The 57,671-nt window shown below is 37.8% G+C and carries 56 protein-coding genes (1 of these 56 running past the window's edge); 23 read left to right on the top strand and 33 right to left on the bottom strand.

The window, feature by feature from the left end; genetic code table 11:
• From bamB to CDA10_RS11040, 15 genes are all read right to left on the bottom strand, one after another.
• Positions 1 to 878, bottom strand: partial view of an outer membrane protein assembly factor BamB gene (gene bamB, locus CDA10_RS11110; RefSeq protein ID WP_089605674.1) — the 5' portion only. 274 nt of this gene lie to the left of the window's left edge; 878 of the gene's 1,152 nt are visible here — the first part of the coding sequence; its start codon is at positions 876 to 878; its stop codon lies off the left edge, out of view.
• Positions 878 to 1,579, bottom strand: a complete 702-nt coding sequence (locus tag CDA10_RS11105) for a YfgM family protein (RefSeq protein WP_089605673.1) — start codon at positions 1,577 to 1,579, stop codon at positions 878 to 880. Before CDA10_RS11105 ends, bamB begins: the two co-directional genes overlap by 1 nt.
• Before the next feature lie 29 nt (positions 1,580 to 1,608).
• Positions 1,609 to 2,904: a histidine--tRNA ligase gene (hisS, locus tag CDA10_RS11100; RefSeq protein ID WP_089605672.1), complete on the bottom strand. Its 1,296-nt coding sequence runs from the start codon at positions 2,902 to 2,904 to the stop codon at positions 1,609 to 1,611.
• Positions 2,905 to 2,911: 7 nt separating this feature from the next.
• Positions 2,912 to 4,027 (bottom strand): flavodoxin-dependent (E)-4-hydroxy-3-methylbut-2-enyl-diphosphate synthase, encoded by a 1,116-nt coding sequence (gene ispG, locus CDA10_RS11095; RefSeq protein WP_089605671.1) that lies wholly within the window; start codon positions 4,025 to 4,027, stop codon positions 2,912 to 2,914.
• Positions 4,028 to 4,048: 21 nt separating this feature from the next.
• Positions 4,049 to 4,837 carry a helix-turn-helix domain-containing protein gene (locus CDA10_RS11090; RefSeq protein WP_089605670.1) on the bottom strand — a complete coding sequence of 263 codons (789 nt, stop codon included), beginning with the start codon at positions 4,835 to 4,837 and terminating at the stop codon, positions 4,049 to 4,051.
• The gene (gene pilW / locus CDA10_RS11085; protein WP_089605669.1) at positions 4,828 to 5,631 is read right to left on the bottom strand and encodes a type IV pilus biogenesis/stability protein PilW; all 804 of its coding nucleotides are present in this window, start codon (positions 5,629 to 5,631) and stop codon (positions 4,828 to 4,830) included. The genes CDA10_RS11090 and pilW overlap by 10 nt, the downstream gene beginning before the upstream one ends.
• Positions 5,632 to 5,689: 58 nt before the next feature.
• The gene (rlmN, locus tag CDA10_RS11080; protein WP_089605668.1) at positions 5,690 to 6,925 is read right to left on the bottom strand and encodes a dual-specificity RNA methyltransferase RlmN; all 1,236 of its coding nucleotides are present in this window, start codon (positions 6,923 to 6,925) and stop codon (positions 5,690 to 5,692) included.
• Between the two features lie 179 nt (positions 6,926 to 7,104).
• A complete protein-coding gene (gene ndk / locus CDA10_RS11075; RefSeq protein ID WP_089605667.1) occupies positions 7,105 to 7,536 on the bottom strand; it encodes a nucleoside-diphosphate kinase in 432 nt (143 codons plus the stop codon).
• A gap of 130 nt (positions 7,537 to 7,666) precedes the next feature.
• On the bottom strand, positions 7,667 to 7,867 hold the full coding sequence (gene iscX, locus CDA10_RS11070; protein WP_089605666.1) for a Fe-S cluster assembly protein IscX: 201 nt from the start codon (positions 7,865 to 7,867) through the stop codon (positions 7,667 to 7,669).
• Between the two features lie 92 nt (positions 7,868 to 7,959).
• Positions 7,960 to 8,511: a phosphatase PAP2 family protein gene (locus CDA10_RS11065; RefSeq protein WP_089605665.1), complete on the bottom strand. Its 552-nt coding sequence runs from the start codon at positions 8,509 to 8,511 to the stop codon at positions 7,960 to 7,962.
• 30 nt (positions 8,512 to 8,541) lie between these two features.
• Positions 8,542 to 9,828, bottom strand: coding sequence for a glycosyltransferase family 4 protein (locus CDA10_RS11060; protein ID WP_089605664.1), 1,287 nt, complete (start codon positions 9,826 to 9,828; stop codon positions 8,542 to 8,544).
• Between the two features lie 178 nt (positions 9,829 to 10,006).
• Entirely contained in the window at positions 10,007 to 10,420 is a 414-nt protein-coding gene (locus tag CDA10_RS11055) for a hypothetical protein (RefSeq protein ID WP_089605663.1), read from the bottom strand.
• Positions 10,421 to 10,463: 43 nt separating this feature from the next.
• Positions 10,464 to 12,764, bottom strand: coding sequence for a fimbria/pilus outer membrane usher protein (locus CDA10_RS11050; protein WP_089605662.1), 2,301 nt, complete (start codon positions 12,762 to 12,764; stop codon positions 10,464 to 10,466).
• A 9-nt stretch (positions 12,765 to 12,773) separates the two neighbouring features.
• A complete protein-coding gene (locus CDA10_RS11045) occupies positions 12,774 to 13,484 on the bottom strand; it encodes a fimbrial biogenesis chaperone (protein ID WP_089605661.1) in 711 nt (236 codons plus the stop codon).
• Between the two features lie 95 nt (positions 13,485 to 13,579).
• On the bottom strand, positions 13,580 to 14,086 hold the full coding sequence (locus CDA10_RS11040; protein ID WP_089605660.1) for a hypothetical protein: 507 nt from the start codon (positions 14,084 to 14,086) through the stop codon (positions 13,580 to 13,582).
• Between the two features lie 709 nt (positions 14,087 to 14,795).
• Here CDA10_RS11040 and CDA10_RS11035 point away from each other — a divergent pair.
• A complete protein-coding gene (locus tag CDA10_RS11035) occupies positions 14,796 to 15,722 on the top strand; it encodes an esterase/lipase family protein (protein WP_157909353.1) in 927 nt (308 codons plus the stop codon).
• Between the two features lie 106 nt (positions 15,723 to 15,828).
• Positions 15,829 to 16,497 carry a hypothetical protein gene (locus CDA10_RS11030; protein ID WP_089605658.1) on the top strand — a complete coding sequence of 223 codons (669 nt, stop codon included), beginning with the start codon at positions 15,829 to 15,831 and terminating at the stop codon, positions 16,495 to 16,497.
• 171 nt (positions 16,498 to 16,668) lie between these two features.
• On the opposite strand, the gene CDA10_RS11025 is transcribed toward CDA10_RS11030, so the two are convergent.
• The 4 genes from CDA10_RS11025 to CDA10_RS11010 all read right to left on the bottom strand — a co-directional run bounded on the left by CDA10_RS11025 (position 16,669) and on the right by CDA10_RS11010 (position 20,971).
• Positions 16,669 to 17,499, bottom strand: coding sequence for an XAC2610-related protein (locus CDA10_RS11025; RefSeq protein ID WP_089605657.1), 831 nt, complete (start codon positions 17,497 to 17,499; stop codon positions 16,669 to 16,671).
• Positions 17,500 to 17,590: 91 nt separating this feature from the next.
• Entirely contained in the window at positions 17,591 to 18,607 is a 1,017-nt protein-coding gene (gene ilvC, locus CDA10_RS11020; RefSeq protein WP_089605656.1) for a ketol-acid reductoisomerase, read from the bottom strand.
• Between the two features lie 148 nt (positions 18,608 to 18,755).
• Positions 18,756 to 19,247 carry an acetolactate synthase small subunit gene (gene ilvN / locus CDA10_RS11015; protein WP_089605655.1) on the bottom strand — a complete coding sequence of 164 codons (492 nt, stop codon included), beginning with the start codon at positions 19,245 to 19,247 and terminating at the stop codon, positions 18,756 to 18,758.
• On the bottom strand, positions 19,244 to 20,971 hold the full coding sequence (locus CDA10_RS11010) for an acetolactate synthase 3 large subunit (RefSeq protein WP_089605814.1): 1,728 nt from the start codon (positions 20,969 to 20,971) through the stop codon (positions 19,244 to 19,246). The genes ilvN and CDA10_RS11010 overlap by 4 nt, the downstream gene beginning before the upstream one ends.
• 578 nt (positions 20,972 to 21,549) lie before the next feature.
• On the opposite strand from CDA10_RS11010, the gene CDA10_RS11005 reads away from it, so the two are divergent.
• The 7 genes from CDA10_RS11005 to CDA10_RS10975 all read left to right on the top strand — a co-directional run bounded on the left by CDA10_RS11005 (position 21,550) and on the right by CDA10_RS10975 (position 31,373).
• On the top strand, positions 21,550 to 21,939 hold the full coding sequence (locus CDA10_RS11005) for a DUF4124 domain-containing protein (protein WP_089605654.1): 390 nt from the start codon (positions 21,550 to 21,552) through the stop codon (positions 21,937 to 21,939).
• Positions 21,940 to 22,073: 134 nt separating this feature from the next.
• Positions 22,074 to 24,695: a leucine--tRNA ligase gene (gene leuS, locus CDA10_RS11000; protein ID WP_089605653.1), complete on the top strand. Its 2,622-nt coding sequence runs from the start codon at positions 22,074 to 22,076 to the stop codon at positions 24,693 to 24,695.
• 224 nt (positions 24,696 to 24,919) lie between these two features.
• Positions 24,920 to 25,453, top strand: a complete 534-nt coding sequence (locus CDA10_RS10995) for an LPS-assembly lipoprotein LptE (protein ID WP_089605652.1) — start codon at positions 24,920 to 24,922, stop codon at positions 25,451 to 25,453.
• 7 nt (positions 25,454 to 25,460) lie between these two features.
• Positions 25,461 to 26,453: a DNA polymerase III subunit delta gene (gene holA / locus CDA10_RS10990; RefSeq protein ID WP_089605651.1), complete on the top strand. Its 993-nt coding sequence runs from the start codon at positions 25,461 to 25,463 to the stop codon at positions 26,451 to 26,453.
• Between the two features lie 141 nt (positions 26,454 to 26,594).
• Positions 26,595 to 27,950: a MacA family efflux pump subunit gene (locus tag CDA10_RS10985; RefSeq protein ID WP_089605813.1), complete on the top strand. Its 1,356-nt coding sequence runs from the start codon at positions 26,595 to 26,597 to the stop codon at positions 27,948 to 27,950.
• A gap of 2 nt (positions 27,951 to 27,952) precedes the next feature.
• Positions 27,953 to 29,947, top strand: coding sequence for a MacB family efflux pump subunit (locus CDA10_RS10980; protein ID WP_089605650.1), 1,995 nt, complete (start codon positions 27,953 to 27,955; stop codon positions 29,945 to 29,947).
• A gap of 22 nt (positions 29,948 to 29,969) precedes the next feature.
• The gene (locus CDA10_RS10975; protein WP_089605649.1) at positions 29,970 to 31,373 is read left to right on the top strand and encodes an efflux transporter outer membrane subunit; all 1,404 of its coding nucleotides are present in this window, start codon (positions 29,970 to 29,972) and stop codon (positions 31,371 to 31,373) included.
• A 61-nt stretch (positions 31,374 to 31,434) separates the two neighbouring features.
• On the opposite strand, the gene CDA10_RS10970 is transcribed toward CDA10_RS10975, so the two are convergent.
• The 3 genes from CDA10_RS10970 to orn all read right to left on the bottom strand — a co-directional run bounded on the left by CDA10_RS10970 (position 31,435) and on the right by orn (position 33,907).
• A complete protein-coding gene (locus CDA10_RS10970) occupies positions 31,435 to 32,238 on the bottom strand; it encodes an enoyl-ACP reductase FabI (protein WP_089605812.1) in 804 nt (267 codons plus the stop codon).
• A 160-nt stretch (positions 32,239 to 32,398) separates the two neighbouring features.
• Entirely contained in the window at positions 32,399 to 33,133 is a 735-nt protein-coding gene (locus CDA10_RS10965; protein ID WP_089605648.1) for a Bax inhibitor-1/YccA family protein, read from the bottom strand.
• A gap of 216 nt (positions 33,134 to 33,349) precedes the next feature.
• Positions 33,350 to 33,907, bottom strand: a complete 558-nt coding sequence (gene orn, locus CDA10_RS10960; protein ID WP_089605647.1) for an oligoribonuclease — start codon at positions 33,905 to 33,907, stop codon at positions 33,350 to 33,352.
• Positions 33,908 to 34,029: 122 nt separating this feature from the next.
• On the opposite strand from orn, the gene rsgA reads away from it, so the two are divergent.
• The 4 genes from rsgA (at position 34,030) to secB (ending at position 36,349) form a co-directional block, all read left to right on the top strand.
• Positions 34,030 to 35,088: a ribosome small subunit-dependent GTPase A gene (gene rsgA, locus CDA10_RS10955; RefSeq protein ID WP_089605646.1), complete on the top strand. Its 1,059-nt coding sequence runs from the start codon at positions 34,030 to 34,032 to the stop codon at positions 35,086 to 35,088.
• A gap of 91 nt (positions 35,089 to 35,179) precedes the next feature.
• Positions 35,180 to 35,590: a rhodanese-like domain-containing protein gene (locus CDA10_RS10950; protein WP_089605645.1), complete on the top strand. Its 411-nt coding sequence runs from the start codon at positions 35,180 to 35,182 to the stop codon at positions 35,588 to 35,590.
• 16 nt (positions 35,591 to 35,606) lie between these two features.
• On the top strand, positions 35,607 to 35,864 hold the full coding sequence (gene grxC, locus CDA10_RS10945; RefSeq protein ID WP_089605644.1) for a glutaredoxin 3: 258 nt from the start codon (positions 35,607 to 35,609) through the stop codon (positions 35,862 to 35,864).
• Between the two features lie 26 nt (positions 35,865 to 35,890).
• Positions 35,891 to 36,349: a protein-export chaperone SecB gene (secB, locus tag CDA10_RS10940; RefSeq protein ID WP_089605643.1), complete on the top strand. Its 459-nt coding sequence runs from the start codon at positions 35,891 to 35,893 to the stop codon at positions 36,347 to 36,349.
• A gap of 119 nt (positions 36,350 to 36,468) precedes the next feature.
• Here secB and CDA10_RS10935 read toward each other — a convergent pair whose 3' ends face one another.
• The 4 genes from CDA10_RS10935 to coaBC all read right to left on the bottom strand — a co-directional run bounded on the left by CDA10_RS10935 (position 36,469) and on the right by coaBC (position 39,905).
• Positions 36,469 to 37,113, bottom strand: coding sequence for an alpha-ketoglutarate-dependent dioxygenase AlkB family protein (locus CDA10_RS10935; protein ID WP_089605642.1), 645 nt, complete (start codon positions 37,111 to 37,113; stop codon positions 36,469 to 36,471).
• Positions 37,106 to 37,939, bottom strand: a complete 834-nt coding sequence (locus CDA10_RS10930) for a bifunctional transcriptional activator/DNA repair enzyme AdaA (protein ID WP_089605641.1) — start codon at positions 37,937 to 37,939, stop codon at positions 37,106 to 37,108. Before CDA10_RS10930 ends, CDA10_RS10935 begins: the two co-directional genes overlap by 8 nt.
• A gap of 194 nt (positions 37,940 to 38,133) precedes the next feature.
• Positions 38,134 to 38,508 (bottom strand): cytochrome b562, encoded by a 375-nt coding sequence (locus CDA10_RS10925; protein ID WP_089605640.1) that lies wholly within the window; start codon positions 38,506 to 38,508, stop codon positions 38,134 to 38,136.
• 125 nt (positions 38,509 to 38,633) lie between these two features.
• Positions 38,634 to 39,905 carry a bifunctional phosphopantothenoylcysteine decarboxylase/phosphopantothenate--cysteine ligase CoaBC gene (coaBC, locus tag CDA10_RS10920; RefSeq protein WP_089605639.1) on the bottom strand — a complete coding sequence of 424 codons (1,272 nt, stop codon included), beginning with the start codon at positions 39,903 to 39,905 and terminating at the stop codon, positions 38,634 to 38,636.
• 113 nt (positions 39,906 to 40,018) lie between these two features.
• Here coaBC and radC point away from each other — a divergent pair, with 113 nt between their 5' ends.
• Both radC and CDA10_RS10910 read left to right on the top strand, forming a co-directional pair.
• The gene (gene radC / locus CDA10_RS10915) at positions 40,019 to 40,780 is read left to right on the top strand and encodes a RadC family protein (protein ID WP_089605638.1); all 762 of its coding nucleotides are present in this window, start codon (positions 40,019 to 40,021) and stop codon (positions 40,778 to 40,780) included.
• Between the two features lie 38 nt (positions 40,781 to 40,818).
• Complete coding sequence (locus CDA10_RS10910; protein ID WP_089605637.1) at positions 40,819 to 41,730, top strand: bestrophin family protein; 912 nt, start codon at positions 40,819 to 40,821, stop codon at positions 41,728 to 41,730.
• Positions 41,731 to 41,811: 81 nt separating this feature from the next.
• Here the strand turns inward: CDA10_RS10910 and CDA10_RS10905 are convergent, their stop codons facing one another.
• The gene (locus CDA10_RS10905; protein ID WP_089605636.1) at positions 41,812 to 42,666 is read right to left on the bottom strand and encodes a PHP domain-containing protein; all 855 of its coding nucleotides are present in this window, start codon (positions 42,664 to 42,666) and stop codon (positions 41,812 to 41,814) included.
• A 44-nt stretch (positions 42,667 to 42,710) separates the two neighbouring features.
• On the opposite strand from CDA10_RS10905, the gene CDA10_RS10900 reads away from it, so the two are divergent.
• The 4 genes from CDA10_RS10900 to mnmC all read left to right on the top strand — a co-directional run bounded on the left by CDA10_RS10900 (position 42,711) and on the right by mnmC (position 46,452).
• Positions 42,711 to 43,325 carry a septation protein IspZ gene (locus tag CDA10_RS10900; RefSeq protein WP_089605635.1) on the top strand — a complete coding sequence of 205 codons (615 nt, stop codon included), beginning with the start codon at positions 42,711 to 42,713 and terminating at the stop codon, positions 43,323 to 43,325.
• Positions 43,326 to 43,351: 26 nt separating this feature from the next.
• Positions 43,352 to 43,654 (top strand): YciI family protein, encoded by a 303-nt coding sequence (locus CDA10_RS10895; RefSeq protein WP_089605634.1) that lies wholly within the window; start codon positions 43,352 to 43,354, stop codon positions 43,652 to 43,654.
• A gap of 4 nt (positions 43,655 to 43,658) precedes the next feature.
• A complete protein-coding gene (locus tag CDA10_RS10890; protein WP_089605633.1) occupies positions 43,659 to 44,192 on the top strand; it encodes an SH3 domain-containing protein in 534 nt (177 codons plus the stop codon).
• Between the two features lie 316 nt (positions 44,193 to 44,508).
• Complete coding sequence (gene mnmC / locus CDA10_RS10885; protein ID WP_089605632.1) at positions 44,509 to 46,452, top strand: bifunctional tRNA (5-methylaminomethyl-2-thiouridine)(34)-methyltransferase MnmC2/FAD-dependent 5-carboxymethylaminomethyl-2-thiouridine(34) oxidoreductase MnmC1; 1,944 nt, start codon at positions 44,509 to 44,511, stop codon at positions 46,450 to 46,452.
• Between the two features lie 100 nt (positions 46,453 to 46,552).
• Here mnmC and CDA10_RS10880 read toward each other — a convergent pair whose 3' ends face one another.
• The gene (locus CDA10_RS10880; RefSeq protein WP_089605631.1) at positions 46,553 to 47,206 is read right to left on the bottom strand and encodes a hypothetical protein; all 654 of its coding nucleotides are present in this window, start codon (positions 47,204 to 47,206) and stop codon (positions 46,553 to 46,555) included.
• Between the two features lie 135 nt (positions 47,207 to 47,341).
• Positions 47,342 to 47,656 (bottom strand): rhodanese-like domain-containing protein, encoded by a 315-nt coding sequence (locus CDA10_RS10875; protein WP_089605630.1) that lies wholly within the window; start codon positions 47,654 to 47,656, stop codon positions 47,342 to 47,344.
• A gap of 91 nt (positions 47,657 to 47,747) precedes the next feature.
• Between CDA10_RS10875 and CDA10_RS10870 the strand changes: the two genes are divergently transcribed.
• The gene (locus CDA10_RS10870; protein WP_089605629.1) at positions 47,748 to 48,236 is read left to right on the top strand and encodes a YajQ family cyclic di-GMP-binding protein; all 489 of its coding nucleotides are present in this window, start codon (positions 47,748 to 47,750) and stop codon (positions 48,234 to 48,236) included.
• Between the two features lie 25 nt (positions 48,237 to 48,261).
• Positions 48,262 to 48,765 carry a DUF4442 domain-containing protein gene (locus CDA10_RS10865; RefSeq protein ID WP_089605628.1) on the top strand — a complete coding sequence of 168 codons (504 nt, stop codon included), beginning with the start codon at positions 48,262 to 48,264 and terminating at the stop codon, positions 48,763 to 48,765.
• A 303-nt stretch (positions 48,766 to 49,068) separates the two neighbouring features.
• On the opposite strand, the gene CDA10_RS10860 is transcribed toward CDA10_RS10865, so the two are convergent.
• From CDA10_RS10860 to CDA10_RS10850, 3 genes are all read right to left on the bottom strand, one after another.
• Positions 49,069 to 49,437, bottom strand: coding sequence for an acyl-CoA thioesterase (locus tag CDA10_RS10860; RefSeq protein WP_407640374.1), 369 nt, complete (start codon positions 49,435 to 49,437; stop codon positions 49,069 to 49,071).
• Between the two features lie 75 nt (positions 49,438 to 49,512).
• Positions 49,513 to 49,944 (bottom strand): thioredoxin TrxC, encoded by a 432-nt coding sequence (trxC, locus tag CDA10_RS10855; protein WP_089605626.1) that lies wholly within the window; start codon positions 49,942 to 49,944, stop codon positions 49,513 to 49,515.
• On the bottom strand, positions 49,945 to 50,841 hold the full coding sequence (locus CDA10_RS10850) for an alpha/beta hydrolase (RefSeq protein WP_089605625.1): 897 nt from the start codon (positions 50,839 to 50,841) through the stop codon (positions 49,945 to 49,947).
• A gap of 125 nt (positions 50,842 to 50,966) precedes the next feature.
• On the opposite strand from CDA10_RS10850, the gene CDA10_RS10845 reads away from it, so the two are divergent.
• Positions 50,967 to 51,302: a protein tyrosine phosphatase family protein gene (locus CDA10_RS10845; protein WP_089605624.1), complete on the top strand. Its 336-nt coding sequence runs from the start codon at positions 50,967 to 50,969 to the stop codon at positions 51,300 to 51,302.
• Positions 51,303 to 51,586: 284 nt separating this feature from the next.
• Here the strand turns inward: CDA10_RS10845 and CDA10_RS10840 are convergent, their stop codons facing one another.
• Entirely contained in the window at positions 51,587 to 55,906 is a 4,320-nt protein-coding gene (locus CDA10_RS10840; RefSeq protein WP_089605811.1) for an Ig-like domain-containing protein, read from the bottom strand.
• A 217-nt stretch (positions 55,907 to 56,123) separates the two neighbouring features.
• Between CDA10_RS10840 and CDA10_RS10835 the strand changes: the two genes are divergently transcribed.
• Positions 56,124 to 57,494 carry a dihydrolipoyl dehydrogenase gene (locus CDA10_RS10835; RefSeq protein WP_089605623.1) on the top strand — a complete coding sequence of 457 codons (1,371 nt, stop codon included), beginning with the start codon at positions 56,124 to 56,126 and terminating at the stop codon, positions 57,492 to 57,494.
• The last annotated feature ends 177 nt before the right edge of the window (positions 57,495 to 57,671 follow it).

The following is a 57,671-nucleotide window of genomic DNA, read 5'->3' as shown; positions in this document are numbered from 1 at the left end:
TCAGTTTGTGACACAAATACTTTGCCATCAAAAACTTCTGGGCGATTAATACTGCTTGAATTCTCACTCCACAAAACACGTTGTGAAGCTAAATCAAGTACAGTCACTTGACCTTGAAAACTTGTTGTCACGACATATTGTCCAGCAACAACAGGTTCACTATCAACATCAATTAAACGCTGAATATCTGAGCGACCTTCAGAAACTGCAACACGACGCTGTAAACGAGGAACTCCCGCTACACTGTCAATTGCATAAATATAACCTGTAGATGTCGTCACCAAAATTGTACGAGGATCTAAGCTCACAGGAGAAGCTTGTCCACGTAAACTAAATGAAGCATTTGGTAACTTATAAGTCCAAGCTTGTTGACCTGTTTCTTCATCCAAGGCATATACAGTCGCATCATTGGTTACAACAATAACGCGACCTGACTGAATCAATGCTGAACTAATCACCGCACCAGACAACTGAGCTGTCCATTTCTTTGTACCCGTTGCTTGATCTAAAGCATAAAGTTTACCTTTAGGGCTACCCACAACAACCAAACCATTAGCAGCTTCAATACCAGAGCTTAGACCTGCTTTAGTCACCTTGGTTTCCCATAAGCGCTGTTTACCTTTATAAGCAGCAACTTCACCCTTTGGATCTAAAGCAAAAATAACACCATTTTCTGTATCTAAACGTAGACGCAGTGGATCTTCTTCACTCGTTGAAGAAACATCTTTTGAAAAAACCTGTGCCAAACTCGTAGCATGAGCAACTTTAGGTAATGGATTTGGTTTAATTTTTACTTCTTTAACTTTGTTACTTGAACAACCCACTAAAGCTGTAGATAAGATTGCTAAAGCAAAAGGTATTTTAAATTTTCTATCCATTAAGACTCATCCACTTGTGTTTCTAAAATTGGGCGTTCAAGCTCAGGATCATCTACTAATACGCCAACACTTTCGAGTTTAATTTGTAAAATTTGACGTTCTTGTTTACGCTCAATGACTGCATTCCATGCTGTCTGATACGACTTTTTAGCATTATCGATATCATTTTTTGCAACATAAATATCACCCTTCAACTCTTCAGCAGTCGCTTTAAAAGCAGGTTCATCTACGACTGACAAGGTTTTCAAGGCTTCATCAAATTTCTTTTGAGCCAGCTGTGTATCTGCAAGTTTAATCTTTACAACTTGTAACAAACCAGCATCTTTTAGCTTAGAATTTTCAACTTTTTTCAATTCACGTTCAGCTGTTGCATAGTCATTTTTATCAAATGCTAGCTTTGCCATCACAATCTGCGCTTGGATTGCTTGAACAGAATCTGGATTATCTTTGACAATTTTATCTGCCGATGTAATTAAAGCAGCCGAAGCCTTAGGATCACCCGCAACTGCTTTTGCATCATCCATTAACTGTTGAACTTTCGCAGTTTCATTTTGATTTTCAGCCAAAGTTTTCTTCTGCCAATATTCCCATCCGAAAAAGGCAATCAATGCAATGAGGACGCCTGTCACCATAGCAGAGCCATATTTCTTAAAAAATGACTTTAAACTATCTAGTTGCTCATCATCACTTATTGCGCTCATTTGACTCCCCTTTCCTTATGTTTATTGGCTTATTTTGAAGAAAATTTTTCTGTGAAGAATGGTACGATTTCAGTTACCGCAACTTCATATTGTTCAGCAGTCGCAAGCTCTTTGACCAAAATCTGTTGAGCTTCAGCTTCGCGCTCACCAAAGATCAATGCATAAATCGCACCTGATTGGTCTGCTTTTTTCATCTGGCTCTTCATTGAACCTTGAGAACCTGTTTTCAAACGAATTGAACTATTGACAGCTTCAAGTTGATCACGAAGTTGCTCAGCCAGTACCAATGCCTTACCTTGAGTTGCAGGATCTGAAAGCAAGAATAATTCGCATTCACGAACAGGCGTATTGTCTTCAATTTGTTCAAGCAGAAGCAATAAACGCTCCATTCCCATACCAAAACCGACGGCAGGAACAGATTGATCTGCTTTTCCTTTGAGCTGCCCAACTAAACCATCATAACGACCACCTCCACATACCGTTCCTTGAGAACCTAAATGTGTAGTCGTCCATTCAAATACCGTTTTGTTATAGTAATCCAAACCACGAACCAATTTTGGATTAATAACAAAAGTAACACCTGCATCCGTTAAATACTGTTTTAATTGAGCAAAATGATTGATGCTATCTTCTTTCAGGAAATCATGTAATTTAGGTGCATTTTCAAGAATTTGCTGAGTTCGAGCATCTTTAGAATCTAGAATACGTAAAGGGTTGGTCGTTAAACGGCGTTGTGAATCTTCATCTAATTCATTTTTATGTGCAGTTAAAAATTCAACCAATGCTGCACGATATTCTGCACGCTCACCTGACTCGCCTAAAGTATTCAGTTCAAGTTGAACTTTGTCTGAAACACCCACGCGTTTCCACAAACGTGCTGTTAACAAAATAATTTCAGCTTCAATATCTGGTGTTGCTACGCCAAAGGTCTCTATACCAAATTGATAGAATTGGCGATAACGACCTTTTTGCGGTTTTTCATAACGGAACATTGGTCCCATATACCATACACGCGGAGTCGCACCACGAAGTAAGTTATGTTCCAACATTGCTCGTACACAACCCGCAGTGCCTTCTGGACGCAAAGTTAAAGATTCAGGCGGATTACCTTTATCAAAAAAGGTATACATTTCCTTTTCGACAATATCCGTTGCATCACCAATGGCGCGTTTAAACAAATTTGTTTGCTCAACAAGCGGGAGACGAATTTGTTGATAACCATATGCATCCATTAATGATGCTAAATGTTGCTCAAGACGTCTCCACGCTGAAGTTTGCGTTGGAAGAACATCATTAAAACCTTTAATCGCGACAATTGAACTCATGACTTACTCAAAAACTTGTACGTATAATCTCTTTCGCTTTAGCTTCTTCAAGCTCTTGCACACGTTGACGAACCATCGTTTCGATTTCATCAACCAACTGATTCGTATCTATTAAATGGCTCTTTTCACCATTACGATACACGAGTGAGCGCGGACTTGCACCTACCACCCCAATATCGGCTTCTTTGGCTTCACCTGGACCATTTACTTTACAACCAATGACAGATACATCCATTGGTGTGCGAATATCTTCTAAACGCTCTTCCAAAGCTTGCATCACTTTAATCACGTTAAATTCTTGACGTGAACAACTTGGACAAGCGATGAAATTAATACCATTCGAGCGAAGTCCTAATGATTTTAAAATATCAAAACCAATTTTAACTTCCTCTTCTGGCTCAGCTGCCAATGAAATACGCATGGTGTCACCCACACCTTCCATCAACAAACCACCCAATGCAATTGCAGACTTCACAGAACCTGTGCGATACACACCTGCTTCAGTTACGCCCAAATGCAATGGATTATCAATCTGTTGTGACAATAAACGATAAGCATCCATTGTTAAAAACACATTCGATGCTTTAACAGATACTTTAAACTCATGAAAGTTCAAACGATCGAGAATATCAATATGACGCATCGCAGACTCAAGCAAAGCTTGACCTGTAGGCTCACCATATTTCTTTTGAATATCTTTTTCCAAAGAACCCGCATTCACGCCAATACGTATAGAAATATCATGGTGACGAGCTGCAGCAACGACTTCACGAATCTTGGCTTCAGAACCAATATTACCCGGATTAATACGTAAGCAATCTGCGCCCATATCTGCAACTTTCAAAGCGATTTTATAATCGAAATGAATATCTGCAACCAATGGTACTGTCACACGTTTACGAATTTCACCAAAAGCTTCCGCCGCTTCCATTGAAGGTACCGAAACACGCATGATATCTGCGCCAACATCTGCACAACGTTGAATTTGAGCAACGGTTGCATCAACATCGCAAGTTTCAGTATTAGTCATACTTTGAATACTAATCGGGGCATCACCACCGACATACACTGAACCTACACGTATTTTACGTGTAGGACGGCGTTTGATAGGGTTCTCAATCATGATCTTTCTACTCTTTGCCCATTAACGTGACAAACGGAATTCTGCTTTTCCGTTCACGGTATATGGTGACAATGAAATCTGTTCATTATTAAGGCTTAATGACACAGCAGTTGCATCATCGAGTCGAATTTCGAATGGTGAAGTCCCGCTGATATTTAAAGTAGCCGATTGACGTCCAGTTGCCAAAACTTTACCTGTACTATCTACAATATGTACAGATGTTGGATGGCTAAAATTCAACACCATTTGATCGCTAGAAGTTGAAGCTGAATTGTTTAAATTCAATACTTCTACATCAGACTCTTGCGGCTTAACATCAGCATCTACGTTCTTGTTCGATGTCCACTTTTGAATTCCCGCAATCAAAGCCCAAATGACGGCAATAGCGATCAGCGCGATAAAAAAACGCTTTAACCATTTTTTATTGCGATCTCGGTTTGAACCTGGGAGTTTCCCCATAATTTTAATTGGGGAATTGTTCAAAGCGTGATTCGGTAAAAGCCCCGTATCATTTTGGTAAATTTCATCGAAGCGTTGAATGATTGCTGTTGCATCGACATTCAAATACTTTGCATAAGAACGATAATAACCCTTAATAAATGTTGCTTCAGGTAATGATTTATATTCATCATGTTCCAATGCTTGTAAAGTTTTTACAGGCATTTTCAATTCTGAAGCAACATCGTTAATGTCTAGGTTCTTAGATACTCGAACTTGACGCAAGTACTCACCTGGACGTTGAACATTTCCTAAACCATTCGATGCTACGTTTGAACCTGTAGGTTGCTGTGAATTAGGATTTACTTCCATACGGCCTCAGTACTGTACTGTAATTGCAAATAACGTTGATATTCTTGACTTTCTGGGAACAAAGCACGGAGTTGATTGACCAATACTTGCATTCCCATTTGGTCATTATTGGCACGAGCGATACGTAAACCAATCCAAAGTGCGCGTGCACCTTGGTTATTCTGACCTACTAAACGAACATATTGCTCATAAAGTTGACTTGCTTGCGCACTTTTTTGCTGTAAATAAAAAAGTTCAGACAATTCCACCATCGCAATAATGGATTCACGATTGACTTGCAAAGCTTGTTTAAATGCTTTTTCAGCATTTGCTACATCGCCAACCTTAAGATAAACACGCCCTAAATTTTCTAGTGCTTTATAACGTTGATCATAACCAAGCGTTGCACCTGCTATCTGGAGCTGTTCGATGGCGTCATTATAGCGCTCAACAACAAATAAATATGTTCCATAATTATTACGGGCTTGTGCATTTTTTGAGTCATTGGAAATAGCGCGCTTAAAATAGCCATCCGCTTTTTCCATACTGATTTTACTGCCTTCTTGTTGCAGCAAAACACCCATCATCATATTTGCAGTCGAATCTCTTGGTTCAGCTTCTAAAGCTTGATCCAATGAACGCTTTGCAGCATCCAAATCACCTGTCCGAATATATTCAGCAGCAAGTTGAGTACGAACTTTAACTGCTTTTTCAGGATCTTTTTTTGTAATGGTATCGGAGCCTGTAGATTGGCAAGCCTGTAGTACCAATGCAGATAAACCAATCGCTAAAATAGCAATGGTTTGTGAATACATCGACTTTCTCAAAGCTTGCCCCCGATATTCCATTGTGTAGATTTATCCTACAAATAAATTAACCCTGCGAACGTATAATTTCATTACGTTCCGCAACTTTCTTCTTCCATTGTTCTGCACGACGTGTTCGATCTGCCACTTGTCCAACCAATTGCCCACAAGCTGCATCGATATCATCGCCACGTGTCTGACGAATCGTACACACAAATCCTGCATCAGACAAAGTTTTTTGAAAAGAAATAATACGATTTCGACTTGAACGCCCATACGGTGCGTGAGGAAATGGATTAAAAGGAATTAAATTAATTTTACTTGGTAAATTTTTCAATAACTTAATCATTTGTTGTGCATGTTCAGGATGATCATTCACACCCTCCAACATCACGTATTCAATTGTAACGTGCTTACGCGAACTTTCATTACCATCTTTGGTAATATAACGTTGACAAGCTGCGATCAATTGTTCTAATGGGTATTTTTTATTAATTGGAACCAATTCATTACGTAATTCATCATTTGGCGCATGTAAAGAAATCGCCAAAGCGACATCAATATCTTTAGCTAACTGATCAATCTTTGGAACCACACCTGAAGTTGATAATGTGACACGGCGCTTAGACATACCATACGCAAAATCATCTAACATGATATTCATTGAGCTCAAGACAGCATCATAATTCAGTAGAGGCTCGCCCATGCCCATCATCACGACATTGGTCACTGAACGCTCACGCTCTGCAACAGGCACATCTTCCATATAAGAATGGTTTGCGACCCACAACTGACCGATAATTTCATCCGGCGTCAAATCACGTTGGAAACCTTGTTTACCTGTTGAACAGAATGAACAATCCAATGCACAACCTACTTGTGAAGAAATACACAAAGTTTTACGTAAACCTGTTTTATCCTCGGCTGGAATAAGCACGGTTTCAACCAAAGAACCATCACCATCGCCAACACGGAACACCCATTTACGTGTTCCATCTTTAGAATAATTACGGTGCACTACTTCTGGTGCTTTGATTTCACAAATTCTTTCTAATTTTTCACGTAATTTTCCTGAAATATTGGTCATTTCAGCAAAATCAAGCACAAAAAACTGGTGAATCCATTTCATCACCTGTCCTGCACGGAATTTTTTCTCCCCGATATCTTCGAAGAATTTTTCCAATTGCGGACGTGACATGCCAAGTAAATTCACTTTCTCTACTTGCTCAAGTTGAACAAATTTAGATGATGCAGGCTGCTGTTCATCTTGATTTAACGATGAAGCGACAACTTCAGAATTCATGTGATTACTACCTAAAACACGTCATGGGATGAAACGTATTGATCAACAATTGAACAATAAATACAACAAAAATAAAAAAACCAGACAAGCAGTATATCACCTATCTGGTTTCGGGTCTGTTACCAATTCATAAATCGGAGATTTAATGATTGAGTAAAAGAAACCCTAAATACGTCGAATTAACGAGTACGTGGGCAAACTTCAGTTTGAGCGAAGAAGTAGTTAACTTCACGATCAGCAGATGCAACTGAGTCAGAACCGTGTGCAGCATTTTCGTCGATGCTTACAGCGAAATCTGCACGGATTGTACCAGGAGCAGCTTCTTTAGGGTTTGTAGCACCAAGAATTTCACGGTGAGCAAGAACTGCGTTTTCACCTTCAAGAACAGATACAACAACTGGACCAGAAGTCATGAATGCAACTAAGTCAGCAAAGAAACCACGTTCTTTATGTTCAGCATAGAAACCTTCAGCTTCTGCTTGAGAAAGTTGCTTCATTTTAGTCGCAACGATTTTAAGACCAGCTTTTTCGAAACGAGCGAAGATATCACCAATGTGGTTTTTAGCAACTGCATCTGGTTTTACGATAGATAAAGTACGTTCAATAGCCATGATCGGCTCCTTAAGTCAATTTGACACGAAATTTTTGGCGCATTATACCGAATAATCGATCATTTGCTGCTTTTAATCTGTAAAAAAATAGTTTTTTCGATGTACAGTGCTTTAACACTGTGATTCAACATCAATTCGCTTCATCAATCCAAGCCATTTGAATCGCTTCAAGCAAGCCTTCCGTCGACTTGGTTGGATCATCTTTAAAATCAGGCAAAGCACAAATCCACGCATGTAAATCGGTAAAACGTACCCATTGTGGATCGACATCTGGATGTGCTTCACTTAGTTCAATGGCGATATCCATTGTATCTGTCCAACGTAAACCCATTCGATCTTCCTTCGCTCAATAGTTCAATTCAATATAACTACTGTACCAAATATCGCCGCTTTCAGAAACTCGCCTTTTTCAGAAATGAACCATTATAAAATCACACCAAACAAAGGCGCACTTAAAATGATTAGACTTGCGACACTCGCTCCAATCAATGCACCGACTATCACATCACTTGGATAATGCAATCCTAAAACCATACGTGACAATGCGACTAAAACAGTAAAAGGTAGCATGATAAAAAGTAATAAAGGCTGAATATAACCAAAGACAATCGTTGCCATCACGGCATGCAAGGTATGCCCAGAGGGAAAGCTAAAATGATCCAATGGGCGTTCACCCATGATAATCACCTGATGTACTTGATAAGGTCTAGGTCTTACCGTTTTATGTTTTAAAAACTTATAAATCACTGTTCCTAAAGAACCAGCAATAAGCACGTAAATGATCTGAATCGCATATGCCAAACCCATTTGCAGCCAAATTAAAGCCAACATGGTGTACCAAAAGCCACCATCACCTAAACGGCTAATTACCTTAAAGAATATTGCGATGCTTTGAGTGTGGGATAAATTATTGAGATATAAACAACCTTTTAAGTCGAGATCGAGCATTTTTATTTTGGTATTTTTAAAATTCATTGTCACTCTCCTCTTTGAATTAGAGATCAACTAAGTCAACAACAGCGCATCCTGTGTAACTTGATACAGTGCCTGCTCAAACTGTTGTACAGGATGCTGCCATCCCACATGTTGCACATCTTGCATCGCCATATTTCCCATACGTTTTAGCGTTTGATTATCTGGCAAATCAAAGATGTGCTGAGTCAATTGGTGTTTTTGCCCTAATGGGCTTAACCAACCTGTTTGTTGGTGCTTAACATGCAATTGTGCGCATGCATAATCATAAGCAATGATCGGTAAACCACTTGCCATGGCTTCAAGCACCACATTACCAAAGGTTTCAACTTGACTAGCAAAAACAAATGCATTGGCACTTGCATAAGCTTCAGCAAGTTGTATGCCACTCAAACTCCCCATAAAGACAACCTGATCTGCACCCTGCATTTTTTCTAAGCGTGTACGATCTGGCCCATCCCCCACCAATACCAGCTTTACTTTCTTTTGAGTGTGTTTTTTTAATGCACTATAAGCATCGATCAAGACATTAATTTCTTTTTCAGAGGATAGTCTGCCGACATAAAGCAATACCGTCGTATCATCACTAACACCCCATTGCTGTCTGAGTTTTTCTGAATATCGTTGTGCTGAAAATCGCGCAGTATCAATACCACGCCCGACCACGACTAAAGGACAAGTCACACCAAATTCACGCAGTGCTATTTCAGTATCACGACTAGGCACGCAGGTCAGTTGTGTTGCGTTATGAAACCAGCGCAAATAACTCTGAATTGGTCGAACCAAAAATGCCAAATCAAAAAAACGACTAAATTCTTGAAATTGTGAATGAAAGCCACTCGATACTGGAATCTGCTTAGATTTCGCTGCATGTAAAGCTGTAAAACCCAGTGGGCCTTCTGTCACAATATGCACCACATCGGGCGCAAAAGAAGAAATCGCTTGGGATACTTTTAAATATTGAGGCCAACCAAATTTCATATCTGGATATTTGGGAATAGATTGCCCATTCACCAAACATTCTCTATTTGGGGAAAAGTCATGACATTTGTGCTTTTGCTCAGGTCGAATCAATAAAATTTTATGACCCTGATTCTGCAACCCCTTACAAAGTTGTAGTAGCGATAATGCAACACCGTTGATTTCAGGCGGCCATGTTTCTGTCACGATGGCTATTTTTAAACGTGGCTTGGTTAAATCACGAATCAAGTTTTCACTGTGCGTCGTAATGTTCTGCTTTTTTTGTTTAAAATAGAATTTAAAATGATCGGGTACTTCTTGTTGTCTAAACTGCAAGGTTTCTGCGTACGTCTTGTTCATACGACCTAATCTCTTCATTTTTAAATAGATTAGGTGTTATTTCTTACATTTTAATGATTTTTTCGTGACGTTTTTTTGACAGTCGGAATAAAAAATACTACACCAAATACAATAATGCCTTAATTTTCAAAAAACTAAGGCATTATATGGGTTAAACCATCAATTTTAACTGATCAAGTTAAAACATCAAATTCACAAAAATAACATCTCTATATTTACCCGCAGGTACTCGTATAGAAGGCTGATCTTCTAACTGGACTGCAACCACATACTTATGCCCTTGGTTGGAAGCCTGCGCTGACAAAGGAACATTCCAAAGGTTTGCATTTGCACCTGTAATGCTCATCCGTGTACGCAACCGATATTTACCATTACTGACAAAGCTATTGCCATCACTACTGTTCAAATTCAGACTACTAAACCGAATCGAATAAGATTGATCACAACGCACTGAAAAGCTGGTTGCTGTTTGGCTTTTGTAATAACTTCCCAAACGCATATTGGTTTCGCTCATTTCCCCCATACTACACTGGTGTGCATAGCCTGATGTTGCCATAAAGATCGTTACTAGCATCAACAAAAATATTTTCATTTTCATCTCCATGCCTGTTCAAAAGCGCTGATGAATAAATCACTTATTCACAAACTAGCTCAATCACTTTGGATGCCATTTCTTCCAAACGTTCTTGAGGAATATCGAGTTGTGCATTGCAGGTACGTTCACCAGAGGTTTTCACGAATAAACGGTATTTGCTTGGTCTTAATCCATATAAGTAAACCTTGCCATCCGCATCAACTGGGGAAAATTCTTGCCGATTGTCATCAATATAGACTTCTGAAGCTCTTGATAATGTTTTGTGATCAGGGGTAAATAATTTCACAACCATGAGTTTGGTTTTGTAAATCGGAAAATTAATCACGTAACCACGTTGATTTAACGCAACAAGTTTTTTATCAGCATATTCAATTTTATCCTCTATCGGTATCTGATCTTGGTCGAAAGATAAGTCATAGGAAATATATGGCACGATATTATGAACAAACACAGATCCATCTTTCAGTGTTGTTGCAACTGGTGATAATGAACGGAATACATCCACATCGGCATAATCACCAACTTTAACTAAAGCGAAAGCATTATCCACATACTTGGTCATTGCAGTATGACCACCCAACAATGTTAATGCACCACGATAAGTGACTTGGGCATTATAGAAATTTTCTGCACTACGATCATAACTGACACCTAAATCCCCATAAGTAGATTTAAACATCGCATAACTGTTATAAGAAACATCCCCATCTTTTTGATTCACCCCCAATGAATAATCAATACCATTTTGAACAGGGGAATTTTTTACCCAACGCAATCGACTTTCATTATCTGTAGAATGATCTGCATAAACACTTCGATTGTTATCAAAATAATAACTAAAGGAAAAAAAAGCACCTTCATTACCATCATCTTGAAATTCTTTAAAATAACTGGCTGAAAATGATATTTTTTTCCCAATCATTCTGGTAAAACCTAAATTGAGTATTTTGGTATCTGGAAAACTAAATTGCGGATTTTCATGATAACGTCTTTCCACATAGTTAAAGTTCACATTATTCAGATAGGGCACATTATAAAGACTGAGATAAGCAAGATTATCAAATTTAGTCGTTTCAATAAAATCACTATAACCCAATGATTTATATGTTGGATTTGAATATTTACTACTCACACCCATCGAAAGATTACCTACACTTCGCGTTAATGAAGCACCTATAGAATATCCTTCATCTAATGATGTACGACTTCCGCTAACACTCAGGTCCAGTAAAGCAAAGCGGCTAATCCCTTGTGTCCAAAGTAATCCAAAATTTTGTAAGTCTTTACTATAAGATGCATTGAATCCCAACGTCGTCTGATCACTAATCCCACGTCTAAAATATGCACTTGAAAAAAACTCACGATAATCGTCATCAGAATACTCATAGTCGTAACGAATTTTCCCCAGTGAAAAACTATATTCATTTAAATCAGGTTTTAATAAACGACTATTGATATAAACAGGGAATTTTTGAACGGTTCGATTCCCCAATACATCTTCGACAACAATCTGTGCCTCACCCGCTTGTTGAATATTCGCACCAGACTGAAGTGCATAATGCCCTGGAGTAACAGACTGTTGATAAATATTCACCCCGTTAATATAAAGATCGACGGTAGATGGTAATAAAGCACTCCCTTTCAGGGTAGGCATATTCCAGTAAATAAAATCAGGATGCTCAGTAAAGTTAGTACCGTAAGTCACCCCTCCGAAACGAAAAGAATTCATTAGCGGACTCCAAACAGTAGTCGTATCTCCTACCGTCAACCGGGTATAACGTTCAGGAAAATCAATATCAAGCACGGTACTTAAACGAACAACTTTTTGATCTTCCGCTGAGTCTCGATAAACCATGGCATTTTTAAATAACCAATAATCTTTAAATACCCCTAACTCAGCCAAAGTACTAAAACTATGAGTATCGTTATCTTTACCATAAAACATTTCATAATTTAGAAAAGCACCAAAATGTGCTGGATCTGGCATCGACTTATCTTGAGCAAAATCACTACCGACAAAATAATCCGCAGGAAGGTCTATTTTGATTGACTGCAATGCCAAATCGACTTCAGCATTGACTTTTCCATCTGTCACCAAACAATATTGCGCTTGTGCCGGATTTTTTTGAAGTTTAGCAATCAAAATTTGTAATTTCTCTAAAACCGCACATTCCACATATTTTGATTGGTTTTCTTCAAGTAATAATGTTTCAGTATTTCGATCAATCCCATTTAACCAAATGTTACTGATCGTGACATTTTGAGGAATATCCGTATTTGCCTGCGTTGTTACCACTCCACACAACACACATTGGATAAAAAGCAGAGTTCGTGCATACATAGCATCCCCCTACAACTTCATTTCTAAAGGTTTTTCATCTTTATCTGTGTCAATTTTTAACGTGTATTGTGTTGAATTATTAAGTTTCACTTTGCCAAAATTAAAAGTATATTGTTGTCCATGAAGTAGGTATCTCATTTCATTACTGACAGCAACTTCTTTTTGATTGGCATCGACAATTGTAATTTTGAAAATCTGTAGATGAGAGCTAGCATCATTTTTAACATTCATCACCAAATTATCTTGGTTATATGCCGTTTTAATATCCAGTTTTTCTTTATCTTGATTTCCTAGAAATAAAGGGACTGAGATATTAAACAAAAAACTCACCGAGGTTTCTGTGGCAACAGCAGGTACTTCAGTAAAAATAATACGCCAAGTTTTTTCTTGCGGGGCTACGATTGCAGCTAAGGGTTGACTAAAACCAACACGTACAATCTGCTTACTCTCTGGCTGAATAACAAAGTTTTTTGGGTTGATTAAAATCGTTGGATCTGGCTCAAGCACATCCTCATTCTTGTCATTCTGCGTCCATTTCACTGCAGACATTTCAAATATTTTTGCTTCCTTAAGACCACTGGATTCCAGTGTGATTGTCGCACTGCGCTGTCTGGTCTTTTCTGAGATATAGAGTTGGATCGGACTAATTTTTAAACCCGCATAGAGATTTGGGCTTAACAAGACTGTTCCAAGCACTAGCACATTGAATAATTTATTCATAACTAAAACCCCTGTTTTTTTTATTTTTCAAATGAGTAGACTCCACCGTAAAGATAGAGTCTACTTTTCACATAGATTTATTTAAGCAACACGAGTTAGAAATAGACTCTGATCTTGTACTGGTCTGTATACACACCCGCTGGTTTGCTGATTCCAACAGCAGCACTGGTGACATTCACGTTATAAGTATTCCAACCACCCAATGCCACAGCAATATTGTTTTGAGGAGTATTTAAAGGAATATTTGTCGCACTACCTGCTAATTTTGTGGTTACAGTGATTGGTATTTCATTTGCACCCATTTTCACTTTTGAACCATTGAGTGTAGATACTTCTAAGTTATAAGGAGCATTGGCACCCACTTTAAACTGCCCTGAGCCAGCACCACCATCTTCTAATGTAATTTTGCTTGTTAAAACATCCAAGTCACAATGTTTTTTGACTGTTAATTCAATTGGAATTTGCCCAGTACAAGTTTCACCACAACCTGACGGTGGACGACCTCCGCGATCTGCACTACCTGCATCATCTTCAGCATAGATTGCAGTTGAAGCAGCACCCAACACTAGTGTAGCAAGTAAAGATTTTGTAAACACGTTCATAATGTAATCCCCAACTTGTTGAATTAATCCTTTCCAATTAAAGGATGATTAATTTATAAAACGAAGAGCTAATTATGAGAATCACTAAAAATAAGTAGATTATAAATTTAATGAAAAAAATATTAAAATTTTAAAATAAATGAAAATTTAAAAATAAATAAACTTATAACAATCAATTCATTATGTATTTATTTTCAACAAAAATATTAATTAATAAAATAACAAAATTATTTTTAATAACAAATAAAAACTACTTAAAATTAAGTATTGTTTATTATTTTAAATAATAGTTTTCGAAATTAAAATAAATGAAATTAAAAAGATAATAAAATAAATCTTTAAAATACTTAAAAATGTAAAATAAATCACACTTCCAATTACTATATAAATGTGTTTACTTTTAAAATTTCAAAAAGATGATTTTTTATTTACAAACAACTTTTTCTAAGATTATGCGCATTCTAAAATAGAACGCATAATCCAACCTGAAGCATCATCAGACGCCTAAGAAATATACTTTCAATAAAGAAAATCAAATACAGAACAGATTATCGGAATTAACTAATAATATGAATCTATATACATTATGATGAATTTATTCCAACTTTAGTTGGATTTTGTGATTAGGTTTTTGACATCAACAATAACTAGCATATTTATTTTTATTTCAATGCCAATAAAATTTAACATAGCTCAAGGAACATTCACTATGACTCAGCGAATCCCCCCCTTTCAATTATTATTCAAACAGTTAATGACCTTTTTCTTATTTAGTTTTTATGCATCTTTTACCTTTGCTGGAACGTACGACCAAACGAGATATCCAGTCATTCTACTCCATGGTTTTTTAGGTTCTGAACATTTGTTAGGTTCAGATTATTTTTATGGTATTCCTGACGCGCTTCGCCAAGAAGGCGCCGTTGTTTATGCACCTACACGTTCAGCAGTCAACTCCACAGAAGTACGTGGTGAACAAACCATTGCATTTCTTGAGAATTTACGCCAACAACACGGCTATACCAAGTTCAACTTAATTGGTCACAGTCATGGTGGAATTGATGCACGTTATGTCATGGCAAAACATCCTGACTGGGTTGCTTCAGTGACAACAATAGGCGCCCCAAATGATGGCTCTTTTCCATCAGATTATGCATTAGCTAATCCATGGACATCGATACTGGATTGGATGTATGAGCTCGTTGGCGGTATCAGCAATACATTGGATGGACATAATTTACCCCAAGATAAACAAGCTTATTTAAACTCAACCAGTACCGTAGGTATCCGAGCGTTTAATCAAATTTACCCTAAAGGTGTAGTGAGTAACTGTGGTTCTCAAGCTACGCCATATAATAATGGACATTATTTATACTCTATGGGTGGAACTGCTGTGCTCACCAATGGCTTTGACATTACCGATCCATGGATGTTCGCACAGTCATTACTTTCTACACAGCCTAATGATGGTTGGATCAATCGTTGTTCAACACATTTTGGATATGTTCTACAAGATAATATTCCATGGAATCATTTAGATGAAGTCAATCAAACCAATGGCTTAGTTGGTCTTTTTGCACCGAACCCTATCATTGTGTACAAAGCCCACGTCAATCGACTTAAAAATATCGGCTTATAAACGCATTGATTAATATGCGATAAAAGAAAGGAATTCGTTCTTTTCTTTTATCCACTTTCAACTAATTTTTATTCAAATATTCTACTGTTATCATTAAAGACATCATATGAAAAAAGTATATTTCATCATTGGTTTGATCACTATTCTCAGTATATTGCTATATTTCTATTTCAATCAAACAACACCAACAGAAGCGTTTGATCAATCAAAAAACTCCTCATCAAAACAAATACCGACACAAAACACAAATTCTTCAGCACCCATATTAACCACTGAAAAACAACCACAATCATCTCAGAAGGCTGATAAATTATCTACATTTCTACCACAAGCACAGATAGCACTTGAGCAACATCCATTATTAAAAGGCACGCAAATTTTAGCAAATTGGGAATTTACTCAAGACGAGCAACTCATTATCAATTCAAATATTAAAGATACTTTTGATTACTTACTCGTCGTTTATCCACAGGTTGGTAAAACTGGTGTTATGGCGCTTGCACAACATATTTTGCAAGAAAAGCAAGCTACCTTGCCTCCTGATGCACAAAAAAAACAGTTCAATGAAGCGCTACTTTTAGATGCGTTAGAGCGTTATATAAATTATCAAGAACAGGCTGAACAATTCGCAAAACAAATCAAACCTGAAACCACGCAAAATGCAGAGCGTATGGAACTGGTAAGAAAAATTCGTGTTCAATATTTGGGGCAAGATTTAACAGATGCTTTTTATCCAGAACAGGAAACACACGCTAGCGCACAACCACAAAATTAAAAGAGAAAGCGCTTTAAATAGCCATCTTTTACTACTTTTTACTATCACTCTTACTGCTTATTTAAAACAAATTCAAAACTACTTAGAATTAAGTATTGTTCATTATTTTAAATCATGATTTACGTCCAAAAAGCTGAATTTAGCCTGTAAATTCAGCTTGCTTTACCCACATCAATTGTTATTCGAAATACGATTCAACAATCCATTTTCAACTTGATAAACCTGCCCATTTCCAAAATCAATTTGTTGTTTTTCACCCTGTAAATTAGGAAAGCCAACAATTTTTTCTAATTGTGGAGAACGCTGAAATTGTTTTGTTTTAGGATTATATATCCAATAAACATAGCGCTTTTCATCCACAGTTCGACCTTGTGCCACATCTGATAAAATTAAATCGTAATAACCATCAAAGTTTATATCCATATAACCAATACTATTCGGATAAGCGTTAAATCCCGTTAAGCTCTGTACAACCGTATTGTTATTTTTATTCAAAACATCTACACGTTTTAAGTTTTTCCCATAAGGGCTATTCGGATCAATCAGTCCATAAAACTTAAAAATAAACACAGGTTTATTGCTTACTTTAAAAGCGGGTTCAAACTGTATAGATTGACCAATAGCATTTGAATGATCCGATAAAGATGCTTTAAACAAACCTGTATTTGCATTCAATATACCTGTCAGTTGATAACTGTGATTTACTGCATCCACAGAATTATCACTCATTGATTTTAAATCTAACTGATCTCCCTTTTGCGTACCTTTAAAACCAATTGTTGTACTATTCATCAAATCAATCAATGTCGCATGCGGATTGGCAATTCCTGCATATAAACTCATAAAGTATCGCCCTTCACTCGATTTGAGCATACGTTGCATAGATACGCGCACACCACTGAATGGTTTGAGTTCAGTATTTATCGCTGACGGTACTGTTTCTGCAAAACCAAAGCATGAAATTGATAATGTGGTCATTGCGACAAAGAATTGTGTTTTCATGATTTAGTACGGCATTCAAATGATCAAGAATGTGTAATTTATCACAAAAAAACCCACTCAAAGGAGTGGGTTTTTACAAGAAAACTAAAAATTAGTTCTTTTCTTTATCTACAATCTTGTTTGCTTGAATCCAAGGCATCATCGCACGTAACTTGTTACCTGTAACTTCGATACCATGTGCTGCATTCTGACGACGACGCGCAGTCATAGAAGGATAGTTCAATGCACCTTCGTTAATGAACATCTTCGCGTATTCACCAGATTGAATACGTTTAAGCGCATTACGCATCGCTTCACGAGATTGTTCGTTAATCACTTCAGTACCTGTTACATATTCGCCATATTCAGCATTGTTAGATACTGAATAGTTCATGTCCGCGATACCGCCTTCAAACATTAAATCAACAATCAATTTAAGTTCGTGTAAGCATTCGAAGTAAGCCATTTCAGGTGAATAACCTGCTTCAACTAAAGTTTCAAAGCCCATTTTAACCAATTCAACAGCACCACCACAAAGAACTGCTTGCTCACCGAATAAGTCAGTTTCAGTTTCTTCACGGAAAGAAGTTTCGATGATACCAGTACGACCACCACCTACGCCTGAAGCATAAGAAAGCGCTAAATTACGTGCATTACCAGAAGCATCTTGGTGAATTGCAATTAGATCTGGAACACCTGAACCACGTTGGAATTCAGAGCGTACAGTATGACCAGGTGCTTTAGGCGCAATCATGATTACATCTAAATCTGCACGTGGTACAACTTGGTTATAAAGAACAGCAAAACCATGAGCAAATGCTAAAGTTGCACCTTCTTTGATATTAGGTTCAATCACATCACGATAAAGTTGAGATTGGAACTCATCTGGAGTCAAAATCATAACTACGTCAGCTTGAGCAACTGCAGCAGGAACTTCAGCAACTTTAAGACCTGAATTCTCAGCTTTCTTCCAAGAAGTAGAACCTGCACGTAAACCAACAGTTACATCTACGCCAGAATCTTTAAGGTTAAGTGCGTGTGCATGACCTTGTGAACCATAACCAATGATCGCTACTTTTTTACCTTGGATGATAGATAAGTCGCAGTCTTTATCATAAAAAATTTGCATTGCTGTCTCCGCTAAAATGCTGTGTTTCCTCTTCTTATCCTGAAGATTTTTGTTTGGAATCTTCTAGTCTAAGTCCCTCTCCAATTGTCAGGAGAGGTTATACATGAGGGAATAAAAAATCAAATATTAATCACTGATTGAGATAAAACTAGAGTGAAAGTACTTTTTCACCACGAGCAATACCAGATACACCTGAACGCACAACTTCTAAAATTGTATTTTCAGCAAGCGCATCAATAAAACCATCGATCTTCTCTGTTGTACCTGCAATTTGAATGGTATAAGTCGTCGGTGTTACATCGACAACTTGAGCACGGAAAATATCAGCTGTACGCTTAATTTCAGCTCGCGCAGAACCTAATGCCTTGACTTTAATCAGCATTAGTTCACGTTCAATATGTGCGCCTTCAGACAAATCAACAACTTTAACAACCTCAACTAATTTATTGAGTTGCTTGGTAATCTGTTCAATTTTGTGATCATCACCATACGTTGTCAGCGTTAAACGCGACAACGTTGGGTCTTCAGTAGGTGCAACATTCAGTGTTTCAATATTGTAGTTACGCTGACTAAACAAACCAACTAGACGAGAAAGCGCACCAGCTTCGTTTTCAACGAGTACAGAAATAATATGTCTCATTCAGTACGCTCCCCTTTAGACAACCACATATCTTGCATAGATTGACCTGCAATAAGCATTGGATATACATGCTCTGTACGGTCAACCATCACATTGATGAATACACATTTATCATTAATTGCCATTGCTTCTTGAAGCTTAGATTCAAGCTCATCCGCATGATCAATTTGAATACCTACATGACCGTAAGCTTCCATTAATTTTGGAAAATCAGGCAATGACTCGATATAAGAACTTGAATGACGTCCTTCATAGTTCATATCTTGCCATTGTTTAACCATACCTAAAGCACGGTTATTTAAGCATAAAATTTTAAAATTCATGCCATATTGCTTACAGGTCGATAACTCTTGGATACACATCTGAATCGATGCTTCACCAGTGATACACACTACTTGCTGATCAGGGAAAGCAAGCTTAGCTGCCATTGCGTATGGCAAGCCTACACCCATCGTGCCTAGACCACCTGAGTTGATCCATTGGCGAGGACGCTTGTATTTATAATACATTGCACCAAACATTTGATGCTGACCAACGTCTGAAGTAATGATCGCTTCACCATTGGTAATACGATCCAATGCTTCAACCACTTGTTGTGGTTTCATCACACCATCAACGCCAGGTTCATAACGTAAACCATGAACTTTGCGCCATTCATTGATCTGTGCCCACCATGCTGCGATCTCTTCAGGATTTGGTTTTGAAACATTCATTTGTTTCAATTGAACCAACATTTCTTGAAGTACAGGTTCTACCGCACCCACAATTGGAATATGTGCCATGATTGTTTTTGAAATCGTCGCAGGATCGATATCAATATGAATCACTTTAGCATTGGTACAGAATTTAGCAGGGTTATTGGTTACACGGTCATCAAAACGCGCACCGATTGCCAAAATAACATCTGCATTATGCATGGTCATATTGGCTTCATAAGTCCCGTGCATACCCAACATGCCAATGAATTGCTCATCATTACCAGGAAAACCACCCAAGCCCATCAAGGTATTGGTCACTGGGTAATTTAATAAATGTGCTAATTCAGTCAATAATCCAGAAGCATTCCCCTGAACAACACCACCACCTGTATAAATAACAGGGCGTTTAGCGTTAATCAGTTCTTCAATAGCTTTACGAATTTGACCTGAATGACCTCTTTGAGGTGGCTGATAAGAGCGCATTTTCACTTTATCAGGATATTCGTAAGCAAATTTTTCAGCAGGATTAGTTACATCTTTAGGAATATCAACAACAACAGGTCCCGGACGACCAGAAGATGCAATATAAAATGCTTTTTTAATAATTGAAGGAATTTCACTCGCATGACGCACTTGGAAACTGTGTTTTACGATCGGACGAGAAATACCGACCATATCCGTTTCTTGGAAAGCGTCTTCACCAATCAAATGCGATGCAACTTGACCAGACAAAATCACCATTGGGATTGAGTCCATATAAGCTGTTGCAATTGGTGTTACGGTATTTGTTGCGCCAGGTCCAGAAGTGACGAGCACCACGCCTGTTTTGCCCGTTACGCGTGAATAAGCATCTGCCATATGACCAGCAGCTTGCTCATGACGTACGAGATAATGATTGATTTTATCTTGTTTAAATAGCGCATCATAAATATGTAATACTGCGCCGCCTGGATATCCAAAAACATGTTCAACGCCTTCGTCCGCCAATGCACGAACTAGCATTTCACCACCAGATAAAAGTTCCAACGTATTCACCCTAATCTTTTTTCCACAGCCCTATGGGAGACATAGTCTGTGTTTTCATTCGTTGATTGTGCGCTCTGTTATAGCACACATATTTAAAAGTTTTTGCAGCAATAAATAATAAAATCTTCGCACAGCCGTTTGAGCTATATGAATCACTGAAATATGTTGGGATAAACATTTTTCGGTTAGGTTCGTTTTCTCGGCTTAGAGAAAACGTTATTGCCTGCTTTGATACTTTTATTCGAAGGGTGATCGAATAAAACATCTGAAACTAAAGCAAGCATTTTTGTAGTTTTAGCGAACAAAGTCAAGGTTTCTCGCTGGGTTTTTATTGATTATTTACCATCCGCTTATTTTTAAAACTATTCCTTTTTTTTGAATGATTTATAAATAAAATTTCAATCACTTATAAATCAATAAAATTTCGAGAGAATTATTTAAAAAAATACAAAATAGTATAAAATATAAACAAATCCAGTTAAATATGCAGGTTCGTATAAAAAGATCCAATGTATATTAACAACTCGGAAAATTTTAACGTCCTGTTTATATAAAGTTGACGCAAAGGTCTTTTAATAATGAAACAAAAACATGGTCTGACACATACGGTTCTAGCGACATTGGTAGCAGCTACACTAGGCATGACAATGACGACAACGCATGCAAAACAATATTATAAATGGGTAGATAGCAAAGGTTCTACACATTACACCACAACACCGCCACCTAAAAACTCACGGAGTAAAACAAAAGTAGATACTTATGGTTGGGGAGGAAATTCAACACCAGTAAAAACTGCACCTGTGCCTGTACAGCCTGTGGCCACTCAGCCAGCTGTGCCACAAACTGCACCACAACCTGTTGCGAATGGGCAAAATTCAGCACCAATAGTCGATCAGCAAAAAGAAGCGAATGCCGCATTACAAAATGCTCAAAAGGTGTCTTCAAATGCCGAAGTTGCTCGATAATTGGATTAAAGTGCCAAAATAATAAAACACTTTAATTTTTTCAGTTTTAAATCACACGCAAAATTCACTTTTTAGTGCATTTTGCGCTATGCTGTGCAACACAGTTTTTTAACCATTATTCTCAAAATACGTTTATGACTACTCATATTGACCCTGAATATCAAGCGAGCGCGATTGAGCCTCAAGTCCAAAAAGACTGGGAAAATCGCAAATCATTCAAAGTTGCCGACACTGTAGAAGGTCCACGTCGTTATATCCTCTCGATGTTCCCATACCCAAGCGGCAAACTGCATATGGGTCATGTGCGTAACTATACAATTGGCGATGTGATCAGTCGCTTTCACCGTCTCAAAGGTGAAACTGTTCTACAACCGATGGGTTGGGATGCTTTTGGTCTGCCTGCTGAAAATGCAGCGATTGCCCATCAAGTTGCTCCTGCAAAGTGGACTTTTGAAAATATCGCATATATGCGTGATCAGTTAAAGAAACTTGGGCTTTCTGTCGATTGGGATCGTGAATTTGCAACGTGTACACCAGAATATTATCACTGGGAACAATGGTTATTCGTTCAACTATATAAAAAAGGTCTGATTTACCGCAAACTTTCAACAGTGAACTGGGATCCAGTGGATCAAACTGTACTTGCCAATGAGCAAGTTGAAAATGGTCGCGGTTGGCGTTCAGGTGCATTGGTAGAAAAACGTGATATTCCAATGTATTACTTCCGCATTACAGACTATGCGCAAGAATTATTAGACGATTTAGATACGTTAAAAGATGGTTGGCCACAACAAGTCTTGACCATGCAACGCAACTGGATTGGTCGCTCACAAGGGATGGATGTTACCTTCCCTTCTGCAAATCCAGACATTTATGCAGATGCTTTGACTGTTTATACCACTCGTCCAGATACTTTAATGGGTGTGAGTTATGTTGCTGTAGCAGCAGAACACCCTATTGCACTGAAAGCAGCTGAAAACAATGATGCTTTAAAAGCATTTATTGAAGAATGCCGTATGGGTTCTGTTGCTGAAGCGGATCTTGCGACTGCTGAGAAAAAAGGCATGGCAACAGGTCTATCTGTAAAACATCCTGTGACAGGTGAAGAAGTTCCTGTTTGGATTGCCAACTATGTGTTGATGTCTTACGGTTCTGGTGCTGTGATGGGTGTACCTGCACATGATGAACGTGACTTTGAATTTGCCAATAAATTTGGACTTCCAATCACCCAAGTGATTGACAATGCTAAACAAGGTGATGGCGAATACGACGCACAAAATTGGCAGGAATGGTACGGCGTTAAAGAAGGTACTCTAATAAATTCAGGTGAATTGAATGGCTTAACCATTCAGCAAGCTTATGACGCTTTGCTTGCTAAATTACAACCACAAGAATTGGCGAATCCTAAAGTTCAATTCCGCTTACGTGACTGGGGCGTTTCTCGTCAACGTTATTGGGGTTGCCCAATTCCAATGATCAACTGTGAGAAATGTGGTCAAGTACCTGTTCCTGAAGAACAACTTCCAGTTGTTCTGCCAACAGATGTTGTTCCAGATGGTTCAGGCAACCCGTTAAATAAAATGCCTGAATTTTATGAAACCCAATGCCCAAGCTGTGGTGGCGATGCACGTCGTGAAACAGATACATTGGATACCTTTGTAGAATCATCTTGGTATTATGCTCGCTATGCATCTCCTGATTTTACTGGTGGCCTAGTTAAACCTGAAGCTGCGCAGACATGGCTTCCTGTAAACCAATATATCGGTGGTGTGGAGCATGCGATTCTACATTTACTTTATGCACGTTTCTTCCACAAGTTAATGCGTGATGAAGGTGTAGTACAGGGCAATGAACCATTCACTAACCTTTTAACTCAAGGTATGGTGCTTGCTGATACTTTCTATCGTGAAGCAGATTCAGGTAAGAAAACTTGGTTTAACCCAGCAGATATCGAGTTAGAGAAAGACGAAAAAGGTCGTATTATCTCAGCAAAATATAATGGTGATGGCCAAGAGGTTGTGGTTGGTGGTCAAGAAAAGATGTCGAAATCAAAGAATAATGGTATCGACCCACAAGCCATTATTGACCAATACGGTGCAGATACTGCACGTGTGTTTATGATGTTTGCTGCACCACCAGATCAGTCTTTAGAATGGTCTGATGCAGGTGTTGAAGGTTCAAATCGTTTCTTGAAACGTGTTTGGCGTTTAACGACAAGCTTCCTTGAAAAAGGTAACTCTGCTGCCGCGATTGACACTGCAAAGTTGTCTACTGAAGCGCAAGACTTACGTCGTAAAACCCATGAAACCATTCAAAAGGTCGGTGATGACATCGAACGTCGTCATGCATTCAATACAGCGATTGCTGCATTGATGGAGTTATTGAATGCGAGTAATAAGTTTGATGCAAAAGATGACAATGATGTTGCTGTAGCACGTGAAGCGATTATGACTTTGCTTACTTTGCTTGCACCGTTTGCACCTCATTTAAGTCAAACTTTATTGGCTGAGTTTGGTATTGATTTAACCACTGTGTTATTCCCTACTGTGGATGAATCTGCTTTAACACGTAATACACAAACGATTGTGGTGCAGGTGAATGGTAAACTTCGTGGTAAATTAGAAGTGTCAGTTGATGCATCGAAAGATGAATTATTGGCATTGGCAAAAGCATTACCAGAAGTTCAACAATTCTTGACTGGCCCAACCAAGAAAGAGATCGTTGTACCGAATAAATTAGTGAATTTAGTGGTTTAAAACGCTTTAAAGCTCCTTCTTAAGTTCCCTCTCCTTCTAGGAGAGGGCTAGGGAGAGGTAAATTCCCCTCATCCTAACCTTCTCCCTGAGGGAGAAGGAACTGAAAGCGATAAACAAAACCCAAACAAAGCCCGTTGTCATTCAACGGGCTTTAATTCTAAAATGTGGTGAATTTTAAAAAATTAAATATTCCATAAATTTTGGAATATCAAAGAGGACAAAGCATGCATTTAGTTCAACGTGTTGCCGCAGTTGTATTAACTTTGGGTCTAAGTGCGGGCTTAGTCGGCTGTGGCTTTCACTTAAAAGGCACCAATGCACAAGCAACGCCTTTGGTTTATACAAAATTAAACTTACAACTTCCTAAAAATACCGATGATCTTGAGAAAAAGCTCAGTGTGTATTTAACTGCAACTGGCGTTCAACTCAGTAATGCCAATGATGCTTATGTGTTACGTGTACTGGATTACAAACCTGTTCGCCATGAACTCAATGGTAAGCTAATTGAAACTTTATTACGTTTGAGCGTCACTTTCCAAATTGAAGATAAACAAGGCAATCCAATTACTGAACCACGTACATTAACCGCTTCACGCAGTTATCAATATGATGTTGAAACGGTCAATACAGATGACCAACAGTACAATTATTTAAGTCAAATTTTGATTGATGATATTGCTCAGCAAATGACTCGTCAAATTGCGGCAAATCGCTTACCAAAAGCAAAATCCATCAATATCCAACCTGCGGCGCAATAAATTCAGTATGAAACTTGACTATTTACAAGCCTTAAAAAGAGTCGATGAAGCTCGTGGAGCTTGGATTTTATATGGTCAAGAACCACTTTTAGAACAAAATGTTTTAGATGCCTTTCGTAAAAGTTGGGCATCACATGAAATTGAAAGACAGCGTTATGATTTAAATAGTGTCGCAGACTGGAAAAATGTATTTAATGCATTAAACAGTTTGTCGCTTTTTTCGCAGAACTTAGCGATCGAAGTACATGGCAATATCAAACCAGATGCCAATGCACTCAAACAACTTAAGCAATATATTCAACACAATGAACATAATTTGCTTTTAATTGTCATGCCTAAGCAAGATTCTGCAAGTTTAAAATCAAGCTTTTTTCAAACTGTAGAAGCCAATGGTGTGGTCGTTTCACTGACAGCAAATTACCCACAAGACCGTCAACGTATTTTGTCTATAGAAGCGGATCAATTGGGTGTGCAACTCAATCAAGATGCATGGACATGGTTAGAACAGCACCATGAACATAATCTATTGGCGGCAAAAAATAGCTTGATGCGAGTTGCAGATACATTTCCAGATCAGAAGCAAATTGAAATTGAACATTTGCAAGAATGTCTACAAGATCAGTCTCGCTATAGCACTTTCGATTTGAGTGATGCATTGCTTTCTGGAAACTTAGCCTTATCCGTTAAAATTTTCCAATACCTCATTGAATCTGGTGAACCAAACAGTTTAATTCTGTGGACGATCAGTAAAGAAATGCGTCTTTTGATGCAATTGTATGAACAACCACAAAATGCGTTACAACTGGGTATTTGGAAAACTAAAGTTTCTCATTACCAACAAACACTTAGACGCTTAAATCCTCGTGCTTTTTTGAATTGGCCACAACTTTTATTACGTATCGATGCTGCGATTAAAGGTCTAAGTAAAGAAAATCCTGAACATTTAATTCAACAGTGTATTGCTGAACTGTGTGGGAAAACATTATTTATCAATACTTAAACCTCAATATTTTATAAAATGAAAACAATGAGAATTAGTATGGAAAATAATTCTCATTTCTATTTATTTGAAAAAATTCACGCTTTATCCTTAATTGCTCATTATAATTTAATCAATTTTCAAATCAGCCATTCATTTGCCATGCCAAAAATAAAACCTGCAAAAGCCATTCTAATAGCGGTTTGTCTTGCCATTATTGCAACTATTTCTTGGTTTATGCTTAAACCTAAAAATGAACAACCACAGTACATCACGGCAGAAGCTAGCCGTGGAGATATTGAAGACTCTGTTCTTGCTACAGGTGACTTAGAAGCAACCAAAATGGTCAGTGTTGGTGCGCAGGTTTCAGGTCAAGTCAAAAAAATGTATGTGAAATTGGGTGACCAAGTGAAGCAAGGCCAACTGATTGCACAAATTGATTCAGTCCGTCAGGAAAATGAATTAAAAACCACGGAAGCCAATATCAAAAACCAACAAGCGCAGTTGGCAACCAAACAAGCAACATTAGCCAAAGCCGAAGCAGAATATAACCGTCAAAAGAATATGTTTGCTCAAGATGCAACATCGAAAGCAGAATATGAAAGTGCTTTAGCTGCCTTTAAAACAGCTCAAGCCGATATTACGGCCATGAATGCACAAATTGAACAATCACGTTTAACTCAAGCAACAGCCAAAGAAGACTTAGGTTATACCCGTATTGTGGCACCAATGGATGGAACTGTGGTTGCAATTGTGACTGAAGAAGGTCAAACCGTAAACGCAAACCAAAGTGCACCAACGATTGTGAAATTGGCAAAATTAGACACCATGACCATCAAAGCACAAATTTCTGAAGCGGATGTGATGAAGGTTGAAGAAGGTCAAAAAGTGTATTTTACCACTTTAGGTGATAGCGAGAAAAAGCGTTATGCAACTTTGCGTCAGGTCGAGCCTGCACCTGAATCAATCAATACAGAAACATCAAGCAACTCTTCATCATCTTCAAGTACAGCAATTTATTACAATGCCCTGTTTGATGTTCCCAACGATGATGGAAAATTGCGTATCGACATGACTGCTCAGGTTTACATTATCTTAGCAGAAGCAAAAAATGCACTGACTATCCCTGCAGCCGCATTACAAACTTCAAATCGTACAGAACGCTCAGGTAATAAAAATTCGAATACGTCAGCAAGTGCAACGCAATCGAATGGAACACAAAAAAACCAAAGCAATAAAAATGGCACTGGCAATAGTGAACGCCCAGAACGTCTACAACTGACAGCAGATGAAAAAGCACTCGTTGAGCAAGGTAAAGCATCTGTCGCTGTCGTTCGTATACTCCAAGCGGATAACACAACTAAACGCAAACAAGTCTTAGTTGGATTAAACAACCGCGTGACCGCACAAGTGTTACGTGGTTTGAATGAAGGTGAACAAGTTATCTTGGCAGATGGTTCTGATACATCGAATGATGCTGCTAAGCGTAGTAACCGTAGTGGCGCAATGAGATTTTAAGCATGGAACAAAACAATAATCAGATCGACCAACCTCTGTTAGAGGTGAATAATCTGATTCGTGAGTTCCCTGCGGGTGAATCCACGATTCAAATTTTAAAAAGCATTAATTTAAAAATTTATGCAGGAGAACTGGTTGCTATTGTTGGACAATCAGGCTCTGGTAAATCAACATTAATGAATATTTTGGGTTGTTTAGACCAACCCACTTCGGGTAGCTATCAAGTCAATGGACGAGAAACTCGTGAACTTGAAGCAGATGAATTGGCACAGCTTCGTCGTGAATATTTTGGTTTTATTTTTCAGCGTTATCACTTACTTGGCGATTTAAATGCAGCTGGAAACGTTGAAGTGCCTGCCATTTATGCAGGTATGGATCCGACTGTTCGCCAAAAACGTGCACATGAAATATTGACTGATTTAGGTCTTGGCGAAAAAACTCAAAACCGTCCGAATCAGCTCTCAGGTGGTCAACAACAACGTGTGTCGATTGCTCGTGCCTTGATGAATGGTGGTGATGTAATCCTTGCCGATGAGCCAACAGGTGCATTGGATAAAAATAGTGGTGTTGAAGTGATACGTATTTTACGTGAACTCAATGCCAAAGGTCACACCATCATTTTAGTCACCCATGATATGAATGTTGCTAAAAATGCGACACGTATTATTGAGATCAGTGATGGCAATATTATTTCAGACCGCCCGAATACACCTGAGCATGATAAAGAAATTGATGTTGTTGTAGAGAATGAGCCAAAATCTAGTCGAAAAAAATCTTCAAAATGGCGTTCTGCATTAGACCGTTTTGCTGAAGCATTCCGTATGGCTTTATTGGCAATGAATGCGCATCGTATGCGTACATTCCTCACCATGCTCGGCATCATTATTGGGATTGCCTCTGTGGTTTCAGTCGTTGCTCTAGGCAATGGTTCGCAAAAACAGATCCTTGAAAATATTAGCAGTTTAGGTACCAATACCATTACGGTGTTCCAAGGTCGTGGCTTTGGCGATAACTCCAAAACAGCGCAGTTTAAAACCCTCGTTCCCTCCGATGCCGATGCACTCTCTGAACAGCCCTATGTTGAAGCCGTCAGTCCGACGGTGAATAGTAGTGTCACTGCTCGTTTTAAAGAAATTGAAGCTTCTGCCACAGTCAATGGAGTCAGTAACGACTTCTTTAATGTAAAAGGTTTAACCTTTGCCTCGGGGCAAGCTTTTGATAAGCAAAGCGTGACGCAACGTGCTCAAGATGTGGTGATTGATTCAAATACTAAAAAAACCTTCTTTAGTGATGGTACAGATCCTTTAGGACAAGTCATTTTACTCGGCAGTGTCCCAAGCCGAATCATTGGCGTTGTGGATGCGCAACAAGGCATGATGGGAAATTCTGACAGTCTAAATGTCTATTTACCGTATTCAACAGTCATGAGTCGCATGTTAGGTCAAGCCAATGTACGAAGTATTATTGTCCGAGTGAAAGATGAATATCCAACGGCTGTTGCTGAAAATGCCATTCTATCTTTACTTGAACAACGCCACGGTGCTCAAGATGTATTTACTCAAAACTCAGATAGTATTCGTGAAACTATTGAACAAACCACACAGACCATGACCTTATTGGTTTCTGCGATTGCAGTCATTTCACTGGTGGTCGGCGGTATTGGTGTCATGAATATCATGTTGGTCTCTGTGACAGAACGTACCCAAGAAATTGGGGTACGTATGGCTGTAGGTGCGCGTCAAAGCGATATTTTGCAGCAGTTTTTAATTGAAGCAATTTTAGTCTGTATTCTAGGTGGCATTTTAGGTGTTCTACTCTCTTTAGGAATCGGACAACTCTTTAGTCAAGTGGCCAAAGGCTCCTTCCAAATGGCCTATTCAACAACTTCAATTATTGCCGCTTTCGTCTGTTCAACTTTGATTGGTGTGGTGTTTGGATTCATTCCTGCACGTAATGCAGCACAGCTCAATCCTGTTGATGCACTGTCCCGTGAATAATCAAAGAATAAGGAAAAATTTCATGCAAATGAATTTAACAAAACTTGTAACAGCCTTGATTCTTGGAAGTTCATTGGTCGGATGTGCTGCTGTAGTCAAAACTCCCTATGAAGCACCTTCTGTGCAAATTCCGAATAGCTTTGCTTATGACAAGGCGAAATCTCAACAGATCCATGCAGATTTGTATGCAGATCAGTGGTGGACTTTATTTGGAGACACTCAGCTCAACCAATTGGTGGATCAAGTTATTCAACGTAATGCTGATTTGGCTGTTGCTGGCATCAATTTACAAACTGCACGTTTAAAAGCTGGTTTGGCACGTGACCAACAAGGACCTCGTGTCAACTCAGGCGTATCGACAGGACATAGTTTTGATCTAAATTCAGGTGATGATGCTGCCAAAGGTGTATCTTTAAGTGCAGGTGTGAGCTATGAAGTTGACTTGTTTGGAAAATTGGCTCGTCAAACTGAGGCAGCCAAATGGGAATCTTTAGCCACTGAACAAGATTTGCAAGCCACTGGGCAAACTTTAGTGGGAACAACTGCAAATTTATATTGGCAATTGGGCTATTTGAATGAGCGTTATAGCACAGCACAACAAAGTTTAGCCGCAACACAAAAAACCTATGAATTGGTACGAACACAGTATCGAGCAGGAGCTGTTTCTGGTCTCGATTTGACGCAGGCTGAGCAATCTGTGCAAAGTCAAAAAGCCAGTTTAAGTCAAATTGAGCAGCAGTTGGTTGAAGCTCGTACTGCATTAGCGGTGTTACTACAAATTCCAGTTCAGCAATTGAATATTCAAGAGCCTAAACGTTTACCTCGTATCAGTTTGCCGAATATTGCGTCGGGTTTACCTGCGGATATTTTGTCTCGTCGTCCTGATTTACGTGCTGCTGAATTACGTTTACGTGAGTCATTAGCAACCAAAGATGCAACCAAAGCCAGTTACTACCCTTCCATTAGCCTTACTGGAAATTTAGGCTCGACCAGTACATCATTGACCAATTTATTGAAAAACCCTGCTCTGACTTTAGGTGCAAGCTTGAGCTTACCGTTTCTTCAATATAATGATATGAAGAAAGATATCAAGATCAGTGAATTGGACTATGAAAAAGCAATTATTCAGTATCGTAATACGCTATATCAAGCATTTGCCGATACTGAAAATGCGCTGTCAAACCGTAGTGAATTAGACAAGCAAGTGACTTTTCAGCAAAAAAATTTAGAGCTTGCTGAAAAAACGGAGCGTTTAACTGAAGTACGTTATCGTAATGGTGCAATTGCATTGAAAAATTTATTGGATGCACAGGAAACAACTCGAAATGCTCGAGTATCGTTGGTTCAAACCAAACAAAATCAATACAATGCTTATGTTACTTTGATGCAAGCTTTGGGTGGCAGTCCGATTAAGCAATTGCCTTAAAACTTAAAAAAGCCCTGTAAAGGGCTTTTTATAAAGCATTTAGAATAATGAGAACAAAAAGTTATTCACTATCCATCATCGATTGGCTCATACCTACAGTATTGAAACCAGCGTCAACATAAAGAATTTCGCCAGTAATACCATTTGCCCACGGTGAACATAGGAATAATGCAGCATTCCCTACATCTTCAATCGTCACATTACGTTTTAATGGTGCAATTTTCTCATTAGCATCCAACATTTTACGGAATGATTTGATTCCTGAAGCAGCCAAAGTACGGATAGGTCCTGCTGAAATTGCATTGACACGAATCCCTTCAGCACCAAGGCTTGAAGCTAAGTAACGTACACCTGCTTCTAATGATGCTTTTGCCATGCCCATAACATTATAGTTTGGCATTACAGTTTCAGAACCTTGATAAGTCAACGTCAGTAAACAACCTTGACGGACAAGCAATAACGGTTTTGCAGCACGTGCCATTGCCACAAAACTATATGCGCTAATGTCATGTGCAACTTTAAAACCTTCACGGTCAGTCACATCAGTAAAGTCACCATCAAGCGTATGCGCTGGTGCAAAACCAATCGAGTGCACCACACCATCTAAACCGTCCCAGTGTTTTGCCAATTCAACAAAAGCATTGTCAATGTCAGCATCATTTGCAACATCACAAGGAAATACCAATTGTGAACCGAATTGTTCTGCAAACTCATCAACACGTTTTTTTAATTTTTCATTTGGATAAGTAAATGCAAGTTCTGCACCTTCACGGTGTAATGCCTGAGCAATACCAAATGCAATGGATAATTTACTCGCAACGCCCGCAATTAAAAAGCGCTTACCTGCCAATAGTCCTTGTGCCATGAAATTCTCACTTGATAATGTTTGCATGCATAATGCCAAGACTTTGCGCAGAACAAAATTGCATAATGCATCTTTTTTCGAAAGTTTACGAAATAATAAAAAATCACGCTCATGAGCGTGATTTTTTGGTACAGCCTACACAGGAATGAATTAAATCAAATTAATCATCACCTTGAAGTAAGCTAAATAAGCGCATGAATGAATAATACATCCAAACCAAAGTTGCCAATAACGCAATACCACACAACCATTCAAATGCTTTAGGCGCACGTTGCGCAGCAGCAGATTCAATCAAATCAAAATCAAGAATTAAATTAAGCGAAGCAATAACAGCAACAAATGCTGCAAAACCAAGACCTAACCAGTTACTTTCAAAAATGAATGGAATACTTGAACCAAAGGCTAAACGCATAACAAATTGCACCACAAAAACCAATGCAATCGCAATCGTTGCAGACATCACAACTGATTTGAATTTCTCAGTCGCATGAATAATCTGAAAACGGTATAAACCAAACATCACCAAGGTTGTTACAAAGGTTGCCAAAAGTGCTTGTAATGGCACACCAGGGAATTTCATTTGGAAAATAACCGATACGCCACCCAAAAAAGCACCTTCAAAAAATGCATAAGGGATTGCTAAAACAGGTGCGGTATTCGGTTTAAATGTGGTAATTAACGCGAGAATAAGACCACCAATTGCACCAACCATTGCAGCAGCGTATGCAATACCAATATTTAAAGTACTAAAGCTATAGAAAAAAATACCCAAACCCAGTACAGCGGCAATCACAGTTAACAAAACTGATTTTTGGATTGCACCTTGTACAGTCATAGGTTCTGCATAATCTGCATACGTTTCCGCACGCGTTAAAATTGGGTTATTACTTTGCATAGTCACTCTCTTTGTAATAATTCAAATATAAAAGAATATTAAAACGTTTTATTGCAAACAATTTGAATTGCTTGCTATTTTTTGTAACGCATCATCGAAGATCATTAGGATAAGTATAACTTAAAAACTCAAAATGAAAAGTGGTTAAAAAAGAGGCTGATTCAGCCTCTTGATGCACGAACATTATTCATTTAAAAATAACTAAAAGGTTAACTATCAATCTTGATTGGTAATAAAGAAGTACTGACGATAATATTTAAGCTCAGCAATCGAATCACGAATATCATCCATCGCCAAATGCGAAGCATTTTTCTTTAAACCACTCATAATTTCTGGACGCCAGCGTTTTGCCAACTCTTTTACAGAAGAAACGTCTAGATTACGATAATGGAAAAATTGCTCAAGCTCAGGCATTAAGCGATGCATAAAACGGCGGTCTTGGCAAATCGAGTTACCACACATCGGTGAAGTTTTAGGATTTACCCACTTTTTCAAGAACTCTAGGGTTTGCTGTTCCGCATCTTGCGCTGTAAGTTTGCTACGGCGTACACGTTCAATCAAACCCGATTGACCATGTTGTTTGGTGTTCCATTCATCCATTGCATTTAAAATTAAATCAGACTGATGCACTGCGAGCACAGGGCCTTCCGCTAAGATATTCAAATGATCATCGGTTACAATGGTTGCAATCTCGATAATCTTATCGTTATCTGTATCCAGACCTGTCATTTCAAGGTCGATCCAAATCAGGCGAGTATCAGCGGTGCTGCTCATATAATGCAATCTTATTAGGTTAGAAAATAAGAATAGTAGCAAATTTCTAGCATCTTCGCTGTAATTCATTCGCCCATCATGTTATTTTTGCCTTTCAATATGCATGGTTTTTTAGGATATGAATGGCTTTAATTCGTAAACGTCGTTTAACTGAACAGCAACAACGTCGCATTCAGAAACAACACAAAACACGCCAAGAAGAAATCGATACGTCTAACGATCTTGAAGGTCTTGTTGTTCAACATTATGGGCGACAACTCGAAATACAAGCGCTTTCAACTCCAAGTCATCATCCTGAAAAACCTCAAGTCAAAACTGGCGAACCTGAGCCTTTTTGGAAACCGATTGAAATAGGCAGTGTATGGCGTTGTCATACGCGAACCAACTTAGAGTTATTGGTAACAGGTGATAAAGTCAAATGGCAAGCTGACCCAAATACGGGTTTAGGGATTATCACAGCCATTCACCCACGTACATCTCTTTTGACTCGACCTGACCGTTATCATAAAGTCAAACCTGTCGCTGCCAATATTAGCCTCATTGTTATTGTTTTTGCTGCTTTACCTGAACCTGCGCCGACTTTAATTGACCGCTATTTAGTGGCATGTGCAGAAGCTGATATCCCTGTGTTATTGGTATTGAATAAATCTGATTTACTCAAAGAAAATGACCCAATCTTAGATTTGCTGAAAGAATATCAAAACTTAGGCTATGAAGTTTTAATCACACAAGCTGAAGGTGATCTGAGTGAATTGGCACAACGTCTAGATAATGAAACCGTTGCCTTTGTCGGTCAGTCAGGTGTGGGTAAAAGCTCATTAATTAACATTATTGTTCCCGATGCAGCGCAAAAAACCAATATTATTTCGGAAAATTCGGCATTAGGGCAACATACAACAACTTCAACACGTTTAATTCGTTTTGGGGAAAATGGTGCTTTGATTGATTCTCCAGGAATTCGTGAATTTGGACTTTGGCATTTAGATTTAGAAAAAATTGATGCTGGATTCCCCGATATTGGCAATTTCTTGGGACATTGCCAATACAGAAATTGCACCCATACCCATGAGAAACAGTGTGCAGTTAAAGCTGCTGTAGAAAATGGTGAGGTTTTAGCCAGACGACTAGAAAGTTATTTGCGCTTAATTGAAGAAATCACTGATGCGCAACAAAAAAGTTAAATTTCTTTAAAACTAACCTTGAAGCGGTGATTTTGATCACCATATATATACGCTATACTCGACACAATTTTTGATTGTAATTAGGTGACTTGTGGAACGCTGGTTTGAGTTTATGGGGAATCACCCCTTCTTGTTTGGTATTTTAGGGGTACTTGTTGCCTTGTTCTTTATTTTTGAAGGACAACGTAATGGTCGTAAAATTTCACCACAATCATTGGGTATTTTAGTGAAAGCTAAAAATGCCATGCTTGTAGATTTGCGTGATGCTAAGGATTTCCGTGAAGGACATATCAGTGGTAGCCGTAATATTCCATATAGCCAAATTTCAAGTCATATTGAAGAGTTAAAAGCTGCGGATCGTCCAATCGTGTATATCTGTAACTTAGGTCAAGTTGCAGGTACAGCATTACAACAGGTCGGTCATGCAGATAGTTATCGTCTTGATGGTGGTATTAGTAATTGGAAAGCTCAAGGCTTGCCATTAGTTAAAGCTAAGAAATAAGCGAAAGGAGTTCAACATGACCGCTGAAGTAAAAGTTTATTCAACAACTTTCTGCCCATATTGCGTACGTGCAAAATCTCTACTTGAGCGTAAAGGTGTTACTTTTACCGAAATCAATCTAGATGAAGAAGCGCCAGAAGTGAAGGTTGAGCTTATGCAAAAAACCCGACACCGTACAGTGCCACAAATTTTTATCAATGATCAGTTTATTGGCGGTTTTGACCAGCTTTATGCTTTAGAAAAAGATGGCAAACTCGACGAATTACTTGGTTAACACACGAAAAATTGAAGGAATAAATAATGAGTGAAGAACAACAAGCTCAACCACAACTTGCTTTAGAACGTATTTACGCTAAAGATTTATCTTTTGAAGTGCCTGGGGCTCAAGTTTTTACAAAAGAATGGCAACCTGAGTTGAATATCAACTTGTCATCTGCTGCTGAAAAAATTGATGATACTCATTTCGAAGTATCATTAAAAGTTGTTGTTCAAGCGAATAACGCAGGCGATACAGCATTTATCGTAGATGTAACTCAAGCAGGTATTTTCTTGATTGATGGCATTGAAGAAGATCGCCTTCCTTACATTTTAGGTGCATATTGTCCAAATATTTTATTCCCTTTCCTTCGTGAAGCGGTGAATGAACTTGTGACTAAAGGTAGTTTCCCTCAATTGCTACTTACTCCAATCAATTTTGATGCAGAGTTCGAAGCAAATATGGAGCGTGCTCAGGCCGCTGCTGCTGAAGGTCAAGCTTAATTTCTCTGATTCTCAATTAGATTTTAAGTTTGAAAAGACCGCTTTATGCGGTCTTTTTTATTACGTATGGAAAGCGTTCTAAATTTCAGTGTGAAATCGTGAATGCATCTCGTATTACTTTACTCAATAATCGTTCTGAAGGTCAGGTTAACACGTGCTCTAAATACCTTCTTTGTTGGCGCTAAACGATGCAACCAATACGTTTGAGTCACATCTTTCATGACCAATAGGCTGCCATGCTCTAAGAAAATATCAACTTTTTCCTGAGTCTGCTTATGTTTAAAAGAAAACTTACGTTCTGCACCAAAACTCAATGAAGCAATTGCACCATTCTTTTTTAAATCTATTTCCCCATCACTATGCCAAGCCATACCTTCTGCACCCGTATGATAAAGATTGAGTAGACATGAGTTAAAACTTTCACCGGTTTTTTGTTCAACGATCGCTTTAAGTTTTAATAATTCTTCTGTCCAAACTAATGCATATCTTTGAATATTCGAATAAGTGTATTCAAATGCTTGATCGCCATACCAAGCCACTTTTCTTTTCGTTGTTATCGTTTTTCCAAAAATAATAGCTTGATCATGTTGCCATGCAATAGTCATCAATAATCGTTCTAGATAATAATTGGCAGTGTGCTCATCAAAAATTTTACCGTAATAATTCACCGTACCGTCTTGGGGTAACAGATTTGCATTTACGTGGATTTGAGAATTTCCTAAATCTAAATGTATCTGCGGTGATTTTTGTTCAGATTTATTCATAACAATGCCCTGCTTCCCAACCAATCATGGCCATTTTGCGAGTTTTGCCCCAGTGATATGCACCAAAAACACCCGTAGATTGAATCACACGATGGCATGGGATCAAGAATGCGACTGGATTATTGCCAATGGCTGTTCCTACAGCTCTTGATGCTTTAGGTGTTTCTATATGTTTTGCAATTTCACCATAATTTGAAAGTTTTCCCATGGGAATTTTGAGTAAACATTCCCACACTTTCAGCTGAAAATCAGTACCTTTTAAATGCAATTTAATTTGGGGTAAATTCAAAGGTTTTGATGAAAATATTTCTAAAGCATTTTGTTGCAAGTCATCTGACTGCCAAATAAATTCAGCATTGGGGAATTGCTCGATCAGTGCTGCATAAGCATCCATTCTATTTTCAATAAATGCCATAAAACATATACCCTTTGTTGTTGAGGCAATAATCGCTTCACCAAAAAACGTTTCAACATATTGATAATTGATTGTTAAATTTTCCCCGCCATTTTTATATTCAGCAGGTGTCATCCCCTCAATTTGAATAAATAAATCATGCAAACGGCTGGTACTAGACAACCCTGTTTCAAAGGTTGCATCCAACACACTTTGATCTTGTTTGAGAATACTTTTTGCATGTTCCAAACTGATATATTGCAAAAATTTCTTCGGACTTGTTCCTGCCCATTCAGTAAATAAGCGTTGAAAATGTGCAGGACTTAAATGAACATGTGCAGCCACTTCATCTAAATTAGGCTGATCTTTAAAATTTTTCTTAATGTATTCAATTGCCTGAGCTATACGTTCAAATTGTTTATGCTGTTGCATCACATTTCCCTCCTTCTACTCATATTACTTTAGCAATAGACAGTTATAGAGAAAATCCAAATCATGCTCAGTTTAAATATCTTCATTATTAAAAGTGAATCTAAAAAAACCGCTAGTGATAAACACTAACGGTTTTGATTATTTCTGGTCTTGATTATTTCTAGTCTTAATCATTTCTAGTCTTGATGAATTTATTAATGATAAAGCTTATGTCCTTGATCACGAATGTCAGCAAGTTTTTTGCCTTCCATTTTGGCATGATCTAAATGACCGCCTTTCACCAAAGCTTGAGTTTTGTCAATTTGCGCAATCAGTTGATCAAATAATTGCGTTGATGTTGGCGCGCTTGCATCGCCACGGCCTTTCAACTTAACTTTTTTGGCATCTGTTGCAGCAGCACGCATATTGTCCAAAGCTTTATTGGCATCTGCCGCATTTGTGGTTTGATTGAATGCTTTATAATTTTTAGCAAGTGTTTTCATGTTCTGTTCTAAGTCTGCTGCAAAACTCATTGAACTCAATGTGAATGCAGAAACGAGCATAACGGTGGCTAAAGTTTTTTTGATCATCGTGATCATCCTTTAAAACTGTGGCTATTGTAGATTACGGTTTATTATCCATTTTCAATGTTAAACATAGTTTAAAACAGTAAAGAATAGCAAATAAAAAATGCAACGAATTCGTTGCATTTTCATTACTTAACTTTAGTTTCAATCTCATGGTGCAAAGCATCATGAATCGCTTCTACCAATTGTTGTGCAATATCCTGCTTAGAGGCTTTTTCTAAGTCACGCTTTTCCATTTGGTATTGCTCTGCAAAGAAAACCGTCATCGCATTTTGATCCGATGCAAAGCCAATATCTGCACGAGAAACATCATTACATGCGATCATATCTAGCTTTTTCGCAACTAATTTTCCAGCAGCATATTCTTCAACATTACGGGTTTCAGCAGCGAATCCAACCATGAATGGACGCTTTTCTTGTTGTGCAATGGTCGCCACAATATCAGGGTTTTTAACCAATGAAACATTCAGTTCATCACCAGCTTTTTTAATTTTATGCTCTGAAACTTCTGCTACACGGTAATCAGCCACTGCTGCTGTAGCAATGAAAATATCACAGCCTTCTTCAAGCTGATGCATACTTTCATCCAACATTTTTATTGCAGATGATACATTGATACGGCGTACACCATTCGGCGTATCTAAGCTTACTGGCCCAGCCAATAATGTGACTTTTGCACCCGCACTATAACAGGCCGCAGCAATCGCAAATCCCATTTTACCAGTACTATGGTTTGAAATATAACGTACAGGGTCAATCGCTTCACGTGTCGGCCCTGCGGTAATCACCACACGTTTGCCTGCAAGTAAACCAAACTTTTCTGCAATCGCACGCTGCGCTTGATGAAAATAATTTTTGACCTGTTCTGCCAAGTCTTCAGGTTCAGGCATACGCCCTAAACCCACATCACCACACGCCTGTGAACCAGCTTCAGGCATGATCACATGCACACCATCTTCAACCAATGTATTCAAATTACGTTGTGTTGCTTTGGCCGCCCACATTTGTTGGTTCATCGCAGGTGCGGCCCATACAGGGGCTTTGGTCGCTAGATATAACGTACTGAGTAAATCATCTGCTAAACCTGCTGCAAACTTAGCAATCGTGTCACAACTTGCAGGAGCAACGAGAATTAAATCCGCCCAACGCGCTAATTCAATATGCCCCATTCCTGCTTCTGCTTCCGTATCCAATAATTCAGTATGTACTGAATTTCCAGACAAAGCTTGAAACGTAAGTGGTGTGATAAAAGCCTGTGCGCCTTTGGTCATCACCACACGGACATTAAAGCCATAATCTTTTAGACGACGGACGAGGATCGCACTTTTATAAGCAGCAATACCACCAGTAACAGCGAGAATAATATTTTTATTAGAAAATACACTGAGATCGAAACTCACGATCAGGCCACCTTTCTATTGCAGTGGCGCTCACAATATCATTAAATAGCACATCTCCCAAGCGATTCGAGGGAGAAAAATGAAAAGTAAAATAAATTATAAATGAGAAAATAATGAATCATTCCACTCCAAAAATACCTTATACCTTAAGCACTCATCATTCAATTAAACAATGGCCTGAACAAGAACGTCCTCGAGAACGTTTACTTTTACAAGGTGCGGAAAGTTTATCTGATGCGGAGTTACTTGCGATCTTTTTGAGATCGGGCTCCAGACAACATTCAGCAGTAGAATTAGCACGGCTGCTTATCCAACACTTTGGCAATTTAAATACAGTTTTTGATGCTTCTTTGGAGGATTTAAGACAATTTCATGGTATTGGTGATACCAAATATTCCCAACTCATGGCAGTCAAAGAGTTAGGACGGCGCTATTTAAAACATCATCTTCATCAAGGTTTAGACCTGAGCCGTTCAGACTTAATTCGAGATTATTTGAGATATGAATTAGTTGGCGAAACCCAAGAAGTCTTTGCAGTCCTATGTTTGGATAGTCAATTACGCAAATTAAGTTTTAAAAAGTTATTCTTTGGTTCAGTCAACTATTGCAATATTTCGATTAACCAATTGTTGCGATATGCTATTCAAAAACATGCAACCAATATTGTGATTGCCCATAATCACCCCAAAGGTTTGGCAAAACCTTCACGTGAAGATTACAACCTCACTCAAGAAATATTAACAGCCTGTCAACTGCTTGAAATAGAATTATTGGATCATATCATTATTGCATCTGAACAAAGTTATTCCTTTGCCGAACATGGTTTGATCAAATCTAAAACGTTCACTACGAATGTTATTGACAAGTCTGAATGAAGCAGTGAAGATCACTAAAAAATTATAGACTCAAAAGCATGATTGTCCGCGAGCAAAATGACACCTTTAAACTATTATTCTCATGGCGAGGTACAATTTTACCTAAAGTTTTACCGCCATTAGGTTTTGTCATGCTCATTTCAGCCATTGTTGGTGGAATCGAATATATTGATTTATATCGTTTTCCTGAACTTCCTTTGGTCGGATTCACTTTAATTGGCGTCGTACTTTCAATTTTTTTAGGCTTCAAAAATACTGCTTGTTATGATCGTTGGTGGGAAGCGCGCAAACTTTGGGGCATGCTCATTGCCAATGCACGTCATTTTGATCGTGATTGTCGTATTTTCCCACAGGGTCGGCGCGAACGAATTATTCAACATGTAATTGTTTATGCAAATGTTTTAAGAGATCGCCTACGTCATCAAACAGCAAGCCCTGATGCTTTAATCGAAACCAGTGGAATGAGCCAACAAGCGCTCACGCAATTGTACCAGCAAGCCAATGCACCACAGTACACACTCAGTTTGATTCAATGGGAACTTATGCAAGCCCTAAAAGAGGGTGAAATTTCCGATATTATTTATACTCAACTGAATGAACATGTAAATGAGTTAAGTTTGGTTCAAACAGGTTGTGATCGAATCGCAACAACACCTTTACCTTTTGCTTATTCAGTTTTGTTGAATCGTACTGTGTATTTTTTCTGTTTTATGCTGCCGTTTAGCTTAGGCTCTTTACTGGGTTTAGCGACACCATTACTAGTGGGTATTTTAGCTTATACATTCCTTGGGCTTGATGCTTTAAGTACCGAGATTGAAGAACCATTTGGTACACAAAGTAATGATTTACCTTTAGATTCTATGGTACGCATGATCGAAATTGAACTATTGGGAACCTTAGGAAAACCTACTCCACCACCGATTCAAGCTCAGGATCACAATCTACTTTAATGAGAATAAGTAAACTTTCTGTTCTCCTCTCTCCATTTGGGAAAGAGGATGAGGGAATATAATAAAAGAAGAAAGAAAAGTTTAAATAACAAAACTTTCCCAAATGCCCACTTGCCCTTCTTTTACCCGTGGAATATTGCCTAGTTTGATCCAAGGCATATTATCACCGTGAAAATCACTCCCCACAGAAACCTTTAAATCAAACTGTTCAATCAAACGATCAACCATTTGTCGAGTAGAAGCAGTTTCAATAGCTGGAGGCAATTCAATCGCATCACCGCCATGTTGAGCAAATAATTCAATCAGATAACGAATATTGGTCGCAGATAAGTCATAACGTGTTGGATGCGCCAATACTGCAAAACCTTGACTGTCATGAATCACTTGTATCGTTTCTGCCAAGCCCAAACCATCAAATTTCACATAGGCTTTTTTACCCTCTTTGATATATTTATCAAAAGCTTGCTGTGGGCGTTGTACGATACCTTTTTCCACTAAGGTTTTGGCAATATGAGTACGGGTAATGCGGTCAGGTTCGCCATCTACCTTTGCCACAACATCTGCATAAATATCCTGATGAATTAATGGGATAAGTAGGTCACAGATCTGCCGTGCACGTTCAGCTCGAATTTTTTTTTGTTCAGCTAAAAGCTTTTGTAAGGGTTCATGATTTTGCATGTTGAGTGCCACAATATGCACACCATAACTTTTCTGAGTTGATGGCCTAGACCATTGGCTTGAGATTTCTACGCCTGAAATGATTTGAATTGGTTGATTTTTTGCAACTTGTTCAGCTTGTATTAAGCCATCCATGCTATCGTGGTCCGTCAATGCAAGCGTATGGATGCCTTTTTCGAGGGCAGCCTGCACCAGTAACTCTGGAGTCATAGTTCCATCAGAAATATTACTGTGAGTATGTAAATCTACGCCTTGCATCTTTTATACTATCCCATTCACTTGAACAGACTAGATACTTTAACATGAAAGCACTCTTAGACTTTGTGCCCCTCATAATTTTCTTTTACTTGTATAAAACGGTCGATCCTAAAAATACTGATCATCCATTATTACAATTGATCGGATCGGCAGGTGGCGTCAACAACAATAATATTCTAGTCGCAACCACTGGTTTAATTATTTCAATGTTAGTTGTTTACGGTGCTTTATTTGTCTTCCAAAAATTTCGTTTAGATAAACAACAATGGTTTGTTTTATTTATGACTGTGATCTTTGGTGGAATCACTTTAATGCTAAGTGATGATTTTTATATTCGTCTTAAAGCTGCAATCTTAAATCTAGCCTTTGCAGGTGCATTTCTTCTCTCACCTTATTTCGGTAAAGATAAAAAACCACTTATTCAAAGATTATTTGGCCCAGTATTAGATTTAACTGAAAAAGGCTGGAAAAATTTAAACTTTGCATGGGCTGCGATGTTCATTGTGATGTCGTGCTTACATATTTTCTTTGCTTTTTTATTCGCTGGTGGAAAATATTGGGGCGAATTTACAGCATTTGGTGACATGATCGTGATGTTTTCCTTTATCATTATCCAGTTTATTATTTTGCGTAAACACTTTAAGTCTACCGACGAATAATGTGTTTAGCCGATTAGAGAAGTGAAATGCCTTTATTTTTAATTACGTGTACCGACAATGAAGGTACTGTAGAAAAACGTCTTGCAGTTCGTCCACAACATTTAGCACGTTTAGAAAAATTAGATGCTGAAGGACGAGTGATTGTTGCAGGCGCTATGCCAAGAGATCGTGAAAATCCACAAGCTGGTTTTTATGGAAGTACTTTGATTCTTGACTTTGAAAGCCGTGAAGCATTGGATGAATGGTTACAAGAAGAACCTTTCTTAAAAGAAGGGATCTATGGTCATATTGATGTTAAACCATTCAATAAAGCACTGCCTAAAGGATAACAAGATGCGCGTTGTAGTCCAAAGCTTACTTGGCTTTACTTTACTCAGTTCATCAATACTGTTACCAACGGTATCGGCTGAGCCTGCTCCAACAACTGTTCCTGCAACACAAACAACGACTGCAACGCATCCTTCGTCAGCGAATCAAGCTGCTGTTGTACCACCTAAGCCAAGTATTATTCCCGCAGTTGCAGGTGCAAATTCGAATACTCAATCACAAGCTTTAGTTCAAGAAAATAAACCTTTGACTGCTGAACAAATTGTCAAAGAAAAAGTCTCTCAAGAAGCCAAAGTCAAAGCATTGGTCAAAGATCAAGCGACTCGTTTACAACAGCTTGAAAAAGCCAATCTTGAAGCATTATCACAAAACCAAGAACTACAATTAAAGAATGATAATTTAGGCGTTCAAGTCCAAGTTTTACAAAGTGAACAAAGTGCCCAAATGTTTTTATACGGCGCGGCAACCATTGCTGTCGGCGTACTGCTTGGCTTTTTGATCGCCAGTTATATTTACACCAAACGTCGTCGTCAGTGGTAAGCCGCTGTTATGACTTTTTTTTAAGTGTTTCTTCTAAATTTGATACGCGAAAACCTCATCCGCAACGTGTTTGAGGCAAATTACCTCTGATATTAAATGTTTCTGCGAAACATACTTTAAAAATCAGTCGTTGCCGAGTTTTGCGGATGACAATGGTTTTGCCTACTTTTCCCGAAAGAAAAGTAGGTCGAGCCGAAGGCTAATCCTGAAATATAAACTTGAAATACAAAACTCCTGCATAGAATGTAATCATTTCGAATGCGAATAGTCAGAAGCGCTAGGTTATATCATTTCAATTATCAAAAGGTAATCTACATTGTCAAAAGCCATTCAAACAGCCGATTTAGATTGGCAAAGTATTGATGGAATTGAAGTTCCTATTTCCAAACAATTTGGTGATGTTTACTTTTCTAAAGACAATGGCTTACTTGAAACGCGCCATGTTTTTTTAAATGGCAATGATTTAGCTATACGCTTAGCCAATTTACAAGACTTTGAATATTTCAGTGTGGGTGAAACAGGCTTTGGTACCGGTTTAAATATTTTGGCACTTTGGCAACTTTGGCAACAAGTTCGCCCAAATAATCACAGCCATTTGCATGCAACAAGTGTTGAAAAATTCCCTTTAAGTAAAAATGACCTGATTCGAGCCTTAAATGTTTGGACTGAATTAAAACCATTAGCAGACCAACTGATTGAGCAATACCCTTTACCTATTGCAGGTTGTCATCGTTTAAGCTTTCCAAATGAACGTTTTTCTATTGATCTGTGGTTAGGCGATGCACACGATATCTTTCCAGTCATTCCCCAAACCCATACAGTCAATGCATGGTTCCTAGATGGTTTTGCACCTTCTTGTAATCCTGACATGTGGGAAGAGAATGTTTTAAATCACATCGTTCGCCTTTCTGACTATGCAACAACTTTTGCTTCATTTAGTGTTGCAGGTGTTTTAAAACGTGGCTTAAAGCAACATGGTATTTCTATTTCACGCCCGCGTGGTTTTGGTCATAAACGTGAAATGTTAAAAGCCATTTGGAATGCTCCTGAACACCATGAAAATGATCATTGCAATCAAAATTTAGACAACGCTACAGACTCAATTCAAAAAAAAACTGAAGCAAATAAATTAACCCATTGTTCAAGCTCTTTTAAGCAACGTCAAATTGCGATTGTAGGCGCTGGAATTGCAGGTTTAAGCTGCGCATGGGGTTTTGCTCAACGCGGTCATCAAGTTACGATTTACGACCAATCAGCGCCATTGGCAGGTGCTTCTGGCAACCCACTCGCATTACTTAATCCAAAACTCAGCCCTATTGAACAAAGCGCTGAACATTTAATGACTTTAGCATGGCAACATGCGCTCAATCATTATCAAAACTTTAAAGCCTTTCGACCAATTGCTGTCAATCAATTGGCGCTTAAACATGCAGACGAGTTATTACAACTTGCGCAACAATATCCACATGGTTTACTCAAAGCACAAACAGCTGATGAATTAAAAGTCGAAACAACTTTTGAAAGTTTACAATTGACTCAAGCAGGTTCGATTTATCCAAATCAATTGAAGGATCAAATTTTAAAACATCCTCTAATCACTTTTAAACAGGCTGAAATTGAAAATATTCAATCACTTACTCATCAATGCTTAGACCTTGTCGATGTTCAACAAAACCATCTTGGTACTTTCGATCATGTGGTTATTTGTTGTGCTAAAGAAAGTAAACAGTTCTTTGAAAACTTTCCTGTATTAAAACCTATTCGAGGGCAAGTCAGTTGGGTGAATAACCAAAATCACGCTTTAAATACTGAATCTGCTTATAGTTATGGTGGATATTGTATGCAACTGGATGATCAACACTTAATTCTAGGCGCTTCTTTTTATCCAAACCGTGATGACCATGAAATATTAATTGAAGACCATGTGCATAACTACGATCTTATCCACAGTGTCTTTCCAGACTATGCAAAATCTTTAGCACCAGTCGAAGAATGGCAAGGACGAGCTTCAGTTCGTGCTCAAACTTTAGATTACTTTCCTTTGCTTGGAAAAATCGACGATGAAAAGGAAATCTATACTTTCTCAGGTTTAGGCTCTAAAGGCTTTTTATTTGCGCCACTATGTAGTGAGGTTCTCACAGCATTGGTTTTAAATGAAGCTTGTCCGATTCCACAAGATTTACTCAACAAACTGAGCCCGGAACGCTTTCAAAAGAAAGTGAAACAGAAAAAGCCGTATTATCAAAATCCTATTAAGTAATCTGCTTCATAAAAATATCATATCTAATCAAACTGTTTTATTTCTTCATACGTTAATTTAAACGTGGTTCAACTATTCTGATAGGTGACTTTGTGGACTTTTATATATACAAATCATTCCTGAGTTCAAAATACTTCTGTACAAATCGTTTCAGTTTTTTATCATAATCTTTTAGAATTTTCTCAGCATCTTCCGTATTTTTTGATGAAGTGTGCAAACTACAATCATTCCAGTGAAGGTTTCGTAACTTGCTCGTTAAATCGAATTCAATCATTTCTGCAAATTCTATTATTTTTTCAAATTGCTCTTGTTTGAAATTATTTTTTTCATCTGTAATTTCAATCCTTAAGAGATAAATTTCACTATCAAGATTATCACTTTGTAATTTATCTTTATATTCTTCAAAGGCAAAACTATGCCCAACCCTTCTGCTTTCATTTATCAAAACATATGTGTGGCCTAGTAATCTATTTAATCCATTTAAAATTTTTTCAACTTTTTTAATTGTTCTTTGGGCTTTTTCAAATTTATATTGCCCTTTCCACTCTTCTAATGACTGAACAACTAAAAATAAGCCAACTATAGCAACCCAAATCGCTAAAAAATCACCAAATGGTAAGAACTCGAAACAAATATAAAGCTTACAAAACGTGTCTGCATATAACTCTACACTTGAATAAACTAGGTAATATAAGAAAAATAAAATCATTGTTATTGTTATCGACATATAAATTTTATCTTGTAGTTTAGTCACACTCCCTCCTTAAACCATTCTTTTAAACATTTCAGTATAATAATTTAGGTAACACAAGTTTTTATAAATTTTAGTGAAATACATAATTTGATTTAACAAATATTCATTCATAAAAAAGCGCCTTTCGGCGCTTTTTTATGAATCTTGCTCTAATGGCAAACCAGCATCACGTGCAGCACGAGTACCACCCATTAAAACGACGTAGTCACGGGAGCTGTCGAAACCCTCAAGTTTTTCAGCAGCGCGAGGCGCTTTACTACCACCACCACATAAGATGTAAATGGACTGATCCGAATTCACTTGAGTTAAGCTTGCTGCATCTAAACTGTCAATGGGCTGATTCACAGCACCTTTAACATGACCTTCAGCAAAAGCTTTTGCATCACGAACATCCCAGATAATTGCATTTTCTGGGAACTCAAATGTTGTAATTTCTTGTTTACGGATCATTGTGCACTCCTTTGATGTAAACAACACTTGGCAAATGAAGAAAACATCCCTAGCATCTCAGATATTCTTTCCATTTGTAAAGGTCTAAACTATGCCATCGTTCGATATTGTTTCAGAATTAGAGATTTTTGAAGTAAATCACGCTGTTCAAAACACGCAAAAAGAAATTGCAACTCGATTTGACTTCCGTGGTCAGGACGTTTCTATCGAAATTAACGAGAAAAATAAAGAAATTAAAATTTCTACAGAAAGCGATTTCCAATGCGAACAAGTTTATAGCATGCTTGAAAATCATTTCTTTAAACGTAAAATTGATATCCAAGCACTTGATCCACAAAAAATGACTGCTTCAGGTAAAAATATGATTCAAGTCATTAAACTTAAAGATGGTCTTGACTCAGATACTGCAAAAAAAATTAACAAAGCCATTAAAGAAAGTGGTGTCAAAGTGCAATCATCTATTCAAGGCGACAAAATTCGTGTAACTGATAAAAAACGCGATACTTTGCAACAAGTTATGGCTTTTCTAAAAGAGCAGCAATTCGGTGTGCCTTTACAATTTAATAACTTCAAAGACTAAAGTCTTCATCGCTATAGGTTGAAATATGACTCAGACCAATCGTTTATCTAAAATCGTTAAAGCAACGTCTAAGTTTCCAAAAGGGATTCAAAGTACATTGCTCAGCAAAGCTTTTGGTCGTGTCGTTCCTATGGTAGGCACAGCAAAACTACGTTATGTCGAAGTTACACATAGCCGTGTAGAAGTTAAACTCGAAAATAACAAAAATATGCAAAACCATATTGGTCAAGCACATGCCTGTGCAATGGCACTTGTTGCTGAAACCGCGACAGGTTTTGTCACAGGTATGAATATTCCAGATTCTTGCATCGTACTCATCAAGAACATGAATATTCAGTTTAAACGCCCTTCAAAAGGCGGTTTAACTGCGGTTGCGACATTGACAGACGAACAACGTAAACTGATGCAAGAAACTGAAAAAGGTGAAACTGTTGTTGCAGTAACTGTCACAGATGAATCAGGACAAGAGCCGATTCAATGTGAAATGGTTTGGGCATGGGTTTCAAAATCACATTTAAAAAAGAAGTAAGTTCAAACAAAACTGAGCAAATATCAAAAGTCAGTGACGATATGATCATTATTATGTCGTCTCTTTTTCAAAGATGCTTATAGGTTTTTATTCTTTTATCCATAATCGATGCGTGATTACATCGTTTTAGTCAAAGCATTGAACAATTTTCGACTGATATCCCTTAAAACATAGAATAAAATTTTAGCAATTGAATAGCATTTCTATAAATCTATTGTGCATACAAAAACTTAATCCATATCTAAAATAGACATAAAAAATCCCAAACAATGTTGGGATTCTTTATCAAGTATCAATTCAGAATTAAACACTTTGCGAAGCTAAATGCTTCTGCTTTACATCTTCAGGGATTTGACGCTTATTACCAGCAACATCAACAGCAACAAAGGTAAAAACACCTTCCGTTACGCGCTTTGGTGCACGTGAGCTATCGTGGCTGTCCCATACTTCAATCTGCATTTGAATTGAAGTATTACCTACTTTCAATATCCTGGTATAACAACTAATCACATCGCCAACTTTCACAGGAACCAAGAAAGTCATTTGATTAATTGAAATTGTCGCACAGCGCCCTTTACTAAAACGCTCTGCATGAATCGCCCCTGCCAAATCCATTTGTGAAACGATCCAACCACCAAAAACATCACCACTCCAGTTGGTATCTGCTGGCATAGCAATGGTTTGTAAAGACAGTGTACCTTCTGGTTTTACATGAGAATCTGACACAATAACTCCGAGCCCGTGAATTTATTTAAGGGCATTCAATTGTTGATCTAACCATTCTTGTAATTGGTTAGCACGTAATGCACCACTTATTCTAGCAACTTCGGTGGTTTTATTCATCAAAACCAATGTCGGAATACTACGAATATTAAACGCACTACTTAAACGAGGGTTCGCTTCCGTATCAATTTTAGCAAAAACAACCTTCGGATTGGTTTTTGCAACTTCTGCAAAATGTGGTGCCATCATTTTACAAGGCCCACACCACTCCGCCCATAAATCAATTAAGATGGGTAAGTCACTATTGCTTACAAAATTACTGAAATTTTGTTCATTTAACTCAATAGGAGCAAGGGGAATTAAATTTTCATGACATTGCCCACAACTTGGCTGAGCTGTTAATTTATCTTCAGGAACACGGTTTTTAGCGCCACATGATGGACATACAATAATCATCTAGCTCACTCCAATATGTTGATGTAAAAATTCTAATTGGGTCAAAATGGCTTTTTCCAACCATTTGCCATGATAAATATCGAAATGAGCCATATTCCATTCATAATATTGCACAAAAGGTGCAATATTGGTTGCTGTTTCACGGCTCGATTCAATTGGAATAAAGCTGTCCTTTTTAGCTGCAATGAACAAAACAGGAATATTAATACTTCGCACTGTTTGAATCGGTCTAAAACGCATTAAATTGAAGAATACACGTGCAGGAACTTCTCCACTCCAAAAATAATCCGGGTTTACAATCGACATATAACCATTGTAACTCTCTTGCGTCGGAATAAAGCATAAATCAAATGGATGCACGACAGGCAATTTCTTCGGCAACATACCAACTTTTGCCCCCATATAATCCTGACTTGATCGTTTTAATGCTTTCGGCAATTGCTGAATTGGAAATAACTTTGCAGTTTCTGCTCCATCTACAAAAGGTACTTGAATCATAATGGCTTGAATATTCTTAATTTCATTGGCTAAATTGAGAACATAACCGCCACTAAGCGATGTTCCCCATAAAACGATCTTACGATGATTGATTTTCTTTTGGTTGGAGACATAAGTAATCACAGTACGCCAATCTTCTAGTTGCATATTGAGTGAAACTAATTCTCGTGGAAAACCTGTACTCCCTCCCCAAAAACGATAATCAAATAAAACAACAGCATAACCTGCCTGTGCAAATTTTTGAGCGTAAGCGATCAATCTAAATTGTCTTAAAGCTGCAAACCCATGTGCCATAATAATCACGGGCGGTTTTTTTATATTTTTAGGTCGATAAAAATCTGCGGCAATGACCTCTTGTCCAATTGGGACATACAGTGGTTCAACTGTATATTCGAACATATACGCTCCATTGCGTTATCTTATTGATATTTTCTTTTATAAATCTTATGCCATTTAAACTCAGTTATGAGCTTAATGCTATCATGTATAGCATATTCGATTTTAAAGCATATTGGAGTGACGAAATGAGTGAAATTGTAGGCTTTGCAGGTCAAATTAATCCTGAACATATTCCCCAAGTAGTTGAAAAAGGGTTTAAATCTGTGATCAATAACCGTCCAGACCTAGAAGGTGGCCCTGAACAACCTACAAGTGCTCAAATTGAAGAGGCCGCTCGTGAAGCGGGTTTAGATTATGTTTATCAGCCTGTGGTTGCTGGCCAAATCACTGAGGTTGATGTAAGAACCTTTGCAAATCATTTCAATGAACTACCAAAACCTGTGTTGATGTTTTGTCGCACGGGTAATCGCTCAAATAATTTATATCAAATTGCAAAACAAATGGATTTACTGGACGATTAAACCTACTTAAAAATATTCAAAGCACTCATACTTTTGGGTGCTTTTTATTTCATTCTAAGATTACTTAAAGCCCTCATTTATTACAACTTAGATTCATTTTTACAGACTAAAATGTTCTTTATCTTAATTATAGGGTTTAGTTATGAAAATCATCAGCATTGTTATCTTATCTTGCGTATTGCTTTCCGCTTGTAGTTCGATGAACGTAAGACCTACGGTCGGTGTGAGCATGAGAACGTCTATGAAATAAAAAACAGCGCCGAAGCGCTGTTTTTTAAATCTTTTTATTTACAATAATTAATAATACCATAAGGGCTTTGATTATTTATTGACGGTGTATATGACCAATTCGTTTTATCAAAGTCAGTATTAACTGGTGGTAACATGACTGTGCGATAGCCATGTATTGGAGAATTCGATAAAGATGCTTTAGCACCGACTTGTACTTTCAACCAAGTCGCATATGCTTTTGGATAGCGTAGCTCAAAGTCAAACTTACCGTCTTTATCTGTTGTATATGTTGCTGTATATGGGTTTGATTCACTAGCACCAATAAAACGAACAGCATTTAAAGTTTCTAAGACATCAGCACCTGTTCTATCTTTCTCACCTGTAATCGTTACATTACGATCATCGTACGGTGTAGACAAATCATCATTATCAGGTACCGAACAAGAAAGAGGTAAAGATGCTGGTGGTAAATACTGAGCCCAAGACTTGTCTTTAGTCACAGGATCTTCAACAACAGTCCAAGCACCTCGTCTAAATTCAACTGCACGAATGTCCATTGTTACATTTTGATTCGCTACAGGGCGACCATCTAAATCCACCAACTGAACTGATGCATTCCAGTTATAATAAGTTCCTGTTTGATCATCAATTCCTACTTTATTTGGATTCATTACAACAGTAATTGATCCTTGTGTAACAGGCACTTCAGCATTAATAATATCAACTAAATAACGCTGACGACGTTCAGTTGCATTTGAATCTTTTACAACAGCCTCTACAGTTAAATCATCATTAACAAACTGAGCAGCATTATATCCATTCGCACGAAGGCTCTCGTCCACTACAACTGTAAATTTAACCCAACCATTTTCATCACTCGTAAGTGTAGATGCACCACGAATATAGGCACCGTTCTTTTGATAATCAGGAATAGCTAAGGTCACTGCTTTACCAGGTTGACTAGATCCATTGATATCAGTTACTAAAACAGATACGTCTACAGCATCGCCTCTAACTTGTAATTTATCTTTAGAAGCTTTCAATTTTAAATCAAGCTGAGGGATTAACGCAGTTGGAGTGTGTACACCAACTTGGGAAATTTGTTGAGCTTTAGCACCTTGCGCATTCGTATGAGTCGCTATCAATTGTACTGAACTTAAGTCTGAAAAATTAGATGCTTTCAAATTTATAGTAAAAACTGCTTCACCGTATTGATTTGTAACTATTTGAGAAGCGCCTTTAATCGTTGTTGCATTTCTTGGATCAACAACTGCTAAATTCACAGGCTGGTTCTCAATACCGCCTTGGCTTGCATCTAATAATTTTACAGTAATGAGTGCAGTATCACCAGCTAAGCTAAGTGAAGTTCTATTGCTATCAATTGATAGATGATAGTCATTCACTACATCTTGAACTTCTAAGTCCAATACCGTTTTAATTTCTGCTCCATTAGGATTATTAATCGAACCAGTAACTGAAATTTTACTTAATTGAGCTGTTGTCAAACCATTAGGAATATTAAGATCAACTGAAACGTTTCCAACAGCAGAAACCAATACACTCTCTGAACTTAATGTAACACCTGCAGCAATAGCTTCAGGATTTAAAGCAAGCTTCATTGGGGTTCCAGCAGTATAAACGCCTGCTTCATCTTTCACTGAAGCATAAATTTTAAGCTTATCATTTGCTTTCACATACTTTGTGTCACTCGTTAAACGAGGATTTAAAGCATTTGCTGGTACCACAACCTGAATCGTACCTGTCTGTTGGATACGATCTCCATTATTTAAATTGTTACCAACAACAGCAAAAGTAATACCATTCTTGATTAAATTTGCGTCATAAGCACCTTCCGCAACTTTCACAGTAAATTCTGCTTCACCCTTACTGTTTGTTGTTAAAGTTGAATCAGATAAAGAAACTCGAGATCCAGCTAAACTTGAAAGTGCAATCGCTACAGGAGTATTCGGAATGATTGCACCAGAAGCATCTTTTGCAATAACTTTAACTCGAACTTCTCCACCAAGTACGGAGACAGTTTGAACATCGTAGCTTAAGTTTAAAGTAGCTAAATCTGGAATAACGACAGCAGGTTGAGAAACTTCAACTTTACGTGTAACTGTATAAGCAGAACCATCTTTTCGTGTGCCTTTAATTGCAACTGTAATACCATTTGCAATGAGGTTAGCTAATTCAGTTGCATTACTCGCTTTCACATTAAGATTAAACGTAACTTTACCAGTAGCATCTGTCGTAAGCGATGAAGCAGTTGCTAGACTCACACCATTACTCAGTGCAGCATCATTTAAGCCAATAGCAACTTTTTGATTTGCTAATATTTTACCATCTGTACCTGTAGCATTTACAGTTACAGCAATAGGCTTCTCACTATTTGCAGTTAAAATAAGGCTACCAGGCATATCGACATTTAAATAATCTAAATCGATTTCACCTTGAGCAGTTGGCGCTTTAAAATTAAGATTAGACGTACTTACTGCACCAACACCACTTGCTGGTTTTGCGATAAGCCCAACACCATTCTCAACAAGTGCTTTTTGTTCCGCACTGCCACTTGCTTTATATTCGTATGTAAAGGTTGCATAACCCGTTGCATCCGTAAGTGCTTCGGCAGAACTGGTTAAACTCAAACCTAGATTTTGTAATTCAACAACTGAATATGCCTTTGCAAAAGCCAAATTAACAGTTTCTCCTTTTAAGGCACTGCCTTTAACGCCAGTTGCTTTTACTTTAACAACTATCGTTTGGTCTTTTGTATAATCAAATGCTGAATTAATTGGGTTAGTTGCTAAATAGCTCAATGCTTCTTCAGATTTAGCTTCATCTTCTACAGAGATTTTAATGCTATTTGTTACATTATTATCAGTCGTAAATGTTGCAGTAATTCCAGCTTTGACCAAAGCATCAATAGCAGTAGGTGTACTTGCATTGGTTTTTAATGTGTAAGTTACATAACCTGTTTTAAACTCTTGTTCAGCACTTCCATCAAAAGTTACACCATTCGAACCTGCTTCCGCATTTAAACTCAATTTAACTTTACCTTGAGTCGCTGCTTCACCTTTATTATTGATCCCTTTTACAGTGATTGTAACAGAATCATTTTTAGCATTTACTTTGTACGAAGAAGCGATTTCAAGACGTTGTAGAGCCTGTTGATTTGCAGCACTTGTATCAGCAGTCGTAACTTTTACAGTAGTCGTTGCAAAAATATCCACAGCATCAACAAATGTTGCTTTAAGATTTACCCCTTGTTGAGATAATGCAACTGGGTATGATGATGCAGATTTAAGAGTAAATACCGCATAACCATTCGCATCTGTAGTCACTTCTTGGGCATTAATACTCACACCATATACAGCGCTATTATCTGTAAAAGATAATTTCACTTTCTTATTTGCTAAAAGATCACCATTGCTATTCTTTGCAACGACAGTGACTTTCGTCGTACCGCCTTGTGCAACAATTGGTGCATCTTCCGTCACAATTTCTAATTTTTGTACAATCTGAGAAATGTCTTTAAATGTGATGGATGCTTTAGCTTGGCTTTCAGCTTTAAATTCATCAACCAGTTTAAAATCCAAATTCATTGAAGTCGCAACAAACTTTGAAATATCTGCAGCAGTTAAATCAGAACTCGCTGTGATCGTGAATGTCGCATTCCCTGAGCTATCAGTCGTCAAACTTGAACTATTTGCAATTGAGAATTTACCTTGCATCTCAGCAGGTAAAGCCAAAGAAACAGTTTGATTAGCCTTTACACCACCGTTCTTATCCGTAACTAGCGCTGTAATATTTACCGACCCTTTTGGCAAATTAAGAACAGTACCTTGTTGAACTTTAAGGTTATATTCACTTTGAATCGTACTTGTTTTTTTAATATTTAGCGTATAAACCTGTTTGATTGTCGTCCCATCTACATTTACAGTCAGTTGTACTTTGCCTGAATCTGCATTAACTGTTGGAATATTCACTTCAAACACAGCAACGCCATCAGCACCAGTTGTCACTTGAGATGTTTTACTGGTCACACCTAACTTATCACTATCTGCAATCGATAAATTGACAAGTTTTGCTGCAACTCCGCCTTTATCGCTATTAAGTGCTTGAACAGCAATTAAAACTTTAGAATTATCACTCGCAATTTCAATAGGTTTCGCATTCGCATCTTGTAAGCTAAGGTTTAAACTTTCAACAACAGTCTTGGTATCGGTTGTTGAACCATTACCTCCAGTATTATTGTTATTATTGCTATTTTGATCATCATAATAACCGCCACCGCCTCCACCACAGGCAACTAAAGCTATAGAAGAAGCTAGAACTGTAACCTGTGCCCCTAATTTTTTAAAATATGTCATGACTGCATCCATTGTATTTAGTATATGTATTACCCTAAAAAACACTTTTATGGCTTTTACAGGAAATGTACTGAAAACTACAAAAATTTGCAATCTAATACTTAATTTTAATCAAAAAAATATATGATTAAAATATTCGTTACAAAGATTTATTATATAAATAGTTGTTTAGTAATTGTTTTTAAAAATCTTCAGTTGAACTTAATTTGGAGCCTTCATGTACGACATTATCATTATTGGTGCAGGAACTGCGGGTATTAGTGCCTACAAAGAGGCCATTAAACATACATCGAATATTTTGATCATCAATGATGGTCCTTGGGACACAACTTGTGCTCGAGTTGGATGCATGCCAAGTAAAGTTCTTATTTCTACAGCCAATAGAATGCATGATATTCAACATGCTGATGAAGTCGGTTTAACAGTTCAATCTGATATAGATAGATCACAAGTTATGCAACATGTTAGAAAGTTACGTGATCGTTTTACACGAGCAACGCTAAAAGATGTTGATAGCTGGAATCCAAAACATAAAATTAATGGCCAAGCAAAGTTTATCAATACACACACGATTGAAGTTAATGGACAATCCTATTCTGCAAAATCATTTGTTATTGCAGTAGGTTCTACTCCAAATTACGAAGCAGCATGGAAAGAAGAACTTGGAAATAAATTAGTAACTTCTGATGAAATCTTTGAATTAAAAACCTTACCAAAATCAATCGCAGTGATTGGCGGTGGCGTTATTGCCATTGAATTAGCCCAAGCAATGCAGCGATTAGGTGTAGAAACAACAGTATTCGCAAGAAGTAAAAAAGTTGGTGTTCTCAGTAGCCCTCAACTACAAGAAATTGCTCAAATAGAACTCAGCAAAGAATTAAATATCAAATTTGGAATATTACCGAGTTCAGTTGAAAATACTGACAATGGTATTGAAATAAAGTTTATTGAAAATAATGAATCTAAACAAATTTATGTTGAATATATTTTAGCTGCTACTGGTCGTCAAAGTAATTTAAAAACATTAAATCTAGAACATATAGATCCTTCATTCTCTGATCTAAAAAAACTCCCCTTAAATAATGAAACTAAACAACTTTCAAATTTACCTATATTTATAATCGGTGATGCATTTACACAAACACCTTTACAACATGAAGCAGCAAATGAAGGAAAATTAATTATTTCAAGTTGTTTAAACTTTCCTCAAATTATAAATTTGAAAAAGTTAACACCATTGGGGGTCGTATTCAGTAATCCTGAGATGGCAATTGTTGGATCTAGTTATTCCAATCTCTCAAAATTAGGCATTGAATTCATCACTGGTTACGCATCTTACGAAAAACAAGGTCGTGCATTAGTTTTAGGTAAAAACAAGGGAGCAATAGAAGTCTATATAGATAAAAATACAAGAAAATTACTCGGCGCAGAATTGTTCACTGAGTCAACAGAACATATGGCACATTTATTAGCATGGATGATTTCGGAAGACGTTACACTTGATGATATTTTGCAAAAGCCATTTTATCATCCAACCTTAGAAGAAGGTTTAAGAACTGCCTTTAAACATGCACGCAGACAACTTTAATACAGCAAAAGCGTTATCAGATCATTTTAATGAAATGCTAATCTACTGAAATGATTAGCAGCTTATTTTGATCTTGACTCCCCCTAACTCCAAAAGCCTATTTATTTGTGAATTAAGTGCTCTAAATCTCAATAAAATAACCTCGATATATAGATATTGCTTCGAAATGATGATTTT

Origin of the sequence: Acinetobacter piscicola (genome assembly GCF_002233755.1) — a bacterium.
GTDB classification, from domain to species: domain Bacteria; phylum Pseudomonadota; class Gammaproteobacteria; order Pseudomonadales; family Moraxellaceae; genus Acinetobacter; species Acinetobacter piscicola.
The sequence above is the reverse complement of the archived record's forward strand: the minus strand, read 5'-3'. Positions and strand labels throughout refer to the sequence as shown.

Coding starts and splice junctions, on each gene's coding strand:
- CDA10_RS10905 (WP_089605636.1), bottom strand. CDS start 42,666: ATGCAAGGCGTAGATTTACATACTCACAGTAATATTTCTGATGGAACT.
- CDA10_RS10970 (WP_089605812.1), bottom strand. CDS start 32,238: ATGGCACAAGGACTATTGGCAGGTAAGCGCTTTTTAATTGCGGGCGTT.
- ilvN (WP_089605655.1), bottom strand. CDS start 19,247: ATGAGACATATTATTTCTGTACTCGTTGAAAACGAAGCTGGTGCGCTT.
- CDA10_RS10900 (WP_089605635.1), top strand. CDS start 42,711: ATGAAAGCACTCTTAGACTTTGTGCCCCTCATAATTTTCTTTTACTTG.
- CDA10_RS11090 (WP_089605670.1), bottom strand. CDS start 4,837: ATGGAAGTAAATCCTAATTCACAGCAACCTACAGGTTCAAACGTAGCA.
- CDA10_RS10965 (WP_089605648.1), bottom strand. CDS start 33,133: ATGCAAAGTAATAACCCAATTTTAACGCGTGCGGAAACGTATGCAGAT.
- rsgA (WP_089605646.1), top strand. CDS start 34,030: ATGGCTTTAATTCGTAAACGTCGTTTAACTGAACAGCAACAACGTCGC.
- CDA10_RS10910 (WP_089605637.1), top strand. CDS start 40,819: ATGATTGTCCGCGAGCAAAATGACACCTTTAAACTATTATTCTCATGG.
- CDA10_RS10975 (WP_089605649.1), top strand. CDS start 29,970: ATGCAAATGAATTTAACAAAACTTGTAACAGCCTTGATTCTTGGAAGT.
- CDA10_RS11005 (WP_089605654.1), top strand. CDS start 21,550: ATGAAACAAAAACATGGTCTGACACATACGGTTCTAGCGACATTGGTA.
- secB (WP_089605643.1), top strand. CDS start 35,891: ATGAGTGAAGAACAACAAGCTCAACCACAACTTGCTTTAGAACGTATT.
- CDA10_RS10980 (WP_089605650.1), top strand. CDS start 27,953: ATGGAACAAAACAATAATCAGATCGACCAACCTCTGTTAGAGGTGAAT.
- CDA10_RS10840 (WP_089605811.1), bottom strand. CDS start 55,906: ATGACATATTTTAAAAAATTAGGGGCACAGGTTACAGTTCTAGCTTCT.
- CDA10_RS11030 (WP_089605658.1), top strand. CDS start 15,829: ATGAAAAAAGTATATTTCATCATTGGTTTGATCACTATTCTCAGTATA.
- ispG (WP_089605671.1), bottom strand. CDS start 4,027: ATGATTGAGAACCCTATCAAACGCCGTCCTACACGTAAAATACGTGTA.
- CDA10_RS10870 (WP_089605629.1), top strand. CDS start 47,748: ATGCCATCGTTCGATATTGTTTCAGAATTAGAGATTTTTGAAGTAAAT.
- CDA10_RS11065 (WP_089605665.1), bottom strand. CDS start 8,511: ATGAATTTTAAAAATACCAAAATAAAAATGCTCGATCTCGACTTAAAA.
- radC (WP_089605638.1), top strand. CDS start 40,019: ATGAATCATTCCACTCCAAAAATACCTTATACCTTAAGCACTCATCAT.
- CDA10_RS11050 (WP_089605662.1), bottom strand. CDS start 12,764: ATGTATGCACGAACTCTGCTTTTTATCCAATGTGTGTTGTGTGGAGTG.
- CDA10_RS11105 (WP_089605673.1), bottom strand. CDS start 1,579: ATGAGCGCAATAAGTGATGATGAGCAACTAGATAGTTTAAAGTCATTT.
- CDA10_RS10985 (WP_089605813.1), top strand. CDS start 26,595: ATGCCAAAAATAAAACCTGCAAAAGCCATTCTAATAGCGGTTTGTCTT.
- CDA10_RS10850 (WP_089605625.1), bottom strand. CDS start 50,841: ATGTTCGAATATACAGTTGAACCACTGTATGTCCCAATTGGACAAGAG.
- CDA10_RS11045 (WP_089605661.1), bottom strand. CDS start 13,484: ATGAATAAATTATTCAATGTGCTAGTGCTTGGAACAGTCTTGTTAAGC.
- hisS (WP_089605672.1), bottom strand. CDS start 2,904: ATGAGTTCAATTGTCGCGATTAAAGGTTTTAATGATGTTCTTCCAACG.
- CDA10_RS10895 (WP_089605634.1), top strand. CDS start 43,352: ATGCCTTTATTTTTAATTACGTGTACCGACAATGAAGGTACTGTAGAA.
- CDA10_RS10835 (WP_089605623.1), top strand. CDS start 56,124: ATGTACGACATTATCATTATTGGTGCAGGAACTGCGGGTATTAGTGCC.
- trxC (WP_089605626.1), bottom strand. CDS start 49,944: ATGATTATTGTATGTCCATCATGTGGCGCTAAAAACCGTGTTCCTGAA.
- iscX (WP_089605666.1), bottom strand. CDS start 7,867: ATGGGTTTACGTTGGACAGATACAATGGATATCGCCATTGAACTAAGT.
- CDA10_RS10845 (WP_089605624.1), top strand. CDS start 50,967: ATGAGTGAAATTGTAGGCTTTGCAGGTCAAATTAATCCTGAACATATT.
- CDA10_RS10930 (WP_089605641.1), bottom strand. CDS start 37,939: ATGCAACAGCATAAACAATTTGAACGTATAGCTCAGGCAATTGAATAC.
- CDA10_RS11040 (WP_089605660.1), bottom strand. CDS start 14,086: ATGAACGTGTTTACAAAATCTTTACTTGCTACACTAGTGTTGGGTGCT.
- CDA10_RS10875 (WP_089605630.1), bottom strand. CDS start 47,656: ATGATCCGTAAACAAGAAATTACAACATTTGAGTTCCCAGAAAATGCA.
- CDA10_RS10890 (WP_089605633.1), top strand. CDS start 43,659: ATGCGCGTTGTAGTCCAAAGCTTACTTGGCTTTACTTTACTCAGTTCA.
- ilvC (WP_089605656.1), bottom strand. CDS start 18,607: ATGCAAATTTTTTATGATAAAGACTGCGACTTATCTATCATCCAAGGT.
- ndk (WP_089605667.1), bottom strand. CDS start 7,536: ATGGCTATTGAACGTACTTTATCTATCGTAAAACCAGATGCAGTTGCT.
- CDA10_RS11035 (WP_157909353.1), top strand. CDS start 14,796: ATGACTCAGCGAATCCCCCCCTTTCAATTATTATTCAAACAGTTAATG.
- CDA10_RS10925 (WP_089605640.1), bottom strand. CDS start 38,508: ATGATCAAAAAAACTTTAGCCACCGTTATGCTCGTTTCTGCATTCACA.
- holA (WP_089605651.1), top strand. CDS start 25,461: ATGAAACTTGACTATTTACAAGCCTTAAAAAGAGTCGATGAAGCTCGT.
- leuS (WP_089605653.1), top strand. CDS start 22,074: ATGACTACTCATATTGACCCTGAATATCAAGCGAGCGCGATTGAGCCT.
- CDA10_RS10995 (WP_089605652.1), top strand. CDS start 24,920: ATGCATTTAGTTCAACGTGTTGCCGCAGTTGTATTAACTTTGGGTCTA.
- pilW (WP_089605669.1), bottom strand. CDS start 5,631: ATGTATTCACAAACCATTGCTATTTTAGCGATTGGTTTATCTGCATTG.
- CDA10_RS11055 (WP_089605663.1), bottom strand. CDS start 10,420: ATGAAAATATTTTTGTTGATGCTAGTAACGATCTTTATGGCAACATCA.
- CDA10_RS10860 (WP_407640374.1), bottom strand. CDS start 49,437: ATGCCAGCAGATACCAACTGGAGTGGTGATGTTTTTGGTGGTTGGATC.
- orn (WP_089605647.1), bottom strand. CDS start 33,907: ATGAGCAGCACCGCTGATACTCGCCTGATTTGGATCGACCTTGAAATG.
- CDA10_RS10935 (WP_089605642.1), bottom strand. CDS start 37,113: ATGAATAAATCTGAACAAAAATCACCGCAGATACATTTAGATTTAGGA.
- grxC (WP_089605644.1), top strand. CDS start 35,607: ATGACCGCTGAAGTAAAAGTTTATTCAACAACTTTCTGCCCATATTGC.
- CDA10_RS11060 (WP_089605664.1), bottom strand. CDS start 9,828: ATGAACAAGACGTACGCAGAAACCTTGCAGTTTAGACAACAAGAAGTA.
- CDA10_RS11025 (WP_089605657.1), bottom strand. CDS start 17,499: ATGAAAACACAATTCTTTGTCGCAATGACCACATTATCAATTTCATGC.
- rlmN (WP_089605668.1), bottom strand. CDS start 6,925: ATGAATTCTGAAGTTGTCGCTTCATCGTTAAATCAAGATGAACAGCAG.
- CDA10_RS10865 (WP_089605628.1), top strand. CDS start 48,262: ATGACTCAGACCAATCGTTTATCTAAAATCGTTAAAGCAACGTCTAAG.